At 66.5% G+C, this 57,671-nt stretch carries 40 protein-coding genes (1 of these 40 running past the window's edge); 16 read left to right on the top strand and 24 right to left on the bottom strand.

Translation table 11 applies throughout. The features are described 5' to 3' along the window. Window positions 1-160 precede the first annotated feature (160 nt). Window positions 161-667 carry a hypothetical protein gene (locus CRO50_RS10315; protein ID WP_097145807.1) on the bottom strand — a complete coding sequence of 169 codons (507 nt, stop codon included), beginning with the start codon at window positions 665-667 and terminating at the stop codon, window positions 161-163. 308 nt (window positions 668-975) lie between these two features. Here CRO50_RS10315 and CRO50_RS10310 point away from each other — a divergent pair, with 308 nt between their 5' ends. After that, the gene (locus tag CRO50_RS10310; RefSeq protein WP_097145806.1) at window positions 976-2,082 is read left to right on the top strand and encodes a pyridoxal phosphate-dependent aminotransferase; all 1,107 of its coding nucleotides are present in this window, start codon (window positions 976-978) and stop codon (window positions 2,080-2,082) included. Window positions 2,083-2,218: 136 nt separating this feature from the next. Here the strand turns inward: CRO50_RS10310 and CRO50_RS10305 are convergent, their stop codons facing one another. Beyond that, complete coding sequence (locus CRO50_RS10305) at window positions 2,219-3,430, bottom strand: pyridoxal-phosphate-dependent aminotransferase family protein (RefSeq protein WP_097145805.1); 1,212 nt, start codon at window positions 3,428-3,430, stop codon at window positions 2,219-2,221. A 573-nt stretch (window positions 3,431-4,003) separates the two neighbouring features. Between CRO50_RS10305 and CRO50_RS10300 the strand changes: the two genes are divergently transcribed. Next, window positions 4,004-4,687, top strand: a complete 684-nt coding sequence (locus CRO50_RS10300) for a tyrosine-protein phosphatase (protein ID WP_097145804.1) — start codon at window positions 4,004-4,006, stop codon at window positions 4,685-4,687. Next, the gene (locus CRO50_RS10295) at window positions 4,684-6,654 is read left to right on the top strand and encodes an ABC transporter ATP-binding protein (protein WP_097145919.1); all 1,971 of its coding nucleotides are present in this window, start codon (window positions 4,684-4,686) and stop codon (window positions 6,652-6,654) included. Before CRO50_RS10300 ends, CRO50_RS10295 begins: the two co-directional genes overlap by 4 nt. 46 nt (window positions 6,655-6,700) lie before the next feature. Here the strand turns inward: CRO50_RS10295 and CRO50_RS10290 are convergent, their stop codons facing one another. Continuing rightward, window positions 6,701-7,162 (bottom strand): glycosyltransferase family A protein, encoded by a 462-nt coding sequence (locus CRO50_RS10290; RefSeq protein WP_157791683.1) that lies wholly within the window; start codon window positions 7,160-7,162, stop codon window positions 6,701-6,703. Window positions 7,163-7,234: 72 nt separating this feature from the next. Here CRO50_RS10290 and ygfZ point away from each other — a divergent pair, with 72 nt between their 5' ends. Beyond that, the gene (gene ygfZ, locus CRO50_RS10285; protein WP_232617664.1) at window positions 7,235-7,981 is read left to right on the top strand and encodes a CAF17-like 4Fe-4S cluster assembly/insertion protein YgfZ; all 747 of its coding nucleotides are present in this window, start codon (window positions 7,235-7,237) and stop codon (window positions 7,979-7,981) included. A gap of 2 nt (window positions 7,982-7,983) precedes the next feature. After that, entirely contained in the window at window positions 7,984-8,796 is an 813-nt protein-coding gene (locus tag CRO50_RS10280) for a fructosamine kinase family protein (protein WP_097145803.1), read from the top strand. Between the two features lie 564 nt (window positions 8,797-9,360). Here the strand turns inward: CRO50_RS10280 and efp are convergent. Beyond that, window positions 9,361-9,924 (bottom strand): elongation factor P, encoded by a 564-nt coding sequence (gene efp, locus CRO50_RS10275; RefSeq protein WP_097145802.1) that lies wholly within the window; start codon window positions 9,922-9,924, stop codon window positions 9,361-9,363. Between the two features lie 222 nt (window positions 9,925-10,146). Here efp and CRO50_RS10270 point away from each other — a divergent pair, with 222 nt between their 5' ends. Then, entirely contained in the window at window positions 10,147-10,467 is a 321-nt protein-coding gene (locus CRO50_RS10270; RefSeq protein ID WP_097145801.1) for a DUF6280 family protein, read from the top strand. A gap of 80 nt (window positions 10,468-10,547) precedes the next feature. After that, a complete protein-coding gene (locus tag CRO50_RS10265; protein ID WP_097145800.1) occupies window positions 10,548-12,020 on the top strand; it encodes a cobyric acid synthase in 1,473 nt (490 codons plus the stop codon). A gap of 3 nt (window positions 12,021-12,023) precedes the next feature. On the opposite strand, the gene CRO50_RS10260 is transcribed toward CRO50_RS10265, so the two are convergent. The 3 genes from CRO50_RS10260 to CRO50_RS10250 form a co-directional block, all read right to left on the bottom strand. Next, window positions 12,024-13,184, bottom strand: coding sequence for a prolipoprotein diacylglyceryl transferase (locus CRO50_RS10260; protein ID WP_097145799.1), 1,161 nt, complete (start codon window positions 13,182-13,184; stop codon window positions 12,024-12,026). A 71-nt stretch (window positions 13,185-13,255) separates the two neighbouring features. Then, window positions 13,256-14,671, bottom strand: coding sequence for a TolC family outer membrane protein (locus CRO50_RS10255; RefSeq protein WP_179747257.1), 1,416 nt, complete (start codon window positions 14,669-14,671; stop codon window positions 13,256-13,258). A gap of 75 nt (window positions 14,672-14,746) precedes the next feature. Beyond that, entirely contained in the window at window positions 14,747-15,400 is a 654-nt protein-coding gene (locus CRO50_RS10250; RefSeq protein WP_097145797.1) for a protein-L-isoaspartate O-methyltransferase family protein, read from the bottom strand. A gap of 226 nt (window positions 15,401-15,626) precedes the next feature. Between CRO50_RS10250 and CRO50_RS10245 the strand changes: the two genes are divergently transcribed. After that, the gene (locus CRO50_RS10245; RefSeq protein ID WP_097145796.1) at window positions 15,627-16,583 is read left to right on the top strand and encodes a GSCFA domain-containing protein; all 957 of its coding nucleotides are present in this window, start codon (window positions 15,627-15,629) and stop codon (window positions 16,581-16,583) included. Window positions 16,584-16,729: 146 nt separating this feature from the next. Beyond that, on the top strand, window positions 16,730-18,100 hold the full coding sequence (locus CRO50_RS10240) for a dipeptidase (RefSeq protein ID WP_097145795.1): 1,371 nt from the start codon (window positions 16,730-16,732) through the stop codon (window positions 18,098-18,100). A gap of 1 nt (window position 18,101) precedes the next feature. Here CRO50_RS10240 and CRO50_RS10235 read toward each other — a convergent pair whose 3' ends face one another. Further along, complete coding sequence (locus CRO50_RS10235; protein ID WP_157791682.1) at window positions 18,102-18,932, bottom strand: inositol monophosphatase family protein; 831 nt, start codon at window positions 18,930-18,932, stop codon at window positions 18,102-18,104. A 258-nt stretch (window positions 18,933-19,190) separates the two neighbouring features. Between CRO50_RS10235 and CRO50_RS10230 the strand changes: the two genes are divergently transcribed. Further along, on the top strand, window positions 19,191-21,497 hold the full coding sequence (locus CRO50_RS10230; RefSeq protein ID WP_143516891.1) for a beta strand repeat-containing protein: 2,307 nt from the start codon (window positions 19,191-19,193) through the stop codon (window positions 21,495-21,497). Window positions 21,498-21,587: 90 nt separating this feature from the next. Here CRO50_RS10230 and CRO50_RS10225 read toward each other — a convergent pair whose 3' ends face one another. Beyond that, complete coding sequence (locus CRO50_RS10225; protein ID WP_179747250.1) at window positions 21,588-24,686, bottom strand: transporter substrate-binding domain-containing protein; 3,099 nt, start codon at window positions 24,684-24,686, stop codon at window positions 21,588-21,590. A 320-nt stretch (window positions 24,687-25,006) separates the two neighbouring features. Between CRO50_RS10225 and CRO50_RS10220 the strand changes: the two genes are divergently transcribed. Further along, the gene (locus tag CRO50_RS10220) at window positions 25,007-25,795 is read left to right on the top strand and encodes an IclR family transcriptional regulator (RefSeq protein WP_097145791.1); all 789 of its coding nucleotides are present in this window, start codon (window positions 25,007-25,009) and stop codon (window positions 25,793-25,795) included. Between the two features lie 46 nt (window positions 25,796-25,841). Here the strand turns inward: CRO50_RS10220 and CRO50_RS10215 are convergent, their stop codons facing one another. The 15 genes from CRO50_RS10215 to choX form a co-directional block, all read right to left on the bottom strand. After that, window positions 25,842-28,451 (bottom strand): methyl-accepting chemotaxis protein, encoded by a 2,610-nt coding sequence (locus CRO50_RS10215; protein ID WP_097145790.1) that lies wholly within the window; start codon window positions 28,449-28,451, stop codon window positions 25,842-25,844. 42 nt (window positions 28,452-28,493) lie between these two features. Continuing rightward, window positions 28,494-29,651, bottom strand: a complete 1,158-nt coding sequence (locus tag CRO50_RS10210; protein WP_097145789.1) for an ABC transporter substrate-binding protein — start codon at window positions 29,649-29,651, stop codon at window positions 28,494-28,496. Between the two features lie 129 nt (window positions 29,652-29,780). Then, window positions 29,781-30,296, bottom strand: a complete 516-nt coding sequence (locus tag CRO50_RS10205; protein ID WP_097145916.1) for a DUF3299 domain-containing protein — start codon at window positions 30,294-30,296, stop codon at window positions 29,781-29,783. 127 nt (window positions 30,297-30,423) lie between these two features. After that, complete coding sequence (locus CRO50_RS10200; protein WP_097145788.1) at window positions 30,424-31,677, bottom strand: ABC transporter permease; 1,254 nt, start codon at window positions 31,675-31,677, stop codon at window positions 30,424-30,426. Between the two features lie 44 nt (window positions 31,678-31,721). Continuing rightward, a complete protein-coding gene (gene zrgA / locus CRO50_RS10195) occupies window positions 31,722-32,474 on the bottom strand; it encodes a zinc uptake protein ZrgA (protein ID WP_097145787.1) in 753 nt (250 codons plus the stop codon). Between the two features lie 70 nt (window positions 32,475-32,544). Then, a complete protein-coding gene (locus CRO50_RS10190) occupies window positions 32,545-33,297 on the bottom strand; it encodes an ABC transporter ATP-binding protein (protein WP_232617663.1) in 753 nt (250 codons plus the stop codon). Between the two features lie 160 nt (window positions 33,298-33,457). Then, window positions 33,458-34,774, bottom strand: coding sequence for a hypothetical protein (locus CRO50_RS10185; protein ID WP_097145786.1), 1,317 nt, complete (start codon window positions 34,772-34,774; stop codon window positions 33,458-33,460). Window positions 34,775-35,119: 345 nt separating this feature from the next. Then, window positions 35,120-35,917 carry an outer membrane lipoprotein-sorting protein gene (locus CRO50_RS10180; RefSeq protein WP_097145785.1) on the bottom strand — a complete coding sequence of 266 codons (798 nt, stop codon included), beginning with the start codon at window positions 35,915-35,917 and terminating at the stop codon, window positions 35,120-35,122. Then, window positions 35,914-38,199 (bottom strand): efflux RND transporter permease subunit, encoded by a 2,286-nt coding sequence (locus CRO50_RS10175; protein WP_097145784.1) that lies wholly within the window; start codon window positions 38,197-38,199, stop codon window positions 35,914-35,916. Before CRO50_RS10175 ends, CRO50_RS10180 begins: the two co-directional genes overlap by 4 nt. A 9-nt stretch (window positions 38,200-38,208) precedes the next feature. After that, window positions 38,209-39,387 carry a sulfotransferase family protein gene (locus CRO50_RS10170; protein ID WP_097145783.1) on the bottom strand — a complete coding sequence of 393 codons (1,179 nt, stop codon included), beginning with the start codon at window positions 39,385-39,387 and terminating at the stop codon, window positions 38,209-38,211. Next, window positions 39,384-40,742, bottom strand: a complete 1,359-nt coding sequence (locus tag CRO50_RS10165) for a condensation domain-containing protein (RefSeq protein ID WP_097145782.1) — start codon at window positions 40,740-40,742, stop codon at window positions 39,384-39,386. The genes CRO50_RS10170 and CRO50_RS10165 overlap by 4 nt, the downstream gene beginning before the upstream one ends. Before the next feature lie 93 nt (window positions 40,743-40,835). After that, entirely contained in the window at window positions 40,836-48,443 is a 7,608-nt protein-coding gene (locus CRO50_RS10160; RefSeq protein WP_097145781.1) for a type I polyketide synthase, read from the bottom strand. A gap of 397 nt (window positions 48,444-48,840) precedes the next feature. Continuing rightward, complete coding sequence (choV, locus tag CRO50_RS10155; protein WP_097145780.1) at window positions 48,841-49,899, bottom strand: choline ABC transporter ATP-binding protein; 1,059 nt, start codon at window positions 49,897-49,899, stop codon at window positions 48,841-48,843. Beyond that, window positions 49,896-50,732 (bottom strand): choline ABC transporter permease subunit, encoded by an 837-nt coding sequence (gene choW / locus CRO50_RS10150; RefSeq protein WP_097145779.1) that lies wholly within the window; start codon window positions 50,730-50,732, stop codon window positions 49,896-49,898. Before choW ends, choV begins: the two co-directional genes overlap by 4 nt. Before the next feature lie 106 nt (window positions 50,733-50,838). Then, window positions 50,839-51,762 (bottom strand): choline ABC transporter substrate-binding protein, encoded by a 924-nt coding sequence (gene choX / locus CRO50_RS10145; protein ID WP_097145778.1) that lies wholly within the window; start codon window positions 51,760-51,762, stop codon window positions 50,839-50,841. Window positions 51,763-51,868: 106 nt separating this feature from the next. Between choX and betI the strand changes: the two genes are divergently transcribed. The 5 genes from betI to CRO50_RS10120 all read left to right on the top strand — a co-directional run. After that, entirely contained in the window at window positions 51,869-52,459 is a 591-nt protein-coding gene (betI, locus tag CRO50_RS10140) for a transcriptional regulator BetI (protein WP_097145777.1), read from the top strand. Beyond that, window positions 52,452-53,993 (top strand): choline-sulfatase, encoded by a 1,542-nt coding sequence (gene betC, locus CRO50_RS10135; RefSeq protein WP_097145776.1) that lies wholly within the window; start codon window positions 52,452-52,454, stop codon window positions 53,991-53,993. The genes betI and betC overlap by 8 nt, the downstream gene beginning before the upstream one ends. Before the next feature lie 2 nt (window positions 53,994-53,995). After that, window positions 53,996-55,450 (top strand): betaine-aldehyde dehydrogenase, encoded by a 1,455-nt coding sequence (betB, locus tag CRO50_RS10130; protein ID WP_097145914.1) that lies wholly within the window; start codon window positions 53,996-53,998, stop codon window positions 55,448-55,450. Between the two features lie 10 nt (window positions 55,451-55,460). Next, window positions 55,461-57,122 carry a choline dehydrogenase gene (gene betA, locus CRO50_RS10125; protein ID WP_097145775.1) on the top strand — a complete coding sequence of 554 codons (1,662 nt, stop codon included), beginning with the start codon at window positions 55,461-55,463 and terminating at the stop codon, window positions 57,120-57,122. A gap of 197 nt (window positions 57,123-57,319) precedes the next feature. Continuing rightward, window positions 57,320-57,671: the 5' portion of an NUDIX hydrolase gene (locus CRO50_RS10120; protein WP_097145774.1), read on the top strand. The gene runs 140 nt beyond the window's last position; 352 of the gene's 492 nt are visible here — the first part of the coding sequence; it begins with the start codon at window positions 57,320-57,322; its stop codon lies beyond the right edge, outside the window.

The raw sequence follows: 57,671 nt of genomic DNA, 5'->3' as shown, positions 1-57,671 counted from the left end.
TCCCGAGGCGATCTTCGGTGCCCGCAGGCAGGCTGTCGAGACCCGCGCCCGACGACCAACGCAACGTCACAGGGGGTTGGCTGCCGGGGCTGGCTGCGCGAAGCCTACAAGCCGGACCGGCACCCGCCAGACCGGCGGACCGCGCCCTGCCTTGAGGAGATCAATGCGTGGTGTTCATGCAGACCAGAAGCGCACCGGCATTGTCGGCCAGCGCCTCGTGGCTCTCGTTGATCTGGAAGTCGACGAAGCTGGCGAAACCATCCTCGCTCATGTCCGAGATGTCGTAGCTCGCCGGGTTCTGGATGCCGTAGACATGACGCCCGTCGACCCGGACCATCAGCGCGCCGAAGGGATAGGCCCGGTGCAGCTTGCGATCCTGATGCGGGAAGAGCTTCTGCGCCTCGCGGCCCTGGTAGCCCTGGACGCCGACCTGAGAGAAATCATCGGCATCGACGCTCCAGCCCGGCTGATCCGAAGAGACCATCAGTTGGTTGTGGTAGTCGCTCTGGTTCACACCATCCCTTTGCCAGAGGTTGAAGCGCTGCCAGGACTTGCGCGCATCGACCCGGCCACAGACCCGTTTGACCTCGTTGACGGTGATCTCCAGCGGGACAGCCTCGGGCTCGTATCGCTCGGCCGTGGCAGGCAGAGGCGCGAGGGCGGCCAACAGGAGGGCAGCGGATCGCAGGGCCCTGCCCGCAAGGGTTCGGCGCGCGGAAAACGCCCATGCCTGCGGCCTGGATCTGGGTTCAACTTGCCAAGGGGTCTTCTGTCGGATCACGTTCGGCTCCTGGGTGACGCTTCTCCTGTCTGTCGGAGCGTCTCAAACCGCTTTGGAATACGCAATACCTTCTTGGTACTGGTGTTTCCGCGCAGCAACAGCGGGCGGGGCGCGCCGCGCGCCTCTGCCTCCCCTGACCTGGGGTGCGTGAAAATTCTTGCGCCGCAGCGCAACTCGGGAGTAATGCCCCCGCCATGACGACCAATGCCCGCCTGACCCCGCTTGCCGCCGCGCTGCCCTCCACCGTGCCCTTCACCGGCCCGGAAGAGCTGGAGCGCCGTCGCGGTGCGCCCTTCGCCGCCCGGCTGGGCGCCAACGAGAACGGCTTCGGCCCCTCGCCCCGCGCGCTGGTGGCGATGACCGGCGCGGGCTCGCAGATCTGGAAATACGGCGATCCCGCCAGCCATGACCTGCGCAGCGCCCTGGCCGCGCATTGGTCCTGCGAACTGGAGAACATCGTCGTGGGCCCCGGTATCGACGGGCTCCTGGGCGATCTGGTGCGGCTGACGGTCGGACCGGGCGACGTGATCGTCACCTCCGCCGGTGCCTATCCGACCTTCAACTACCATGTGGCGGGCTTCGGTGGCCGGATCGAGGCCCTGCCCTACCGCGATGACGCCGAGGATCTGCCCGCCCTCATCGCCCGCGCCGCCGAAGTCGACGCCAAGCTGATCTATTTCGCCAATCCCGACAATCCCATGGGCTCCTACATGCCCGGCGCAGAGATCGCCGAAGCGCTGAAGGCCATGCCCGACGGCACCCTGCTGGTGCTCGACGAAGCCTATGGAGAGCTGGCACCCGAGGATGCTGCCCTGCCCCTGCCGGTCGAAGATCCGCGGGTGATCCGCATGCGGACCTTCTCCAAGGCCTATGGCATGGCGGGCGCCCGGGTGGGCTACGCGCTTGGCGCCGCCGAGCTGATCCGCGCCTTCGACAAGGTGCGCAACCACTTCGGCATGAACCGGGCGGCGCAGATCGGCGCCCTGGCGGCATTGCAGGACCAGGACTGGCTGGGCCATGTGCTTGAGCAGGTCAGCGCCGCGCGGGCCGAGATCGCCCGCATCGGAAGCGCCAACGGCCTCATCGCCCTGCCCTCCGCGACCAATTTCGTCACCCTCGACTGTGGCGGCGACGGAGACCGCGCCCGCGCCCTCGTCGCGGCCCTGGCGGAAGAGGGGATCTTCGTGCGCATGCCCTTCGTGGCCCCTCAGGACCGCTGCATCCGCATCTCCTGCGGCCCGGCGGCAGAGCTGGCAGCGCTGGAAGAGGCCCTGCCCCGCGCCCTGGCCCGCCTCGGCTGAAAGCTCCGGGCCCGACGCCCGGGCAAGGCCTGTCCCGCGCAGCTGTGACCCCGGCAGCCCCGGTGCCCCCCGTGGGGCGGGGCTTGCCCCGCCCTCCCCCTACGTGCGGCCGATCCCGTGGGATCGGCCCGCTGGCTCAGAAGGCCACCGCTTCGGGCTGCGCGACCACTTCGGCGGCCTTTTCCAGCGCGCCCTTGCCATGGGGGATCTGCAGCGCCTGCAGTCCGGCCTCGATGACACCGACGGCGCCCAGCACCATGTGGGCATTGAGATGGCCCATGTGGCCGATGCGGAAGAAGCCTGTGCCATGGGGATCTTCCTCGGTCGCCATGCCAAGACCCAGGCCCAGGGTCAGACCGGCGTTCTCGGCGGTCCAGGCGCGCATCTTCTGGCCATTGCCGATGCCGACACCCAGGGCGGTCACCGCGTGGCTGCGCAGGCTGCGGTCGGCGAGGTTGAGCTTCAGCGCCCCCCCCTCGGACCAGCGCTCGCAGGCGGCCCAGACCACGCGGGCCAGGGTGGCGTGACGGGCCCAGACGTGCTCCATCCCCTCGTCGTGCAGCATGTCCAGCGCGGCGCGCAGGCCGAACAGGTGATGGGTCGGCGAGGTGCCGCCAAAGTACTGGTAGACGAACTCGGGCTCGCTGCGCGGCACCCAGTCCCAGTAGCGCGAGACGCGGGGCATCTGCGCCCGCACCGCCTTGGCACGGTCGTTGAAAAAGACGAAGGACAGCCCCGGCGGCACCATCAGCCCCTTCTGAGAGCCGGTCAGCGCCACGTCGACGCCCCAGTCGTCCATGTGGAACTCATCGCAGGCCATCGAGGCGATGCAATCGGCCATCAGCAGCGCCGGGTGACCGGCGGCATCGAGGGCGGCGCGCAGCGGGCGCGGATCGTTGCGGATCGAGGTCGCGGTATCCACATGGCTGAACAGCACGCCCTTGATCTCATGGGCGGTGTCTGCGGTCAGGATCTCTTCGATGCGGGCCGCGTCGATGGGCGACTGGGTGCCGAACTCGACGATCTGCGGCACGAGCCCAAGGCCCTCGGCCATCTCGGCCCAGCCATGGGCGAAACGGCCCGTGGCCGGCACCAGCACCCGGTCACCGGGCTTGTAGAGATTCGAGAGCGCGGCTTCCCAGGCGCCATGTCCGTTGGCGATATAGATCGCCACATGGCCCTCGGTGCGGGCCACCCGCTTCACGTCGCGCACGATTCCCTCGACAAGCGTGACGATATCGCCCTCGTAGATATTGGGCGCGGGCTGATGCATGGCCTGCAGCACGGCGTCGGGCATGACCGACGGTCCGGGAATCGCAAGGTAGGGGCGACCATGGGCAAGGCTCATGTCAGGTCCTTTCACTGAAAACGGAGACGCCCGGCACCGGAAACCCGGTCACTGCCAGTCGCGCGCCAAGCTTTAGCGGCCCGCCCGGCAAGGTCAATCCACAGCGAAAGTCACAGTTTCACTTGCCGCAACGCCACCCCGGCAGGAATGCACAACTGGCAGGCCAGGGAGCCCGGCAGTTGGCCGAAGGTCAGGGGGGCTCTGCCCCCCGTCGCCGTTGGCTCCTCCCCCCGGAGTACTTTCAGCCTGGTGATGGAACAGGTTGCGAAAAGGAGGCTCCCTCCGTCTCGATCGAGAGCGTGCAAGCCCTCAACGGCAAAAGGAGGGTGCCATTCCGGGCGCATGCCCGCGTCATCACCAGGCTGGAAGTACTCCGGGGGAATTGAGCCGCAGGCTCAAGGGGGGCAGCGCCCCCCACCCTGCCGTCCCGCTGCGCCGCGCGCGGCCAGGGCAGCTTCGCCGGGCATCAGCCCTGCCAAGCTTGCTTAAGACGCCCGGCTCGCCTACATGGGGGCGGGTTTCCAGTGGGCAAATGCCGGCCACCGGGCCGGAAGCCAAGGACAAGGGGTCGGCATGACACTCACCGACAGGATCCGCCAATGGGAGCGCGACCTGCGCAACCATTACAACACCGATCTCTCCACTCCGGAGAACCGGCGGCGGGCGCATATCTACAATCTGTGGTTCGACCACGCGATCCTCAGGACCTTCTGGACCAATTTCTACGAGATCGCGCCGGGCGTCTGGCGCTCGAACCATCCGACCCACAAGCGCTTCGAGCAGATGAAGGAGATGGGGATCACCCATGTGCTGAACCTGCGCGGCGCGGGCGGCGCGGCGCATTACCTGACCGAGAAGGAAAGCTGCGACCGCCTTGGCCTGACCATGGTCGATTGCAATCTCCATGCCCGCCACGCGGTGCCGGCGGAAGAGATCCTGAAGGTCATCGAGGCCTTCCGCAGCATCCCCCGGCCCTTTGTCATGCATTGCAAATCCGGCGCTGACCGGGCAGGCTTTGCTGCGGCGCTCTACCTGCTCTGCATCGAGGGGCGCCCGGTAGAGGAAGCCCGCAAGATGCTGTCGCTCAAGTATATTCACATCCGCCAGAGCAAGACCGGCGTGCTTGATTACACCCTTGATCAATACGCCCAACGCAATGCCCGCAGCCCCATCGGCTTCGAGGCCTGGCTGAAGACCGAATACGACCCCGAGCAGATCATGGCCGGTTTCAAGGCCCTGCCCTGGTGGCGCCGATGACCCACCCGTCCAACAACCCCTCCTCCGAGAGCGAGGCCCCCGCCGCCGAGCCCGCCCCTGCGCAGTCCCCCGAGGCAGAGGCCAACCCCCCCGCCCCGGACCAGGACCCCCATGTCTCGGGCTATGTGCTCAGCCGCTGGCTCTGGACGGGATACCTGAAGAAACACACCTGGGCCCTGGTTGCGGCCTTCCTGCTGATGTCGCTCGAAGGCTCCATGCTGGGGGCGCTCAGCTGGATGATGAAGCCGATGTTCGACACCGTCTTCATCGAGGGCCAGACCGGCGCCATCGGCTGGGTCGGCGCGGCGATCCTGGGCATCTTCATTGTCCGGGCGCTGGCCTCGATCGGGCAGAAGGCGCTGCTGGCGCGGGTCTCGCAGATGAATGCCGCCGACCTGCGCAACGATCTGCTGACGAAGCTGATGCGCCAGGACGGCACCTTCCACCAGACCCACCCGCCGGGTTTCCTGATCCAGCGCATCCAGGCCGATGTCGCCGCCGTCAACGGCGTCTGGTCGGCGATCCTCACCGGTGCCGGGCGCGACCTGATCGCCCTGGTGATCCTGATGGGCGTGGCGATCACCGTGGACTGGCGCTGGACCCTCGTCGCCCTCATCGGCGCGCCGATCCTCGTGGCCCCCTCTATCATCGTGCAGCGCTTCGTCCGCGCCCGCTCGCGCGAGGCGCGTGACCTCGGCGCCCGCCTGGCCGTGCGCCTGGACGAGATCTTCCACGGCATCGTGCCGGTGAAGCTGAACCGGCTCGAAGACTACCAGGCCCGCCAATATGCCCAGCAGACCGACGAGCTGGTGCGCGCCGAGATCCGCTCGACCCTGGGCACCGCCGCCATCCCCGGCATGATCGACATCATGGCCGGCGTCGGCTTCCTCGGCGTGCTGATCTTCGGCGGTGCCGAGATCATCTCGGGCGAGAAGACCGTGGGCGAGTTCATGGCCTTCTTCACCGCCATCGGCTTCGCCTTCGAACCGCTGCGCCGTCTGGGCTCTGTCTCGGGCACCTGGCAGGTGGCCGCCGCCGCGCTGGAACGCATCAAGGAGCTGCTCGAGATCAAGCCCACCCTGGTCTCGCCGTCGAACCCGGTGGCCGCCCCCGCCGGCATGCCCGGTGTCTCGCTGCGCGACGTGCATCTGTCCTACGGCGAAACGCCGGTGCTGAACGGGCTGACGCTTGAGGCGAAGGCAGGCCAGACCACGGCTTTCGTCGGCGCCTCCGGGGCGGGCAAGTCGACCGTCTTCAACCTTCTCACCCGCCTCGTCGATCCCAACTCGGGCCATATTGAGGTGGGCGGCGTGCCGGTCGGCGCCATGACTCTCGAGGATCTGCGCAACTTCTTCTCGGTGGTGTCCCAGGATGCCGCCCTCTTCGACGAGACGCTGCGCGAGAACATCCTGCTGGGCCGCACAGATGTCAGCGACGCGCGCCTGCAGGAGGTACTGGACGCCGCCCATGTGACGGATTTCGTCCAGCACCTGCCCAAGGGGCTGGATACAGAGGTCGGGCCGCGCGGCTCGAACCTGTCCGGCGGCCAGCGCCAGCGGGTGGCCATCGCGCGGGCGCTGCTGCGCGACACGCCGATCCTGCTGCTGGACGAGGCCACCTCGGCGCTGGACGCCAAGTCCGAGGCCGTGGTGCAGCAGGCGCTGGACAAGCTGGCCCAGGGGCGCACGACGCTGGTCATCGCGCACCGCCTGTCGACCGTGCGCAATGCCGACAATATCGTGGTGATGGATCGCGGCCGGGCCGTCGACCAGGGCAGCCACGAAGAGCTGCTTGCCCGTGGCGGCCTCTATGCGCATCTGCATGACCTGCAGTTCCGCACCGATGGCCGCTCTGCCGACCGCATGGCGCTGGCCGAGGCGCGCAACCAGACCCGCCGCCGCGGAGAGGTTGCCGATGCCGAGGATGCGGGCTTCTTCCGCCGCGCCTTCCTGCGCCTCTTCGGCTGAGGCCGCGCAGACCGCCTGCCGACAAGCCTGCCCCTGAAGCCTGCGCTCAAAGCCTGCGGCAGCGCGCCTCCAGCAGGCGGGCGCGCGGTTGGCGACCGGACCTGAAGTCCCGCGCCCGGATCAGCAGGGGCCGCGCACCGCCAAGGCCCAGGGGGTGCAGCAGATCCGCGATCCCGCCGCGCCGGAAGGTGGCCGCGCCCTGGCTGGGCAGATGCGCCAGCACCGCTGCGGTCCAGCCGGCCTCTGGCAGGTCGTCCTGGTCCAGGAAGAGCAGCCAGTCCCCCTTCGCCGCCGCCGCGCCGGCCGCCCGCGCATCGGCCCCGGCGGCCACCAGCTCGGCCCCGGTCGCCTCGGCGATCTGCGCGGTCTCGTCGCTGGACCCGCGATCCGCGAAGATCAGCTCGCGCAGCAGGTCTTCCTGCACCGCCTCGAAAAGCCGCGGCATCAGCCCCGGCAGGCGCTCTTGCGCATTGCATGTGGTCACGATCACCGAAATGGCCGCCGGCATCCCTGGCTTCCCCTGTTTCCCCCGCATCTCAGCGCAGCTATAAGGGAGGCCAACACGATCCGGGAGTCCCTGATGAGCGAAACCCACCGCAGGATCCTGCGCCTCTCCGGCGCCGATACCGTCGATTTTCTGCAGAACCTCGTTACCAATGATGTCCGCCGCCTCTCCGAGGGGCCGGTCTATGCCGCGCTGCTGACGCCGCAGGGCAAGTACCTGGCCGATTTCCTGCTGCTGCAGGATGGCGAGGACGTGCTGCTGGATGTCTCTGAAACCCTGGCCGATGCGCTGGTGCAGCGGCTGAGCATGTACAAGCTGCGCTCTGCGGTGACGATCTCGGACAGCGGGCTGAAGCTGCAACGCGGCACCGGCGAGGCCCCCGAGGGTGCGGTCACCGACCCGCGCCACCCCGCGCTCGGCTGGCGTCTCTATGGCGAGACCGAGGGCGACGACGGCAGCGACTGGGATGCGATCCGCACCCGCCATTGCATCCCCGAGACGGGGGTCGAGCTGACCCCCGACACCTTCATCCTGGAAGCCGGCTTCGAGCGCCTGCACGGCGTCGACTTCCGCAAAGGCTGCTACGTGGGCCAGGAGGTCACGGCGCGGATGAAGCACAAGACCGAGCTCAGGAAGGGCCTTGTCGCGGTCGAGGTCTCGGGTCAGGCCCCCGTCGGCACCGCCATCGAGGCCGGGGGCAAGGCCGCCGGCACCCTCTACACCCAGGCCGGAGGCCGGGGCATCGCCTACCTGCGTTTCGACCGCGCCACCGAGCCGATGACGGCGGGCGAGGCCAGGGTCGCGCCGCTGCCGCAGGACTGAGCATGGGGCTCGGGGCGCTTTCCGACCGGATCGGCGCGCCCCTGGCCGAGGCCCGCGCGCTGCATGGCGGGGATCTGTCCGAAGTCTTCGCCGTCACCTTTGCCGATGGCCGTCGGCGGGTGGCCAAGCTCTCTGCCCTGGCAGAGCAGGAAGGCCGCATGCTGCAGGCACTTGCGCAGGCAGGCGCGCCGGTGCCCCAGGTCCACGAGGCGCGCCCCGGCCTGTTGCTGCTGGAGGCGCTGGAAGAGACCCGCCCCGGCCCGCAGGGCTGGACCCGGCTGGGAGAGGCGCTGCGCCTGCTGCACGCCGCCCCCGCGCCGCTCTCTCGCTACGGCTGGCACGAGGACTACGCCTTCGGCGCCTTGCCGATCCCCGCAGGCGCAGACCCCGCCGCCACGGACTGGCCCGACTTCTGGGCCCGCGCCCGGCTGCTGCCCGCCAGCCGTCCCCTGCCCGGCGATCTGCGCCAGCGGATCGAGGCGCTCTGCACCCGCCTGCCGCAGTTCCTGCCGGCCCGCCCCGGCCCTGCGCTGCTGCATGGGGATCTCTGGACCGGCAACCTGCTTTTCGGCCCCGGCGACCGGGTCCACCTGATCGACCCGGCCTGCTACCTGGGCGACCCGGAGGTGGATCTTGCCATGCTGCATCTCTTCGGCAGACCCGGACCGGGTTTCGCGGAGGCCTACGGCGCCCTTGCCCCCGGCTGGGAAGAGCGCCGCGCGATCTACCAGCTCTGGCCCGCGCTGGTGCATCTGCGCCTCTTCGGCATGGGCTATCGCGGCATGGTGGAGGATCTGCTCGACCGTCTGGGCTGAGGGGGGGCGCTGCCCCCGTCCGCTGCGCGGACTCCCCCGCAGTATTTCAGGCCGTCGGATGGGGAGGGAGCGCGCGCCCTGCCTTTCAGTTTGCGGTAAACATGCTGGAGGGAGTCTCCGACACGGAGACGGGGGGCAAAGCCCCCCTGCCCGGTTCGCCTGGCCCCACGGCAAGCAACGGGATGTTGCATCCGGGCCACGGCTTCTTGCACGAAATTTGGGCAACAGGCTCGAATACCGCAGATCAACCGACGTGATACCGACGGAATACCGACACGATACCGACGTTGGCGCTGCCGAAGCGCGCGCTCTGGTAACGCGATCTCAGGCGATCTTTGGTCGGGCAAGGCACCGTCCCGAGCCATGCAATTTTCTCAAGGAGTGGCGGGCTCCGGCAGACGCGACGTCACCGGCCCGCTTCTGCCGCACCGCCGCCCTCAGGCTGATGCGGCGAATCTGGCCCGGCCGGGCCCAACATGGCAGAAGGGCCGCACCTTCCGGCACGGCCCCCTCTCTATTGCTTGGCATCGCCGCGGGCAGTCCCCTCGGCGCATCCGACGCGGCTCAGGCGCGTTCGGAGTATTCCATGGTCTCGGTGTTGACCACGATGTCCTCGTCCTGGCCGACGAAGGGCGGCACCATGACCTTGACGCCGTTGTCGAGGATCGCCGGCTTGAACGAGTTGGCTGCGGTCTGACCCTTCACCACCGGCTCGGTCTCGACGATCTTGCAGGTCACCTTCTGGGGGACCGTCGCGTTAAGTGCTTCGGATTCATAGAATTCCACCACGATGGTCATGCCATCCTGCAGGAAGGGACGACGGTCGCCCAGCAGGTCCGCGGGCAGATCCACCTGGTCGAAGGTCTCGACATCCATGAAGTTCAGCATGCCGTCGCTCTCGAAGAGGAACTGCATGTCCTTCTGCTCGAGGCGCACGCGCTCGACCTTGTCGGCGCTGCGGAAACGCTCGTTGAGCTTGGAACCGTTGCGGAGGTTCTTCATCTCGACCTGGGCAAAGGCGCCGCCCTTGCCGGGCTTGACGTGGTCGACCTTCACCGCGGCCCAGAGACCGCCGTTGTGCTCCAGCACGAAGCCGGGGCGGATTTCATTACCGTTGATCTTGGGCATCGGGGATAGCCTGCGCTGGTTGATCCAATTCAGAGGCAGCCTATATATGGCCCTCGAGCTCGTGACAAGCTTTGCACAAGGCGACTGAGCGGTTCAAAAGGGTGCCCGAAGCCATGCTTGGAAAGCATAGCAGGGATGCGCGATTGCGCTATCCGAATCGTCTCTTTTTCGTCATAAGGGGCGGCACGCCCGAAACACAAGAGCAATAAGCAAGGACGGATCATGAAAGATTTCGTTGATGGCACCGCCTTCAATAACGAACAGGGCAATCGCGCACGCAAGCTTTTTGCTGCCGTGGTGCTTGCCGCTCTCGACGATGCCATCGCCGACGACAAGAAGTATGGTAACGGCCCCGAGCAGATTGCTCGCTGGGCGCGCTCGCGCGATGGTCGCGAAGTGCTGTCCTGTGCCGGTATCGACCCCAACGAACGCGTGGTCGGTGGCCTGATGGAGTTCGTCTCCAAGGGTGTTCGTACCTCTGTCGCGCTGTCGCGCGAGGAAAGCGAACGTCGCCACGCCGCGGAGCAGGCGGAAGCCGCCTAATCCATTGATTTGCTGGTAAAATCAGCGTAAAGACGCGCCCCAGAAGGGGCGCGTTTTTCGTTTCCGGAGGGGCAGATCAGATGACCAGGGCGATCATGATCCAGGGCACCGGCTCCAATGTCGGCAAGTCGATGTTGGTCGCGGGTCTGGCGCGGGCCTTCACCCGGCGCGGGCTGAAGGTCGCCCCCTTCAAGCCGCAGAACATGTCCAACAATGCCGCCGTCACAGAAGATGGCGGAGAGATCGGCCGCGCCCAGGCGCTGCAGGCGCTCGCCTGCCGGATGCCCTCTTCGGTGCATATGAACCCCGTCCTGCTGAAGCCCGAGACCGACATCGGCTCCCAGGTTATCGTTCAGGGACAACGCTTTGCCACCGCTGCGGCGCGGGAATACAGCAAGCTGAAGCCACAGCTCCTGGCGCGGGTGCTCGAGAGCTACCACCGCATCGCCGAGGGCCGGGACCTGGTGATCGTCGAGGGCGCCGGCAGCCCGGCAGAGGTCAACCTGCGACGCGGTGACATCGCCAACATGGGCTTTGCCGAAGCCGCAGGCCTCTCGGTCATCCTCGCCGGGGATATCGACCGGGGCGGCGTCATCGCGCAGCTGCTTGGTACCGCCGAGATCCTGCCCGAGAACGACCGCGCCCTGATCCGCGCCTTCCTGGTCAACAAGTTCCGCGGTGACCCCAGCCTCTTCGACGAGGGCTATGAAGAGATCCGCCGCCGCACCGGCTGGCCCGGTGTCGGCGTGCTGCCCTGGTTCGACGGCGCCTGGAAGCTGCCGGCCGAGGACATCATGGATCTCGACCGCTCCGGCCCCGCCCGCGATGGCACGGTGAAGGTCGTGGTGCCCCGCCTGCCCCGGATCGCCAATTTCGACGACCTGGACCCGCTCAACGCCGAACCCGGCGTGACAGTCGAGATCGTGCCCCAGGGGCGCGCCCTTCCGGGCGATGCCACGCTGGTGCTGCTGCCCGGCTCGAAGTCCACCCTCGCCGATCTCGAAGCCTTCCGCGCCGAGGGCTGGGATATCGACCTGGCCGCGCATGTCCGGCGCGGCGGTCACGTGCTGGGCCTCTGCGGCGGCTACCAGATGTTGGGCAAAACCGTCTCTGACCCGCTGGGAATCGAGGGCCGCAAGGGCTCGGTCCCCGGGCTGGGCCATCTGGCGGTCAGCACCGAGCTGACCGAGGAAAAGCGGCTGGGTCTGGGCCAGGCGGTGCACAAGGCCAGCGGTGCCGCCCTGTCGGGCTACGAGATTCACCTGGGCCGGACCGAGGGCCCGGATTGCGAACGCGCCTGGCTGGACCTGGATGGCCGCCCCGAGGGCGCCGCCTCGGCCAATGGACGGGTGCGCGGCTGCTACCTGCATGGGCTCTTCGCCTCGGATCGCTTCCGGGCGGCCTACCTGGCGGAACTGGGGGCAAGCTCGACCCCCGGCTACGAGGCACAGGTGGATGACACGCTGGATGCGCTGGCCGATCACATGGAACGGCACCTGGACCTGGACCTGATCTGGTCACTGGCGCAGGAGATCCCCGTCGGGTCCGACTAGGGCCTAGATGTAATCCTGGCTTTGCAGCGCGCGCTGGATCTCACGTCGGACCAGCTTGCGGACATTGCGCGTGATGCGTTCGCCCAGGGCGCCCTGCAGCTCTTGCCGCACGATCTCAGAGACCATGTCGCGCAGGATCTGTTCGTCCAGCAGCAGCCCCTCGGGCTCCTCGCCCGTGGCGGCGTCCTCTTCGCTCGGTGCCAGCTCGTCCTCGAAGGAGAGAATCTCTTCCGGCTCCTCGGGCAGCGGGTCCTGTGCCTCGCCCGAGGTCGGCGCGGCATGGGTCTGCCCGGCATAAAGGGGGCTTTCCTCGCCCGCCCCTGCGGTCTCTTCATGAAGGTCCGCCTCGGGGGATTCCTCCGGCGCTGGCGCCTCGGGGCTGAGGTACATGCGTTCTTCGCTGTCGCTCTCGGCTTCGCCATCCAGGATCTCGGCATCCTCGATCTCGGCGCGCGCCACGCGGGCAGAGGCGCTGACCTTGGGCTCGGGGTCGAAGTTCAGAGAGCTCAGCACGGCGTCGAGATCGTCGAAACGGGCCTCTTCCGCCTCGGGGGCCTCGTCAGCGCTGTCGTCCGAGGCCCAATCATCGGTGACGCCGTGATGCGCCGAGGCCAGCGCCTCTGCGGCACCATCGCCGTAGCTGGCGAAATCCTCGTCCTCGGGTTCCGCCGCACCCATCTCGAGCGACCGCAGAACGGCGTCGAAATCATTCAGGGGCGCAGCATCCTGAACTTCGTCCTCGATCTCGTCCACGATCTCGGGCGTGGTCTCGAAGGCAAACGGGTCAGCGGCAGACACCTCTGCACCGGCCTCATCCTGCGGTGCCGTGGTGCCGAAGCCATGAAAGATCTCGGCGTCCTCCTGGAAGGCGGCGGCCTCTTCGGCAGTGACTTCGGTAAAGGGGGCCTCGGCAAAGGGATCCTCCGCCGGGGCATCCTGCATGGCCTCACCGGCGATACGGGCCTCGTCGGCGGGTTCATCGCTGCCGGCAACACGCAGGTGCGGCGCCAGGATCAGCTTCTCGGCCTTGGCTTCCGGGGCGGGGTCGGCGGCAGGCGGCTCGTCAGTCTCGCCCTGCGTCTGGGCGCGCACTTCCTCGGACACCAGCCGTCGGATAGAGGCCAGGACGTCCTCGATCTGGATATTCGTTACCGGGTCACTCATCTGCTCGTACCGTTTCTGCCCGCTCCAAGAGTAGCTTGGAGCGGGCTTTTTCACAATGGATAGGCGGAGTTTTACTCTTTGCCGATCGCGCGCAAAGCGGAATCGAGCTTGCGACCCTGGGCCGAGATCGCCGCAGGCGCATTCTTGACCATGTTGTAATAGGCCGCCGGATCATAGATCTCGACCGCGAGGCCGAGGTTCTCGGCCGTCAGCAGACCCATGGTGGACAGCAGCGAGTAGCGGGCCAGCACCTCGTCCACCTGTGCCGACAGGTAAGAGACGCGGGCATCCAGCAGCGCCTGTTCCTGGGTCAGCACGTCCAGCGTGGTGCGCGAGCCGAGGCTGGCCTCTTCGCGGACCCCATCGAAGGCCACTTCCGCGGCGCGCACCTGTTCGGCGCTGGCGGCAGAGGCGGAGCGGGCGATCTGCACCGCCGAGAAGGCGTTGCCGACCGAAAGCTGCACGTCCGAGCTCACCACCCGCAGGTTGGCAAGCTGCGCGTCGCGCCGAATGACCGCCTGGCGACGACCAGAAGCCACCGCCCCGCCCGAGTAGATCGGACCGGACATAGACAGACCGATGGAGCCGCCCTTGGCGGTGAAATCCCCATCCAGGTCGCGGTTCAGCTGGTAGCCGGCAGTGAGGTCCAGCGAGGGCTTCACCACCGCATCGGCCTGGGCCAGGGTCAGCTCGGCCAGGGTGACCTGGCGACGGGCAACATCCATCGCGGGGTGGTTCTGCAGCGCGATGTTCACCGCTTCGGTGACCGAGGCCGGCACCTTGCCCAGGCGGGCGGGCGGGGCCAGGTCGCCGGGCTTGCGGCCCACGGCGGCCTCATATTCCAGCTGCGCCTGGATCAGCGAGCCTTCGGCAGAGGTCAGACCGGCACGGGCGGCGGCCAGGGCGGCTTCGGCCTGCGAAACATCGGTGCGGGTGACTTCGCCCACGTCGAACCGGTCCTGCGCGGCCTGAAGCTCCTGGCTCAGCAGGCGGACGTTGGCACGGCGCAGTTGCACGGTCTGCAGGGCCCGGCGCACTTCCATGTAGGAAGAGACGGCACGCAGCAGGATCTGCTGCTCGATGGACAGAAGCTGCTGACGGGTGACCAGGACGGTTTCCTTGGCAGCCTCGACAGAAAGCTTGCCGACACCGAAGTCGTAAAGCGTGTGGGTCAGGTTCAGGCCGATGGAGGCGCTGTTGGCCGAACCGCTGAAGTCACCATACTGATGACGCGCCGAGGTCGACCAGGCCAGCACCGGGCGCAGCGCGGCCAGGGCCTGGGCGGCATCTTCGTCGGCAGCCTTCAGCACCAGGCGGTTCTGTTCCAGAAGGCCGCTGTTGCGATAGGCATCGGCCAGGGCCTGACCCAGGCTCTCGGCCCAGGCGCCAGAGGGCAGGGCCACGGCGGCGGCGCAGACCGCCCCCGCCAGCAGGGTCTTCAGTTTCGACGCAAGGCCACGGCGCGCCGGCGCTGCTTTCTGGTCCATCATCCTGTCTTCCTCGTCTCGCCGGCCGGGCCGGCACGTTTCTTGTCCGTAGCCAACGCCCGGCCCCGAGAGGGCTTACAGGGTGAAGGCTGCGTGTCGCTCGAAGCCCGGCACGACCGGGGCGCCGGCATTGAAGGAAAAGCGCCAGTTGACGCGGCCGTCGATCTTGTAGCCGACGCGGACGACACCCAGGTGACCCTCGGCAAAGAGCGCCACGATGCGGCCGCCTTCCTTCAGCTGATCGGTGATCGCTTCGGGCAGGTGCTCGACCGCGCCTTCGATGATCACCACGTCGTAGGGGCCATGTTCCGGCGCGCCCTCGGCCAGCTTGCCTTCGTGCAGGATCACGTTGTCGGCGCCAAGATCGCTGAGGACCTGCTGGCTGTCGGCAGAGAGCTCGGTGTCTTCCTCGACCGCGACCACGGCAGCGGCCATGCGCGCCAGGACCGCGGCGGAGTAGCCCTGGGCGGCGCCCAGATCCAGCACCAGGTCCTCGGGCTGCACGTCGACGGCGTCGAGCATCTTGGCGAAGGTGCGCGGCTCGAGCAGCACACGGGCGCCGCCGAGCGGGACATTCTCGCCGAGGTAGGCGGCTTCCTGCCGCTCCTGGGGCACGAAAAGCTCGCGCGGGGTGGAAAGCATCGCCTCGATGATCGGAAACTTCGTGACATCGGAGGGGCGAACCTGCGCATCGACCATCATCGTGCGGCGGGCGGCATAGTCGGTCATAACTAAACTCGTTCGTTCAGAATCCTCTTGGCGAGTCTTGTGCCACAGAGAAACCCGGTCGGCAACGGCGCGATAGTCCGCATTCGCCGATTGCCGGGCATGCGATGGATTTGCGGGCTGCGGCGGGTCGCAATTTGCCCTCGGGACCGGCGCGAAGTTCAAGGGATCTTAACCGGCCTGCCCCATCCTGTCCCCCGAGTCATGGCGCACAGGAACCGGAGGGGACATGCAGGAGCTGGATGGGCTGACGGCGTTCGGCCAGACCTTGCGCAACGGGGCACGGCGCTTCCCCGACCGCAAGGACCGCCGCTATGCCGGGCAGATGCTGATGCCCGAGGTGACGCCGGGCTTTGCCCTTGCACCGGGGGACCAGGTCTTCACCATCGGCTCATGTTTCGCCCGCAACGTGGAAGATGCGCTGGTGGCGCGCGGGCTGCAGGTGCCCACGGCCGCCTTCTCTGCCCCCCAGGAAGAGGCACCGGGGCGCCCGAACCGCATGTTGAACCAGTACAACCCCGGTACCATGCTGCAATGCCTGCGCGACATCGAGACCGGCGAGACTGGCGACGGGCTCTATGCCCAGGGCGAGCAGGTGATCGACTGCCTGCTGGCCACCGGCTCCCGTCCCGTCGGTCCCGAACGCGCCTTCGCGCGCCGCGCCGAGATCCGCGACCTCTACGCAAGGGGCCTGGCGCAGGCCACCACGGTGGTGGTCACCCTGGGGCTGATCGAAAGCTGGTACGACCGTTTCACCGGCACCTACCTGAACGAGGCGCCGACGCGGAAGATCCTGAACGCCGAGCCCGAGCGTTTCAGCTTCCGTCAGCTCGAGGTCGGCGAATGCCGCGACATGGTGCTGGAGCTGCTGGACCGCCTGGTCGATGGCGGCAACCGCTGCGTGGTGCTGACCGTCTCTCCGGTGCCCCTGCAGGTGACCTTCGCGGGCGGCGACGCAGCCCTGCGCAACGCCTACTCCAAGGCCACCCTGCGCGTGGTCGCCGAAGAGGCCGCGCGTCAGTTCGCCGAAGTCGACTATTTCCCCAGCTACGAGATGGTGATGTCCCTGGGCCTTTCGGGCTTCGGAGAGGACAACGTGCATGTGCGCCCCGCCGTGGTCGACCGGATCATCGGCCATATGACCGATCTCTACGTGCAGCCCGGCCCCATCGAAGGCGTCGCCTGAGCCCTGCTTTCCGGGGCCCTGCCCTCATGGGCCTTTCCCAGCCTCCGGGCAACGCCACCACGGGGCGCCCCCTGCCCCGCCCGCCCTCTGGTCTTTTTCGCGCCGCCGGTCTTAGCTGGCGCGGCAATAGAACAGGGAAGACCGCCATGGCCTGGCAGGAATACATCAACGTGCAGCAACCGCGTTTCGTCGAGGAGTTGCTGGAATTCGTCCGCATCCCCTCGGTCTCGGCCAAGCCCGAGAACGCGGGCGACGTGCAGCGCGCCGCCGAGTGGGTCGTCGAGCGGCTGGCAAGGGCCGGGATCGAGGGCGCCGAGGTGCTGCCCACCGATGGCCACCCCGTGGTCTGCGCAGAATGGATGGGGGCCGGGCCCGACAAGCCGACGGTGCTGATCTACGGCCATTTCGACGTGCAGCCGGCGGAGCCCTTCGATCTCTGGACCACCCCGCCCTTCGAGCCCGAGGTGCGCGACAACAAGGTCTGGGGCCGCGGAGCCTCGGACGACAAGGGCGGCATGATGGTGCCGATCCTGGCCGTCGAGGCGATGCTGGCCACCCAAGGCAAGCTGCCGGTCAACGTGAAGTTCTTCTTCGAGGGGCAGGAAGAGATCGGCTCTCCTGACCTGCCGCCCTTCGTGCGCGCCAATGCCGACCGCCTGAAGGCCGACATGATCTTCTCGGCCGACGGCCTGCAATGGGCGCCGGGCCAGCCGCAGATCGTCGAGGCGCTGAAGGGGCTGATCAGCCTCGAGGTGCATGTGCAGGGCCCGCGCGGCGACCTGCACTCGGGCCTGCATGGCGGCGGCGTGGCCAATCCCGCCATCGCGCTGGCGCAGATCATCGCCTCGATGAAGTCGCCCGACGGGGCGATCACCATCGACGGCTTCTATGACGACGTGGTCGAGCTCTCGGCAGAGGTGCGCGAGGCCATCGCCCGCGTGCCCTTCGACGAGGCCGACTACCTGGCCGAAACCGGCGCCCCGGCCACCTCGGGCGAGCCCGGATTCTCGACGCGGGAACGGCTCTGGGGCCGACCGACGCTGGATGTGAACGGGCTCAGCTCCGGCTGGCAGGGCGCGGGCACCAAGACCGTGCTGCCGGCCGAGGCTTCGGCCAAGATCACCTGCCGTCTGGTCGCCAACCAGTCACCCGAAACGATCTATGACCTGATCGAGGCCCATGTTGCCGCCCATTGCCCCGCGGGCGTCACCGCCAGGGTGACCCGTAATCCGGGCCGGGCCGACCCCTTCCTCGTGCCCTCGGGCCACAACGCCACCGCGGTGGCGACCCAGGTGCTGGAAGATGTTTATGGCCGCGCCCCCTATCGCACCCGCGCCGGCGGCTCGATCCCGGTGATGACCACCCTGCTGGAAACCCTCGGCGTCCATGCGGTCATGTTCGGCTTCTCGCATGACGACGAGAACCTGCACGCGCCGGACGAGTTCTTCCGCCTCGACGCCTTCCGCATCGGCCAGATCGCCTATTGCCAGTTGCTGGAAACCCTGGGCCGAAGCTGAGCTAGAGGGTGAACCCCTGCCAGCGGGCGGGCTCGTCCCCGAGCCCGTCCTGCCCGGCCACCACCAGCGGATAACGCGGCGCGGCAGGGCTGTAGCCGGGCTGCCCGCCCGACCAGACCTTGCCGCCGCATTCCTGAACCACCAACACCCCCGCCGCGTGATCCCAGGGTTTCACCATGGGAGAGATCATCAGCGCGGCATGTCCCGTCGCCATCAGCCGGTATTCGTGGCACGAACAGCGCAGGGTCAGCGCGCGGCCATAATCTTCGGACAGGGCCGCGATCGCGGCGCGCTGCGGCCTGGGGTAGAGGTTCAGCGGCACGAAGGCATGGATCTGATCGCGCGGCAGCGGCGCGGGCCCCGAAAGCCGCTCCGGCGCCCGTCCGGGGCGGCAGAACCAGGCGCCGCCGCCCCTCGTCGCCATGATCCAATCATCCATCACCGGATCGTAGAGCAGGCCGAAGATCGTCTCGCCGCGCTCGACCACCGCCAGGATCACTCCGAAGCAGGCCACCCCGCTGGCGAAGTTCCAGGTCCCGTCCACCGGGTCGATCACCACCGCCAGCTCTGCGCTGCGGAAGGCCTCCAGGATCGAGCCATCCTCCTCGACCGCTTCCTCGCCCACCACCAGGCAGCCCGGCAGAAGCTCTCGGGCCACCTCGGTCAGCCGCGCCTCCGCGGCGCGATCGGCCTCGGTCACCAGGTCCATCGGCCCGGTCTTGGCCTCGACCGCCGAGGGCGAGAGATTGCGGAAACGCGGCAGGATCTCGTCCCGCGCGACCTCGCGCACGGCCTCGATGAAGGCTGTGATCATGTCATCGGTCAACGGCATCTGGATCTCCTGCTTGGCCGGATGGAGCCGTCGGGCGCCCCGCAAGTCCTGGTGCTTGCCAGGCATCGGCAAAAGCCCGCGAAGCGCCCAGTCCTCCTATTGAACGGACAGACAATGTGACCTTTCGGCATCGAAACGGCCCTGCGGCGTGAAAACTTGAAAGTCCCCATTACCGCCCAACTTCTGCCCCGGTTTCTTTAAATACGCTGCCGAATGTAACGCAAAGACATTCGATAGAATGCAAAGAACGGGGACAACATGAAAGACCTACTCACACGAGTATCCGCTATTGCGCTGGCTTCGCTTGCTCTTGGAAGCGCCGCCCAGGCCCAGGCCTGCGACAGCACCACCCCCTCCAACGGCGATACGGTGAGCTGCGCGGGCAACGGCACCGGCGTCGATTTCAGCGGCATCGACGACCTGAACGTCACCGTGACCGGCTCGATTGTCGAGCCCACGGGGGATGGCTTCCTGGCCGGCGCGGGGCTGACCCTTCTCAACAGCGGCCTCATGGAGACCCAGGGCGATGACGTGTCCTTGCTGGAAGCGGGCGTGGGATCGGATGTGACCAACTCGGGCACCATGACGGTGTCCACAACGGATTACTCCAAGGGCCTCGTCCTGGGCAGCGACAGCAGCTTCGAGAACACCGCCTCGGGCACCGTGATCGGCGGCGGCAGCAAGGCTGTGGGCGGTGTTCTGGACATGGGAGACAACGCCACCGTCACCAACGCGGGCACGCTGCAGGCCATCGGCGGGCAATATGTCGGCGTCTTGCTTGGGGCGAACAGCACCCTGACCAATACGGGCGTCATCGACGCCGAGAACGCGGCAATCGGCGTCGGGGCGGCTTCAACCATCATCAACAGCGGCACGATCAAAACGTACTACGCTCCCGCCTCAATGATCAGCTCCACTGGCGATCTTACACTGATCAATACCGCGACCGGGGCCATCGAGGTGGAAACCTACGGGAATGGCATCTCGGCCAGTGGCGATCTCACCCTGCTCAATGACGGCCTGATCAACACGCCCGGCATGATCGGAATCTCTTCCGGAGGAGATGCCTATGTCCGCAACGGCCGGAGCGGCGCGATCATTGCGCAAAGCGGCAACAGCACGGGCCTGCAGATCGCAGGCAGACTGGACCTGGTGAACGATGGCCTGATCCAGAACACCCAGGGCTTCACGATCGTGGCCAATGGCGACGACAGCGTGATCGTGAACAACGGCACGATCCGCAAGACCACCCCCAGCAATTTCACCGCGATCTTCACGCCCGGCTCCAGCGAGATCGTCAATTCGGGGCTGATCGAGGCGAGCTCTACGATGAGCGCCGTTCTCCTGAGCGGCACAAGCCGTGTGACCAACAGCGGCACCATCAAGAACCTGAACGAAAGCACGGGAAGCGCCATCGCGCAGATGTCGGCCAACGCGATCCAGGTCGACAATGCGGGCCTCATCGAGGGCTTCACGGCGATTTCCCTTGGCGGCGGCGCCGACATCGTGACCAACTCCGGCACCATCATCGGCACCGGCGGCACGGCGATCAACTTCGCCGCCGGAGATGACACGCTGGTGCTCTCGAGCCTGGACATCCGGGGCGATGTGATCTTCGGCACCGGCAATGACACGCTGATCGTCAACGCCGACGCCAGCGCGGGCATGCTGACCTTTGGCAGCGACCTCGAGAACGTGACCCTGAACGCGCCACTGGCCATCTATACCGACAATACCCTCGTCGTGGCCGATGCAAGCTTCTTCAACGGGCTCGACATGATCCGCGGCGGTGCTGCCCGGAGCCTCGGTCGCATGGTGACCAGCCTGCCTGAGGGCGAAGGATGGTGGGCCGCAACCGGAATGGATGCCGGCTCCAACGACGACAGCAAGAGCTCTCTGGGCCAGATCGCCATTGGGCGCGACTTCGGCAGCTTCGGCGTCTTCCTCACGGCAAACCGTGCCGGGGCGCAGGCCCATGACGGAATGCACGAGATGGCAAGCGACAGCCTGCAAGCCGGTGTCAGCGGCGCGTTCTCCCTTGGCCGTGGCCTTTCGCTGAGCGGCGCGCTCTTTGCAGGCACCGCCGAGGCGACCTTCTCCGACGTTGATGGCGGGCTCGAGTTAGGCGCCGCTGGAGAGCGGGTGATCGGGATCTCGACCGAGCTGAGCAGCCTTGCCGCAAGCGGCCTCGGGCTGACCGCACGTGCCGGCGTTGCGCGGCACCAGGTCGATGGGTTCAACCTGTCCAGCCTCGCGGGCGCCAGCTTCGCCGGGCGTTCGCTGACCACCTCCTATCTCGAGCTCGAGGCCTCGACGCAGGTCGAGCTGGGCCGGGGCATCAGCCTCCGCCCCTACCTTGGCGCCAGCGTGCTGCAGGCAAAGGGCGACGCCATGACCATGAGCTTCATGGGCGAGAGCGTCAGCGCGGACGGCAGCGCGCGCGAAACCGAGCTGACCCTGGGCGCGGATTTCTCTGCCGCCGAGGCCTGGTCGGCCCGGCTCGAAACCCGCTTCGGCGAGGATGGCGAAATGGCAGGCGGCGTGCGCTTCGGCATGCGCTTCTGATCCCGCGCCCCGGAATTGCGAAGGGCGGCCCTTGGGCCGCCCTTTGTGCTTTCCGTCAGGTGAGTCCCAGCCCTGTCCCGCGCCCTGGTCCTAGGCTTTGGTCTGGCCGTGGTCCCGATCCTGGCCATGATCGCCGAGGGTCTTCTTCAGCACCATGCCCAGCTCTGCGGGGGCGCAGGGCTTCTGCAGCGTCGGTGCCACGACCTTGCCCATGTCGCGCTCAAGCAGGCCGGAATAACCCGTCATGTAGACCACCGGCTTGCCGGGCAGCCTCTCGCGGACCGCGGCGGCCAGCTCGAAGCCGCCGATGCCGCCGGGCATCACCACATCGGTCAGCAGCAAGTCGAACTCGGTGCCCGCGTCGACCTTGTCCAGCGCCTCGCGCCCGGAACGCGCCGGGATGACCTGGTAGTTCAGCGTCTGCACCACCTCCGTGACGATATCCAGCAGGCTCTCTTCGTCCTCGACGATCAGAATGCGCTGGCCGGAGCCCTTCGGCGGCTCGGCGCGGGCCATCGGCGCCTCGCGGAGGTTACGCTCGTTGCCGCGCGGCAGGATCAGGCGGACGGTGGTGCCAAGGCCGGGTTCGGAATAGATCCGCATCTCGCCCTGAGCCTGTTCGACGAAGCCATAGACCATCGACAGCCCCAGGCCGGTGCCCGAGTTCTGCCCCTTGGTGGTGAAGAAGGGATCAGTGGCGCGCCGCTTGACCTCATCGGTCATGCCGGGGCCGTTGTCGGTGACCGAGAACTCCACGTAGCGCAGCCGCTCGCCCTCTTCCTTGTCGCCCTGGTAGAGCGCGGAATCGCTGTCCACCTCCGAGATGCTGCGCACCGTGATCGAGATCCTGTTGCCGATACCCGAGGTCGAGATCGCGTCGCGGCTGTTCAGCACCAGGTTCAGCAGGGCGTTCTCGAGCTGGCTGGTGTCACAGAAGACCAGCGGGTCCTCGGGGTCCGGGGCGAAATTCAGGTCGATGGATTTCTCGATGGCGGGCGAGACCAGCTCTTCGAATTCGCGCAGCACCTCGCTGGTGGGAACCGAGCTTTCCAGCCCCGGTTGGCGCTTGGCGAAAGCCAGCAGGCGCTGCGTCAGCTCGGCGCCACGCCGGACCGAGGCCTGGGCGGTATCCAGGAAGGGCTGCGATTTCGCAGGGGCATCCGCCTTCACCAGTTGCACCGCGTATTCGATGGTCGCCAGGATATTGTTGAAGTCATGCGCCACGCCGCCGGTGAGCTGGCCAAGCGCATCCAGCCGCGACGAGCGTTCGATCTGCTGGCGGTTCTTCTCTTGCTCGGTGATGTCGTCGAGGATGACCACGGTGGTCACATCGGTTGCGTCCTGCGCCTTCACCGGCGCGCTAGAGACCCGCACGTAACGCGGCGACAGCAGCCCGCCCTCGCGGCGCAGCAGCGCCGTCTCGCCACGCAGGACCTCTCCGGACAGCGCACGGCTCACCGGGTTCTTCTCGGGCGGCACCACCTGCAGGCTCTGCGGGTCGACGAAGGCCAGCGCCTCGGGCCAGCTGAACGGCACATCGCGCTCAAGCTCGCCCAGCATGGTGCGGGCACCGGGGTTGGCCACGTGGACCTGGCCATCGGCGTTGAGCCCCAGGATACCACTGCGCGTGGCATTGAGGATCGCCCCGAGGCGGTTGTTCACGGCGCGGGTCTGGGCAGCCAGCCCCTCGGCCTTGCGGCGGGCCAGGATGTTCTGCGCGAGGAAGGCCGCGACCACCAAAAGCACCGCCGCCGCGCTGCCATAGCGCAGCAGCCGACGGCGCTCGGCGGTCCAGAAGTCCGGCTCGTCCAGCCATTCCCGCCGCAGGGCCTGGTACTCTTCCGAGCTGAGGTAGCCGGGCACCACCGCGTTGAAGCGCTCGCGCACATTGCCAAGGCCGCGCCGCAGGGCGATGGCCCGTTCGGTGACGATGAAGGGCGGCGAAACCTCCTCGATCTGGTCCAGGAAGCCCCCGGCGGCGGCAAGCCGGCGCACGGTCATGGTCGGGTAGAGGATCGCGTCCACCTCTCCCTCCAGCAGCCCGCTCAGCAGCTCATCAGGGTCCTCGAAGCTTTTCAGGTCGAGCGAGCCTTGGGCCTCTGCCTCGGCACGGGCCACGTTGCTCTCGGCGACACCCACCCGGTAGCCCAGCAGGTCATCCAGGCCCGAGACCCCCTCGGACTGGCCCTTGGCGGTGAAGATCGAATAGGGCGACTGCTGGATCGCGGTGGTGAAATCCATCCGCTGCCGGCGCGCGGCATCCACGCTGATCGGCGGCAGCAGGTCATAGGCGCCACTGCGCGGACCAAGAGCCCATTCCTCGCTCGGAATGATACGGAAGCTGAGCTTGAGCCCGGCCCTGGCAGCAAGATCCTTCAGCGCCTCGACACCGAAACCGGTGATCGTGCCATCCGGGCGCACCACCTGGTAAGGCGGGAAGTGGGTGATACCGGCCACCAGAACATCGGGTTCGGGGTCGGGGTTGACCATGTTCCACTCGGCGTTCAGCCGGTCGATCTCGCCCGACGCCTTGAGCCTTGCGATGGCGCTGTTGATGCCTGGCATCAGGTCGGCATGGCTTTCGTGCAGGGCGACATGATGGGTCGAGACCTGCAGCGGGCCACCGCTGGCCCGCACCAGATGGTCCGTGCCCGAGCGCTGAAGCGCATCCAGGGCGGCCTTCTGCAGCGTGACCACGCCCTTCACCTCACCCATCAACAGCGCGCCAAAGACCTTGGCCGGGGTGGCATAGGGCACGACCTCGTTGCGTCCGCCCAGCGAGGCCAGGTTGAAACCCGCGACCTGGTTGATCGCCCCGATGCGCTGCCCCGAGAGCGTCTCGGCACTCAGCTCCTGCGGCGCATCAGCGCGCAGGTAGAGATAAACCCCCGAGGACGCGACCGGATCGGAGTAGAGCACCGCATCACCAAGTGCCGGAAGCTGGACCACACCGGCCAGAAGATCCGCCTCTCCACTTGCCAAGGCCCTGAAATAAGAGGGTATATCCCGATACTCGCGGAAGGTCACTGCATATCCGGCCTCGGCCGTGACGGCCTTGGCCAGCTCGGCGAAGTAGCCCGAGGGTCGGCCTTCGTCATCCAGCTCGTAGAGACCCGGTAACGGGGTCCATGGCACGGTCAGGGTCTCTGTCGCGACCTGTGCGCGCGCGCCGACCGGGGCGAGAAACATCAGCGCCGCCAGGGAAATAAGGACAATTCGAACGCGAAAACTGAGCCCGGTCATGCAGCCATCCGTTGAGAATAATTACCTGTGTAGGACAAAGTTGACCCGTTGCCCACTGTCTCAAACGGATATGATTTGGTGCAATTTGGCTGTCACCTCGGGACTAGGCGGGCTAGCCGCACTCTCCCGAGGCTGACAGGACAGGCGGCGCGCCTGAAAGCGCCTTCGCCTTGGACTCCGCGGCGGGCAGGTTCTAGGTGTTTACAAGGGCATTCGAGATCAGCTTTCCACCATGTGGAAACCACCCCAGAGACAGGAGCGACTTCATGGCAGGCACATCCTCCGACGGCGTGAAATCCGTGAAGCGGGCGCTGGATCTGCTGGTGCTCCTGGGTCAGACCGACGATGGCCTCAGGGTCAGCGAGCTGGCGCGGCAGGCGGGGCTGGCGCTCTCGACCACCCACAGGTTGCTTACAACATTGGAAACGCAGGGGTTTGCCCAATGCGACCCCGAAACCTCTGCCTGGCACGTTGGCCGCGCCGCCTTCACGGTGGGAAACGCCTATGGGCGCCGCCGCAGCTTCATCGCGCCGGCGCTGCCCTACCTCAAGCGGCTGCGCGACCAGACCCACGAGACGGCGAACCTTGGCATTCTCGACAATGACCGGCTGGTGACCGTCAGCCAGGTGGAGAGCCGCCAGATCGTGCGCGCCATCTCTCCGCCCGGCGGCCATACACCGGTCTTCTGTTCGGGCATGGGTAAGGCGCTTCTGGCAACATGGCCGGATGACGAGATCGCGGCCCTCGCCGAACGCTCGGGCCTGCGCCCCATGACACCGCGCAGCCTGACCACGCTCGATGCCGTTTTGAAGGACATCGCCCAGATCCGCCGCAGGGGCTTCGCACTGGATGACGAAGAGCACATTCAGGGCCTGCGCTGCGTGGCGGCGGTGGTCTGGTCACCGACCGGAGAGCCCGCCTGCGCCATCTCGATCTCGGGCCTCGCCGCGCGGCTGACACCGGAGCGGATCGAGCTGGTCGGCAGCCAGGTGCGCGATGCGGCGATCAGCCTGACACAGCACCTGGGTGGCCTCCCGCCCGAGCTGCCCGCCTGAGGCCCGGGCCCCGCGCGGCCGTTCAGGCTCATGCGCAGGGCCATGTTCAGGCCACGTCCCGCCTGGCCTGGGGTGGCGCGGCCCCTGCCGCGGCATCGGTCAGGCGGAATTGACCGATGGCCACGGACATGCCCTGCGCCTCTTCACTGAGCGAGACATTGGCCGAAGAGACCTCTTCCAGCATGGCGGTGTTCTTCATCGTCGCCTCGTCGAGACTGGACATCGAGCCGTTGATCTCGGTCAGCGAGGAGCTCTGCTCAACCACCTGGTCCGAGATATTCGACATCAGCCCCGAGGCATTGAGGATAGAGGTCGAGATCTCGTCAATGGTTTCGCGGGTGCTGTTGACCAGCTCGAAGCCCTGATCGACCTGCTTGCGGCTGGCCTGGACGAGGCCGGTGATCTCATCCGCCGCATCCTTGGAACGCTGCGCCAGGGCGCGCACCTCGGAGGCGACCACCGCGAAGCCCCGCCCGGCCTCTCCGGCGCGGGCGGCCTCGACACCGGCGTTTAAGGCGAGCAGGCTGGTCTGGAAGGTGATCCCCTCCATCAGGTCGATGATCTGTTCGATCTTGCTGGCCGAATCCTTCACCCCCTCCATCGCCTCGATGGTGCGGCGCACCACCGTGACGCTGTCGTCGGCGCGGCGGCAGGCGTGACCCACGGCATCCCGCGCCTCACCTGAGGCGCGCGCGGTCTCGCTGATCGAGTTGGAGAGCCGGTCGATGGCGGTGGCGGTGCCCGCCAGCGTGCCAGCGGTCTGTTCCGACCGCGAGGCCAACTCGCGCGAGACATTCGAGATCTCGGCGCTGGCGGCGGCAATGGACTGGCCGTTCTGCGACAGGGTGCTGATCGAGACCTCCAGCGTCTCCATCGCCTGGTTGAAGTCCGTGCGCAGCTTTTCGTAGCCCGCACTCATCGGTGTGGTGATACGCACCGTCAGGTCCCCGGCAGAAAGTCGCTCCAGCGCCTTTGCAAGGCTCGCAACCGCGGCCTCCTGGGCGGCCCTGTGCGCCTCGCGCTCGGCCTCGGCAGCCTTCGCAACCTCCTGACGCTCGACCAGACCATCGCGGAAGATGGCAAGCGCACGGGCGATGCGGCCCACCTCGCCCTCCATGTGCTCGAAGCCGGTGACGGGGCTCAGGTTGCCCGAGGCAAGCCGTTCCGTAGTGCCGCTGACCCGCCAGAGCGGACGCAGGATGAAGAGCCACGTCAGGAAGAAGGAGGCCACGAGCACCGCCACGACGATCATCGCCACCTCGCGCATCCGCGACGAGGCGGCGCTGACTTCGGCGGAGATGCCGCTGGCCAGCGCGCGTATCTCTTCTTCGCTCTGCGCGGTGAGCGCTGCGGCGCGGTCGACGATGGCCTGCACCTTGTCCACCGCCGCGTCGGAGGCAGCGGCAGCGCGCTCCTGCGCACGCAACACCGCCACCTGAGCCGCGACCAGCCCGCCGGAAGGGTCTGCCAAGGCGGTCAACCCGTCCAGCTCTTCGGCCACCTTGCCATTGCCCAGATCGCGCAGCGCCTGCAGGCGTCCCGCCGCGCCGATCAGGGCAGCCGCATCGCTGCTGACCGCCTCCGGATCGGTGCCGCTGACGATCTCGATGGCCGCAGAACTGAACGCGCTGACCGCCGAGTTGAGCGTCAGCAGCTGCATCAGGAAGCCGAACTCCGTGTCCATCAGCCCCTGGATGGTGTCCCGATTGGTGCCCGCGGCATCTTCAGCCGCAATGGTCAGCTCGAAATAGAGGTCATCGACGGCGGACGAGAGCTCGACATCCGTTTCCTGCCGGGCCGAAAGCACCCGGTCGCGCATCGTGGCCGACAAACCGCGCCCGCCCGAGGCCTGGCGGAAGACCTGCAACGCCTCGCGCAGCCGGTCGGTATCGAGGGAGATCGTCTCGAACCCTTCCAGCTCGACCAGCCGGGCCTCCAGCCGGTCCGCGGCGCCCTTGCCGAGGTCCGCCAGGATCGCCCCTGTCCCCTCGCGCGCCGACCCGGACGAGGCCAACGCCACGCCGGTCAGCAGGTTGAGGTCGGCACGGGTGGTGAGCACCGCCTGCAAGGCGGCGAATTCGCTGTCCACCAGCGCCGCAAGGGTGCGGTCGACCACCTCGATGGTTTCTTCCCCACCCATGACGAGGTTGAAATAGGCATCATCCGCCAGCTCGGCGAGCTTGCCCTGCAGGGCCTCGCTGCGGCTTTGCAGCTGGCCGATCAGCAGCGAGATCTCGCGTTCCTGGCGGAACTCCTCTGCACGGCTGCCCGAGAGCTGTTCCAGCGCCAGCCGCACGTCCGAAGTGGCCGCGCGCAGCTCCTGCCGGGTTTCGCCCGGGACCTGCCTCACGCTCTCGTCCAGGAACTCAAGGGCCTTTGCAATGGCGCTGCGCTGCTCCGCGAGTTGGTCTTCGGTCTGGACCAGAAGGGTGCGGGTCACCACGTCGCGGGTGCCATTGGCGGCCTGCATGAGGATGGCACTGCGTTGCACCTGGTTCAGCATGTCGCCGGTCAGCGTGTCCATCTCGCCCGAGATCTTGTCGAAGACCATCAGCGCCGTGGTTCCGCCGAACCCGGCCGCCAGGGAAATGGCCAGCAGCACGAAGGTGATCTTGGTGCCAATCCCCCCGGTCAGACGTCTGAAAATTGCAAGCATATGCGCTCCATGTGCCAGAGGGCCCCACCCCAGGGGTGGGGCTCAGCTGCCCTCGCCAGCGCGCAGCGGCGCGAAGCCGCCGTCAGCGTTGATGCGGGTCAGGAAGACCTCGTCCATACCCTGGTTGTCACCGGGGCCGTACTGCAGGCTGACACCGTCCAGGTCGACTTCGCGCAGGCTGCCGAGGGCGGCAAGATAGCCCTCCCGGTCGAGATCCCGCCCGGCGGCCTCGAGCGCGGTCAGCGCGACGCGGCCGACCATGTAGCCCTCCAGCGTGACGAACCCCGGTGCGGCGTCGGAATGGGCGGCCAGGGCGGCCTGGTAGCGCGCCACCAGGGGCAGGCTGTCATCCCAGGGGAAGGGCACCACCTGGCTGATGATCACCCCCTCGCCCGCCGCCCCCAGCTCAGAGGCCAGGGCTTCGGAGCCGACGAAGGAGATATTCACGAAGACCGGGTCGAACTTCAGCTTGCGCGACAGCTTGATGAACTCGGCCACGGGCTTGTAGGCGCCGACCATGACCACCGCCTGGGGGTCGGCCTTGCGCAGCTCCAGCAGGGCGGATTTCACCGCCACCGTGTTGCGCGTGTAGGTGCCCTGGCCGATCAGCGACATGCCGCGTTTTTCCAGGGCCGCCGTGACGCCCTCGAGCCCGACGCGGCCGAAACCGTCGTCCTGGTAGAGAATTGCGATATCCGTCAGTCCAAGACCATCCACCAGATGGGCAATCCAGGCCTCTGTCTCTGCGGCATAGGTGGCGCGGATATTGAAGATGTTTCCGTGGCTTGCATCCCTCAGGAAGCCCGCCCCGGTGAAGGGGCCGATGTAGGGCAGCCGCGCCGCCGTGGCGACCGGCTGGCTGGCGGCGGAGGTCGGCGTGCCGACCGGCCCGATGATCCCCAGATGTGCATTCCCATCCACCAGCGCGCGCAGATGCGCCGCCGAGCGGTCGGGCTCGTAGCCGTCATCGAAAGCGTCCAGCCTCACCTTGCGCCCATGCACGCCACCGGCGGCATTGGCTTCGGCAAAGGCCGCCTCGATCCCCGCCATCATGCCAAGGCCAAGCGCAGAGGCCGGCCCGTCGAGCGCCGCGACCTGGGCAAAGGTGACAGAGGTATCGGTGATCCCCTGCTCTGCTCTGGCCAGGCTGGCGGGCAACAGGGCAAGGGCGGCGGCGGCAAGCGTCGAAAAGAGGCGCATCGGGAACTCCCTGGGCTGATGGCGCAGCCAGACTAGGTTCCGATCCCTTAACGTACTCTCAATCGACGGCGGGAAAGGCCTCCGCCGCACCCATTCGTTGCAGAAAATTGAACACGACGCCCCGAGGCCTCAGCCGAAGGGCACGATCTCGTCGGCAGAGAGCGCATAGCCGATCTGGGCCAGTTGGGTGCCCGTGGCCGCGGTGCCGAACATCCCCGTCACATTGACCGGATCGTAAAGGCCCTTGCTTTCGTAGGGGCGGTCGGTGGTGACGAAGACCAGCTGGTTGGCAGGCGGCGGCGGCACGTGGATGCAGGCCCCGACGAAGGGGGCCAGGATGAAGGCGGTCACCCCCTTGGCGTCGAAGTCCAGCGGCACGATGAAACCCGGCAGCCGGACGATCTTGCCGTTGTACTCGGTGGTGACGGCGGCGGCCTCTTCCTGCTCGAACCCGGAAGAGAGCTCTCCGTGCTGGTTGTGTTCGACCACGCCGAGCTGGCGCAGCCGGTCCAGCGACATGCCGCCATCGCCCTGCGGGATCAGGTCCGACCATTCCAGGTCGATCACCTCGTCGCGGGCGGCCAGCGGCAGGGGCAGGCTGATGGCTGCCATCGCGGCCAGAAGCTCTCGTCGGGTGGTCAGCATCTTGATCCTCATCGGCTGGAGCCCGTGGCGGGCACTGGATGGCAGCTGCGCGCGGGCGCGGGGGAAACCGGCGCGAGCCGGCAGCGGACGGGGAGTGACCGGCCCCGCCGCCGCCGGATCGCGCTTGTCAGATCCTGATACTCATACCGTCGCTCAACGACATGCGATAGGCGCGCCATGCGGGCATCAGGCTGACAAGAAGCGCGGCGAGCAGCACGAGGCCCAACACCGCCAATTCGCGCGGCGACGGGGCGCCGATCCGCAGGTAGATTCCGAAGCTCTGGTCGATCCAGCCCCGCCCGGCAAGCAGCCCGCCATAGAGCAGCGCCAGTCCCAGCAGGACGCCGAGCCCCGCCATCAGCAGCGCCTCGAGCGAGAGCAGGCCGAGGATGGTCCAGGGGCGCGCGCCGACTGCGCGCAGGATCGCCATCTCGCGCCGCCGTTCGGCCAGGCCCGAGAAGATCATCGCCGCCATCCCAAGAAGTGCCGTCGCCACCACCATGGCCGAGACGCCGACCAGCGCCGTTTCCGCCACGCCGATCAGGCTCCAGAGCTCTTGCAGGGTCACCCCCGGCAGGATCGCCAGCAGGGGCTCTTCGGGATATTCGTTGATCCAGCGCTGCAGGCCGAAAATCTGCAAGCGGGACTTGGTGCCGATCATCGCGGCGGTGATGGCGCCGGGGGTCAGCTCCATCTGGCGCACCGCGTCGGCGCCGACCGTCTGTCCGGGGATCTGCGCCCCGTTGCGCCAGTCCACATGGATCGCCTCGATGGCGCGCAGGCTGACGAAGACGGTGCGGTCGACCGGGGTGCCGGTGCGCGCCAGCACGCCGGAGATGCGGAAGGGCTTGTCGTCATGCTCGGTGAAGGAGGCGAGGCCATGCGCGACGACGACCTCCTGTCCGGTCTCGTAGCCCAGCTCGGCCGCCACATCGGCCCCGACCACCGCATCGAAGAGATCATCGAAACGCGCGCCTTCGGCCATCTCCAGCCCGCGCCCGCCGCGATACTTGTAGCGGTCGAAGAAATCCGTGGTGGTGCCCATGACGCGGAACCCGCGGTGGCTGTCGCCCAGCGAAATCGGCACGATCCAGTCGACCTCGGGCCGGGAGGCAATGTCCTGGTAGCTCTCCCAGGTGACATTGTTGGTGGCATTGCCGACCCGGAACACCGAGTAGAGCAACAGCTGCACCCCGCCCGAACGCGCGCCCAGGATCAGGTCGGTATCCGAGATCGTGTCGGCGAAGCTCGCCTTGGCCCCGGTGCGCACCTTCTCGACCCCGAGAAAGAGCGCCACGGACAGGCTGATGGCAAAGATCGTCAGCCCGACGGTGATCTTGCGGCTGAGCAGCGATTGCCAGGCAAGGGCGGTTAGCAGCATGTCAGTCTCCTGTCGGCGCCGCCTGGGGCGGCGCCATGAGCATATCAGTCGAGCTTCAGCACGGCGGCATCGGCCTCGACCTCGGCGGCACCGGCGCCGCTGTCGGTAATGTACTGCGCTTCGATCTCACGGGCATTCGGAAAACTGTCGAAGAAGGGGAAGGCCACCTCGGTCAGCGCGCCGGCATCGCTGCACTCATACATGTACATGGCGTGGAACTCACTATGCCCTGCATGCGCCTCTTCGCCGTGGTCATGGTCGTGGTCGTCATGGGCGTGATCGTCATGATCGTCGTGCCCATGCTCATCGTGCTCATGGCCCTCATGACCATGATCGTCGTGATCTTCGTGCTCATGCGCATCGTGGTCATGATCGTCGTAGTCATGATCGTCATGGGCATGTTCGTCGTGGTCATGCTCGTCGTGATCATGTGCCTCGTGATCATGTGCCTCGTGATCTTGATCATCGTGGTCGTGGGCGCCTTCGCCCTCCAGCTCGGCGTTGGCCTCAACCAGGACACAGCCGGCCGCTTCGGGGAAGGCGAAAATGGCCTCGGACCGGGCAAGCAGCGCCAGCGCATCGGCGACAGCGGCCTTGTCCTCTGCACTTTCGGCGGCATGCTCGAAGCCGGTGATGTCGGCGCCGGGGGCGCGCAGCGCCAGCGTCAGCTGGTCGCCCTCGACAGCCAGTTCAAGCTGCGAGACACCGTGGACATGCGCGCCCAGCTCGCGCTGTTCGTCGGCCATGGCCATCGGGGCAACCAGCCCGGCCAGCGCGGTCATTGCAATGCGTTTCATCTTGCTGTCCTCTCCAGGATTGCGATTTGGAATACAGTATAACATTTCATCAGTGACGCCTGCGGAGTCGTCAGCCGCCGGCCCCAGGCCCCTCGCGGGAGGTGAGCACGACCTGCGACAGGTCCATCACCCGGTCGAAGCGCTCGGCCAGTCTTGCGTCATGGCTGACCATAAGCAGTGTGGCGCCCTCGGCCTCGGTCTGCTGCATCAGCAGGTCCAGGAAATCGCCCTGCCGGGCGGCATCCAGCGCCGAGGTCGGCTCATCTGCAACGATCAGCGCCGGACCTCCGATCAGGGCGCGGGCGGCAGCAACGCGCTGCTGCTGGCCGATGCTCAACTCGGAGGCACGGGCGCCGCAGACCAGGTCTGCCTCAAGCCCGAGCCCCGCGGTCAGCCGCAGCGCCTCGGCCCGCGGGTCGGCGACCCTGGCCCGGCGCGCCTTGGCAAAGCTCAGGGGCAACAGGATATTCTCAAGCGGCGAGGCATAGGGCAGCAGGTTGAACATCTGGAAGATCACGCCGATCCGCTCGGCGCGGAAGCGATCGCGGGCCGCCGCCGAAAGAGAGCCGAGCGCGGTGCCATCGACCTCGACCGTGCCGCGTTGCGGGGCATTGATGCCGCAGATCAGGCTGAGCAGCGTCGACTTGCCGCTGCCACTCTCGCCCAGCAGAAAGACCTTCTCGCCGCGGGCGACCCGCAGGTCGGGCACCTCCATGCGGAAGCTGGTGCGACCGGACCAAGAGAATTGCAGATCGCGCAGGCGGATCGCCTGTTCAGCCTGTCCCGAAGTGCCCCCGGCCATCGCGGCGTCTTCCCCGTCCATCTTATCCCCTGCGCCCGCGAGGGACGTCAAATTTCGTTATGATATTACGTATCTCTCAGAGACAGAGGGGAGTGTCAACCGCGACTCTGCCCCGCCGCGCGCAAAGAAAAACCCCCGGCCTTTCGGTCGGGGGCGCTGATTTTCAGATCCCGCGAGGCGATCAGAAGTAGCTGGTGAACTTCAGCTCCATGAAGCTGTCATTGCCGATGAAGGCCAGCGGATCGTTGTAGCCCTGCGTGTCCACGTGGGTGGCATTGAACTCGATGCTGGTTTCATCGGTCAGACGAGAGCTGACGCCCATGGTGTAGAGCCGCGCCTTGCTGTCGATATCGTGGAAGACACCCATCTTCAGCTCGGTGGCATTGGCGTTGTTGAACTTGTAGTTGAAGCCCAGGAAGACATCGTTCTCGAAGATCGTCAGCGGCTGCACCGGCGAGCGGTCGTCGTAGAGGTATTCCGCCGCCACGGTCAGATCACCCTTGCCGGCGAAGAAGCCGTTGAAGGTATAGTCGCCGCCGACCATGCCCGAGAAGTAGCCGCCGGTAGAGGTCTCATGCACCGAGGCCTCGAAGCGCAGCTGCAGGTCGTTGAGGGCATAGACGGTCGACAGGCCGATCTGCTCGACCTTCTGGTAGTAGGGCACGGCGCCCAGCACCGGCTCGGTCGAGAGCAGCGCCACAAGGTCGTCGGCCAGGTCGGGGTCGATCTGGTCAAGGATGTCCTCGATGTTGGAGACATCGAAATCCAGGCCGTCCAGATCGAGGTCGAGACCGGCTTCATAGGCCTGCTGGATCAGCACGTTGGCCTGGTTACAGATCGCCTCGGTCACGGTGCCGAAGGAGCCCACGCAGCCCGGCAGGCCGACCGCTTCGCGGCTGGTGCCGTTGAAGTAGGTCGCCTGGATGTCCAGCGAGCCCGCCCCGACCGAGAAATAGCCAGCGTAGCGCAGCGCCAGGTCCAGGTTGCGATCCCGCTTGCTGGCCTCGAACTCGGCTCGGCTGGAATCCCATTCCAGCGGCGAACGGAACCGCGCGTCGTCGCCCTCGGCATAGATCGGCTCGATAAAGCCGGTCAGCGCATAGGCGCTGAAGGTACCGATGGAGCTGGTGTAGTTCAGGTTGACCATGGGCGTGCCAAGCAGCACATCCTCGATCATCGGATCAGCATTGTTGGTCGGGTTCATGACGTTCATCACCGAGCGGCTTTCGGCCACGCCCCAGTTCTCGGTGTGGAAGCCTGCCAGAACGCTCCAGTTGCCGAAGCTCTGGGTGTAATTCAGCTCTGCCGGGTTCAGGACGTTGCGCGTGCCCGTAATATCGGCAAGGCCGTCGATGTCGAAGTTCAGCTGACCCGGACCGATAGGCTTGGCGCCGTTGATGTTGAATTCAAACGCGCCCTCGGCTCCGGCATCGGATTGCTCCGGATAGAGGCCGTCTTCGGTGTAATAGCGAACCCCGAAGGAAACGCTCGCATTCACATCCGCCTCTTGCGCCTGCGCCTGTCCGACCAGTGCCGCAAAAATCGCCCCCGCGGAAATCGCTGCGGTTTTCCCCCCCGAGAAATACGACATTCAAATTACTCCAATTGCTGATTGGCTAGAGAAGTATCACCGGGCGCCACACCAAATATCCGAAAACGTATGTTGCCCGAATTGCGCAGAGCGGCCGATGCGGCAAGGACACAAAAGCCACGCTATGGTTGTGTGAATGGCCCCGTTTACCTCTTATTCAGGGTTTCTGTCGGACAGCCTGATCCACATTGCCTGTTTTCAGGTCAGATCGCCCTCCCCCGAGGGAGAGCGATTCGCCCTTTGCCTGCTTGTTCAAAGGCCCTTGCGAAGGGCGCTGACCGTCAGGTCGTTGGGGTTGACCCCCCTGTCGAAGGTAAAGCCGTCCCAGGTCAGGGTGGTGCCCTTGCCAGTGAGGTGATTGCTCATTTCCATCTTCGCGGCACGCCAATACTTGCCGTTGTGCTTGCGGTAGCCTGAAATGAGCATGGTCTTCAGATGCGCCTTGCGGCGATCGTAGTATTCGACCTTCTGGATCAGCTTGCGCGATTGCTCGATCCAGACGCGCTCGTAGCTGTAGGCCGAGGCGCCCCTGGGGAAACGGTCGACGATATGGCAGCGACCGCCACCCGGACAGCTGCCATCCGCAACCCAGTTGTAGGTGTACTTGTCCACGTCCTGGTCGCTCATGTCCTCATAGGCGAATTCGCTGCCCACGAAAGAGCCCGAGCGACCCGAAGACGAGATCCGCCGCACCTTCGAGACGGCCGGCAGGTAGAGCCACTGGTCGTCGTCGCGCCCGCCGGCATGGGAATGGGTCAGCAGGGTCGTATTGCGGATATCGCCGGGCCAGAGGAAGGTCAGCACCGAGCGCGTCTCGCCCGGAGAGGTCTCGACCGCGCGGGCCTCGAAGCGGCGGATACTGGTCTGGCCGGACTTGGTGGTCAGGATCATCTCGCCCTCGGCCGCCTGATCGCGGAAACCGGGCTCCTGGCCCACGCTTTGGGCAATGCGCAGCCCCTTCTCCTGGGTGGTCTCTGCGCTGGCCGGGCCCAGCCCGATGAAGAGAGCCGCGACAATCGCGGCAATCGCGGTAAACATGGTCTTGGTCATTTTGCTTTCGTCCTGTCAAAGCTGAGGAGCAGTGCGGGGAGAAACAGCAGATCCGCCAGCAGGGCGAAGCCGATCACGATGGCAGTCAGCGCACCGAGGTGCTGGTTGATTGCAAAGCCGGAGGTCGCCATGACGAGAAATCCGATGGCGAGACAGATCGAGGTCACGATAATGGCGGACCCTACGACCCGGAACGTCTCCTGCAAGGCATCTACTGTGGAACGGCCCCTCTTCCGTCCGTCCAGATAGTGCATGAGGAAGTGAACCGTGTCATCCACCACGATCCCGAATGTCATGGTCGTGACCACGGTTGATCCCAGGTTCACATCGCCGAAGCTGATCCCCCAGAGACCGAAGGCGAAGATGGCCGGCAGGACGTTCGGCGCCAGGCTGATCACCCCCATCCGCGCGTTGCGCAGGGTGGCCATCATGATCAGCGAAACCAGCACCAGGACCAGAACCAGCCCGACCAGCATCTGCGAGTTGTTGCGCTCGGAGACCGTGGAGAAGGCGTAGGAAATCCCCGCCGCGCGGGCCTGGGTGTCGGGCGTGTTCCGGGCCATCCAGGCCTCGGCCACCTTGGCCAGCCCGCGCACGTCCTCGCTGTGTTCGGCACGCATCAGCACGACCACGCGGGTGCGCTGCCGATCCACGTCGATGGTCGAGTTGAGGTCCAGCCCGACCGGCAGCGAGAGCTCGTAGAACATCATCAGCTGGGCATTGGCCTCGCGGCTGTCCGCGATACGGTCGAAGGCCGGCGCGTCGCCGTTCATCGACATGTTGAGCCGCTTGATCACCTGGGTCAGGCTCGAGACCCCGACGACGTTGTCCTGGGTCTCGATCCAGGTGGTGAAACGGTCGATATCGCGTAGGAAGTCGGGATCGAAGACAGAGCCGCCCTCGGGCGCGGTGAACGAGAACTGAAGGTTGTCGAGCCCGGTGAGATGCTGCTGGATCTCGTCGGAGTCCTGGCGGAACTCGAAGCGGTCATCGAAATAGCGCACCAGGCTGTCATCATAGCCGATACGCCCGATGCCGAGACCCGCCACCAGGATCAGCGCCAGGAAGCCGGTGATCCAGCCGCGACGGTAGCGCACGGCGAGGTCGGCCAGCACCCGCATCATCCCCTCGCGCAGGGGCAGCCGGTCGCCGCCACGGGCGCGGCTGGCGCGCAGGGCCAGCGGCAGCAGGGTGAAATTCGCGATCATGCCGATCATCAGCCCGAAGGCGACGATATTGCCCATGTCCTGCAGCGGCGGCGCCTCGGCGAAGTTCAGCGCCAGGAAGCCGATCGCGGTGGTGACGGTGGTCACCAGCACCGGGGCCAGGTTCTCGGATATCGCGTGATGCAGGGCGGTGGCACGGTCCGACCGGTCGAGCTCGCGGAACCAGCTGAGGATCAGGTGGATGCAGGAGGCCGCGGTCAGCACCATGACCGCCATCGGACTGATCGCCGTGCCTGCCGTCAGCTCGATCCCCAGGAAGCCGGTGAACCCGAAGGTGCCGATGGTGCTGAGCAGGACCACCAGCGCCGCACCACCCACCGCCAGCGGCACCCGCAGGAAGAAGAGCAGCAGCGCGATCACCAGCACGAAGGCCATGGGCACAAGGGTCAGGATGTCCTGCTTCGCGGCCAGGGCCAGGGTCAGCCCGCCCAGCACATCGCCGGTCATGCGGATCTCGAAACCGGGGTAGCGTTCGGCCCAATCGGCCTCCATCTGGTCGAGGAAGGCCAGCAGCTCGTCCCGGCGCGCCTCGAAGTCATCCGACAGCACGGTGTTCAGCGAGATGCCATAGGCCTGCAGATCCGCCGCCACCAGCCGGTTGCGCATCTCGGGGCTGGTCGAGACGACCTCCTGGAAACGCTCCGCCACCTCGGGGGTGACCTCGGCATATTCGTCCAGCAACGGCTCGACGATGATGTCCTCCCCCTCGGAACGGCTGTGGTTGAAGTTGGCCGGGGAATCCACGCGCAGGGCGAAGGGGGCCTGCCAGACATCCGCCGTCATTTCCTTCAGGGCTTCGAGGGTGTTCAGAGAGAACATCTCGCCCTCGGGCGGCTTGACCATGATCAGGAAGCCGCTGGAGCCGGTGTAGAATTCACCAAGGTCTTCCAGGTCGCGGGTTTCCTGGTTCTGCTTGCCGAAGAAACTGGTGTTGTCGGCCGAGAAGGTCAGCGCCGGAATCCCCGCCCCGAGGCCAAGAACGATCAGCAGCACAAGCGCAGAGAGCTTGCGAAGGTGGCGCAACAAGAGGGCCGCGATGCGGTCGGAAATGGTCATCAAGATCTTCTATTCTGTTCGTATCGGGTAGCCGTAACGCTCGAAATACTCGTACCAATCCGTCTCGATGCGCCGGGCCAGAACCGGGTCCAGCGCAGGTCTGCCGGCCTTGTAGCCCCGGCGCGCCTCGATCATGCGATCCAGCCCCGGCTCGAGATCGCCGAAGCTGTCCAGACCCAGGTCCTCGTAGGCGCCGCACAGCACCGCCTTGGGGTCTTTGCTCAGGGCCTCGTAGCGGATCTGGGTGTAGCGGCCTTCGGGGATCAGGTGCTTCTGCGCCTCGAAGGCCCGGTGAAACTCGGGCAGCACCCTGAGCGCGCCATCCAGTTGCTCTGCCTCGGTGGGCATGACCTTGAGCACGGTCTGCGTCGCGGTCATCGCCTCGGAGGAAAACAGATAGGAGGCCGCCACCGCGTAGGGATCGCGGATGATATGGATGAAGCGGGCATTGGGGAACTGACGCAGCACCTCTCGGATGCGCATCGTGTGGCCGGGCGATTTCAGCAGCAGTTGCTTGGACGGGGCGCGGTACTGCACCTTGGTCAGGAAGCGCATCCAGGTGCGGCGCCAATGGTCAAGGTCCGCCTCGGGCAGGCTGTCGATATCCCAGGTCACCCGCGGATCGTTCAGATTGCCATAGGACAGCGCCCGCATGATCGAGGCCGCCCCGGAGACCGCCAGCGCCACCTCGTCTTCCTCCGAGGTATCGGCCTTCAGCGCCACCGCATCCATGGGCCGGCTCTTCGGCAGCCAGAGCCTCTCCAGTGGGCGCATCACGCGGCTCAGCACCAGGAAGGTCTCGGGCATGAAGACCTGCAGCGAGGTCGGCGCGGTGAAGCGCGGGTCATTGGACAGCAGCTGGTGCAGCCAGGTGGTGCCCGAGCGCCAGAAACCCAGCACGAAGACCGGATCGGGCTCGATCTTCACCTTTTCCAGCGCCCGGCCGAACAGCAGATCGCTGAGCGCCGCCATCAGCGTATTGCCCAGGCTCAGGGCCGTGACCGAGGCAAAGAGCCCCGGACGGATCAGGTCCCGGTTCACCCATTGGCCGCGCGACATCCCGCGCCAGGCCTGGAAGGTCATCCCGTGCCAGAGGCGTGGCATGTTGGGCGAATAGCCGTAGTCTCGGGGATTGGCCTGCACCAGGTCGCCGTCGCGGCGGCGGGCAGAGGAATTCGCAGGCGTCATCTTGGCACCAGTTCAATCAGGTCGATGTCCAGGATCTGGCAGATCCGGGCCGCCAGCGTCTCTATGTCTTCGGTGTCATAGGCATCGGCATCCCAGCCGAGACCGAAAGCAGCCGTGCCGACATCATCCATGGCAATCACCTGCAACTCGTTAAGACTGTGCACATTCTGGTCCAGCTCCAGCGGCGTGAAGCTATGCGCCCCAAAGCTGACGGTCTCTCCCGCGCGCGCCGCGAAGGCGTTCCTGAAGGTCGAGCCCTCCTCCCGCCTGGTGGCCCTCGGGACATAGGTGGCGAACTGGCGCGGATAGACACCGGCCTCGATCATCTTCTGCTCAAGCCGGCTGCCGCGCCGGGCCGCATCGGCGGGCAGATGGGCCATGGCCTCCAAGTACTGGCGTTGCAGCCGGGCGGCGCGGTCCCAAGGGTCGGAGCCATGGTCGGGGCGGTAGATGATGAAGGGATCAAGCGTGTGATCGCCGCAATAGTTCGACAGGGCCGGCTCGGTGCGCATGGCCGAGAAGTCGAAGATCATCCGGTCAAGCCCATGGATGCGGCAGACAGCCTCGAGGAAGCCACCGAAGAACAGATGCTGCAGCGAAAGCCCCGTCTCGGCGCTGCGGGCACGCAACGCCTCGGCGCTTTGCGCCGAGATCCGCACGTTCAGGCCCCTGCTCTCGCGGACAGCGTTGGACAGGTGCAGCGGCTCTAGCCCACGGGCCCTTCGTCCCACGTCGGGGGCGGGCGGCGCATCGGCGGCAACGCGGGCCCAATAGGCCTCGACCTCGGCGGCGCGGGCGCCCTTCGGGCTCTGCCATTGCCGGATGTAGTCCCGGTGCGACAGCGCCGAGCTGAGGATGGGCAGACCCAGCATGTACTTGAACAGATCCTCGGCCAGCACGATCATCCCGAAACCGTCGGTCAGCGCATGGTGGATGCGCCAGACCACCGCGTCGCCCCGGCTGCCGCAGTTCAGCAGCACCAGCTCGACCAGCTTTTCCGAGCGGATATCCATGGGCTTTCGCGCAACCTCGTTGAGCTTGCCGCGGAAGGTCTCGTCATCCACTTCGCCCAGTTCGACCTCGGTCAGCCCATAGGCGCTGACCGGGTTCATCACCCCGTGCCAACCGCTGTCATCCTGCTCGAAGCGCAGCCGCAGCCCGTCGTGACGGCGCACCAGCTTCTGGAAGGCACGTCCAAGCCGCCTGCGGTCAGCCTTGGGCCGGATCAGCATGGCGAAGGACAATAGCCAGATGGACGCTCCGGTCGGTGTGCAGGCCGGGTCGGTCAATTGTCGGATCTGGTAGCGCTGCCAGAGGCCAAGAGGTTGCGCCTCGGCGCGGGTCAGAGTGTCCATGGTCACTTGTCTTCCTGTCTCCGGGCGACCACGCCCCCGGCAAACCTGCCTCCCGCCCGACGTCTCGGGCGGGAAAGCGTCATCGTGCAAAGCCTACTGGGCGGGCACCAGCGCCGTCTCGAAGGCCGCGAGGATCGCGCGGGCCTCGCCCTCGGTCACCACGTCGAGGTCGCGCACGAGCCGCAGCTCGCCTGCCTCGGCGTCGATCTCCAGCACCAGGTCATGGCTTGCGTGCACCGCGCGCGAGGCCGCCTCGCCCGTGGTCACCGCCAGCTGGAAGGGATGCACCTTCCAGTCGCGGAAGCTCTTGGCAAAGGCCTTCGCCGCGGCGGCGCTGCCGAAGTGGCGATGCGCCGCGGCGGCGGCCAGCACGCGCCTCAGGCGCGCCTCGGCCAGGGCCTCGGGCAGATCACATTCCACCAGCACCGGCTGGGCCTGCTCGAAGGGCCCGATGGCCGGGGTCCCCTCCAGCCCTTCCCGTGCCGACGCGATCCGGGTGACCAGCACATTGCCGGACGAGCCCGTCGCGGCGCGCAGACCGCGCGCGAAACGCAGCAGGATGCGGTCTTCCGACAGATCCGCCCCGTCCAGCGGCAGCGACAACACCTGCGTACGGCCCCGCTCGCGGCCCATGCCCTGGGGCAAGAGCGCCCGAGCCCGGCGCGCGAAGGGCACCGGGGCGGCGCCCGCCTTCACGGCGTACCACCAGAAGGCGCGGTCGTTCTTGCCCTCGGCGCTCTCTTCGTCGTAGCGGCAGGCCGCCAGGGCCGCGTCGATCTCGTCACGTGCGGCGGGGATGGCCAGCTCTTCGCCCCGCAGCAGCGCGGAGAGCTCGGCCAGCAGCAGGTCCGCAGAAGCCGCGTCGCCCACGGCCAGGTGCAGCATCAGGCTGACCTTGCCCGCGCCGACCGCCAGCACGACCAGCTGGCCCGCGGCCACATCGGGCACCTCGGGCACCTCGGGCAGCGCCTCCAGCACCTGCGGCGCGCCGTCGAGTTGCAGCACCAGCGCCTCGCCCGCCCCTTCTGCGCGCAGGCGCAGCAACGGGTGGCGCTCTGCGAGCACCGCCATGGCCGCCTCTGCCGCCGCCCGGTCGGTCGAGATGCCGGCGGTGCGGTGATGGAAGAGCGACAGCTTGCCGGAGGTCGAGCTCATCGGCGCCAGAGAGCTGCGCAGCAGGTCCACCTGGTGATCCGTCCCCTGGAAGCCAAGGGCCACGTCCGCCCCCTCGGCCTCGCCCTCGCCGCCCGCCTCTTCGGCGCTCGCGGCATTGGCCTCGGCCTCGACCATCGCGGCGATCTCCTCTTCGAGGATCTTGGCGAATTCGTCGATCGAGGGCGCGGCCAGGAAGCGCGACACCGGCATGGTGAAATCAAGCGCCGTCTCGACGCGCATCTTCAGCTCGAAGGACGAGAGCGAGTCGAGGCCCAGCTCGGACATCGGGCGGTCGGGCTGGATCGTGGCCTTGTCGATCTTCAGCACATTGGCCACTTCGTCCTTGAGGAACTCGATGGCCTCGGCGCGCAGCTCGTCGCCGCTGAGCGCCATCAGTCGCGCCCGCACCTCGCCACCGCCCGAGCCGTCCTTCTGCAGGAGCGGCGCGATGCGGGGGCTGCCGCCAAGCGCGGCATTGGCCCGAGCGATCTGCACCCAGTCGGCCTTGGAGTAGCAGAAGCCCGCCACATCGCGGGAGACCGCGATCTCCATGCCCATGTCGGTCTCTTCATCGGTGAGGCCGTGCAGGCCCACCGATTCCAGGTAGCTGGCCATGCCGTCGGAACGGGCGACGAAGCCCGATTCAGCCATGGCACCCCAGTTGATCGCCGTCCCGTTCAGGCCAAGGCCATCCCGATAGCGCGCCAGCGCGGTCAGGAAGGCGTTGGCCGCCACGTAGTTGCCCTGCCCGCCCGAGCCGATGATCTCGGCGATGGAGGAGAAGCCGATCAGGAAGTCGGGCTCGACGCCTGCCTTCTCGAAGGCCCGGTGCAGGATCCAGCCGCCCAGGACCTTGGGCCTAAGCACCTCGGTTATCACCTCGGGCGTCAGCTGGTTGAGGAAGCCATCCTTGATCACCGCCGCGCCATGGACCACGCCGCGCAGCGGGTGGGTGGCGTCGGACGTGGCGGCCGCCACATAGGCCTCCATCTCGGTCTCGGAAGTGACATCGAGCGCCAGCGCCTCGACCTGGGTGCCACGCGCCTGCATCGCCTTCACGCGGTCCATGTCTTCCTTCAGGAAGCTGCCCCCGCGCGAGGTCAGCACCAGCTTGCCGGCGCCGGCGCGGCTCATCCAGTCGGCGATGGTCAGGCCAAAGCCCTTGGTGCCGCCGGTGATCAGGTAGGAGGCATCGCCCGACAGCGCCACGGGGCGCGAGATGTCGCGGCGGATCTTGAAGCTGGCTTCCTCCAGCGAGACGACGACCTTGCCCACGTGCCGCGCCTGCGACATGTAGCGGACCGCATCGCCGATCTGGCTGATCGGGAAGGACGTCACCGGCAGCGGCTTGAGGCGGCGCTCGGCGAACATCTCGACCACCTCCTGCATCAGCTCTGCCAGCAGCTCGGGCCGCTCCTGGCCCATGGCCGCCAGATCGAGGCAGGAGAACGAGACGTTCTTGCGCAGGGCCTTCATGCCGATGGCACTGTCGGCATAGACGTCGACCTTGCCGATTTCCAGGTAGCGGCCATAGGGCGCGACGATATCCAGACCCTTGGTGATATATTCGCCGGGCAGCGAGTTCAGCAGCACGTCGACGCCGCGCCCTTCGGTGATCCGCTCGACATCATCGGCGAATTTCAGGCTGCGGCTGTCCATGATGTGATGGGCGCCCAGCTCGGCCAGCAGCTCGCGCTTGGCGGGGCTGCCTGCGGTGGCGAAGATCTCGGTCCCGACATCCTGGCACAGCTGGATGCCGGCCATGCCGACGCCGCCGGTGGCGACATGGATGAAGACCTTCTCGCCCTTGCGCATGCGACCGACGCGGTTCAGCGCGTAATGCGCCGTGGCGAAGGCCGAGGGGATCGTGGCGGCTTCCTCCAGGCTGATATGCTCGGGCAGCACGGTCAGGGCGCGGGGGTCCACGTCCATGAAGCGCTGCAGGCAGCGGCGGCCCATGCCCATGACCCGGTCTCCCGGCTTCAGGCCGGTGACGTTCTTGCCGACCGCATGGACCACGGCGCCGAACTCCAGGCCCAGGTGCTGCCAGGCGGGATCGGGCTCTGCCTCTTCCGGCAGCAGGCCGGTGACGGCCATGACATCGCGGAAGTTCATGCCGACCGCAGAGATACGCACCCGCACCGCGTCGTCGGCCAGCGCTTCCAGCGGCAGCTCCCAGAGGCCCAGGTCATCTATGACGCCCGGCTGGCGCATGGTGGCGTGGAAGTTGACCGTCTCGTCGCTGGCAGGCACATCGACCAGCTTGGGCTCGAACTCTGACGTCTCGCGGGCGAATAGCCGGGCGCCATAGGTCTTGCCCTCGCGGATCACCGTCTCGGTTTCGAGGGTGTCCGACAGCAGGCGCAGCGCCAGCCCCGCGGCGTCCGAGCCGTCGTGGTCGAACATCCGCACGTGGTATTCCGGCGTCTCGGTGGCCAGAACCCGGCCAAGCGCCGAAATCGGCGTCTGGGTCAGCCCGGCAGCACCGGCCTTGCCGGTCACCGGGTCGGGATAGGCCCCAGAGGTCAGCACCGCGATGCGCGGCAGGGCCACCTCGTTGGTGCGGTGGAAGTCCATCAGGTCGCCGATGGTGATCAGGTCCATCACGTTGCGCTCGATCTGCGCATAGAGATCGGCGGGTTCGGCATCGGCAGGGGTACCGGCGGCACCGAGGGCGGCTGCAAAGAAGATACCCTTCACCTGCGCCTGCTCCAGCGCCTCGCCGTGCTGGTCCTCGACCGCCTGCACCAGCTCTTCGCCCAGTGCGTCGCGGGTCAGCACCACGGGCGCGGCGCCAAGGGCTGTCATCTCGGAGACCAGCGGGGCCACATCGGCGGCGCTTTCGGCCAGCACCAGCCAGGTGCCAAGCGCATCGTCGACCAGCGCGGGCTCGTCGCGGATCTCGGAAAGGCCCTCGACGGTGAAGTTCGGCAGCACCTCGTCAGTGGCCTCTGCCGCGGCCTTGGTGGGCAGCGGCTGGGTCAGCAGGCCCTCGGCCTGGAACAGCACGCGGCCATCGACGTCGGTGACGGTGAAATGCGCCTCGATCTCGCCCGTCACCGGGTTCCGGGCGCGGTGCGCATGGGCGATCACCTCGTCGGGCAGACGGCCGTAGTAGCGCAGCTTGCGGGCGCCGACGGGCAGATAGGCCATGTCGCCGGGCTTGCGAGGCGTGTGGATCGTCGCCGCCGAGATGCGCGGATCGCACATCTGCAGGCAGCCATCCATCAGCGAGGGGTGGATATAGAAGGTCTCGGTCTGGCCCTTGATCGCCTCGGGCGCCTTGATGCGCGCCACGGCGCTGTGCTCGCCGACCCAGATGCGGTCGATCACCTGGAAGGCGGGGCCGTAGTTCACGAAGCCCTGGCTGGAATCCACGTCATAGACCAGCGCCGCATCGACCTCCTGCAACTCGGTGGTCGCGGGATCGAAGGGCATCGCCTCGGGGGCGGGCACATCGGTGACGCGGATCTTGCCTTCCGAGCGCAGCACCCAGTCGTCGCGGCTGTCACGCGGGCGCGAGAAGAGCTTGGCGCGCTTGCGGTCCGGCGACCAGGAGACCGAGACCAGCATGTCCTGGTCCTCTTCGAGGAAGAGCGCCTCGTGGATCACCGTGTCCGACAGCTCCAACGGCTTGTCGCCGTGCAGCTCGACCCCGAGCGCCACCAGGGTTTCCAGGTAGCCTGCGCCGGGGAACAGCGTCTCGGACTGCATCCGGTGGTCCTTCAGGAAGGGCCAGGCCTTGGTGTTCAGCTCCATCCGCCAGGCGCTGCCCGCGTCGGCGGACTTGCGGCCCAGGAAGGGATGCGGGCGGGCGCCGTAGAGGGCGGCGCGGCTTTCCTCGCTGTCCTGCCAGAGGCTTTCCTGCATCCAGTGATTGCGCGGCAGGGCCAGCGGTGCCTCTGCCCCGCCGGCCAGCGCATCCCAGTCCAGCGCGTAGCCCGAGACATAGAGCTGCGCGGCGGTGCGGGCGAAGATGTCGAAATCGGCTTCCTTGCGAGACAGCGACTGGAAGACATCGACCTTGGCACCGGCCTCAAGCGCTGTCGACTTCGTGGGGCCCATCAGGGTCGAATGCGGCCCCAGCTCGACGAAGGTGGTGGCCCCCATCTTCAGCGCGGTCTCGATGCCCTGCTGGAACATCACCGGACGGCGCAAGTTCAGCCAGGCATATTCCAGGTCGAACTTTGTTTCCGGCTTGCCGGTCACGGTCGAGATGAAGGGGATCTGCGGCACCCGCCACGACACCTCTTTCACCTCGCGTCGGAACCATTCTTCCCCGGCTTCCAACTGGTAGGAGTGCCAGGCGGTATCGACCTTGAGGATGCGGATGAAGGTATCGGGCTGGCTTTCCTGGAACTCCTCCACGAAGGCATGCAACGTGTCGTAGTCGCCCGAGATCGTGGTGGACCCCGGCCCGTTGACGGCGGCGACGTTGATCTTCGGCGGCAACAGCGGCTCGATATCCTCGGGCGCGAGGCCAACGGCGGCCATGGCGCCCTTCTGGCCCAGCTGATCACGTACCACGCCGCGCTTCGAAAGGAAGCTGGCCGCGCCTTCCAGCGTCAGGCCCCCGGCGATGTAGGAGGCCGCGGACTCGCCGATCGAGTGCCCCACCACCATGTCGGGCTTGATGCCGAAGCTCTCCCAGACCGCACCCAGACCCGCCTGGATGGCAAAGAGCGCAGGCTGGGTCACCGCGGTGTCGTCAATGCGGGAAGAGGCCTCGTCCGCCAGCAGCTCATCCACCAGGGACCAGCCGGCAACCGTCTTGAAATGCGCATCATAGGCCTCGACCGCATCGCGGAAGACGGGGGAATGCTCCATGAACTGGCGCCCCATGGCCCACCACTGGCTGCCCTGCCCGGCAAAGACGAAGCACAGCGAGGTCTCGGTGCGGGCCTGGCCCGTGATCACCGTCTTCGCCTCCGACAGCTTCTCTTCGTCGTTCTCCACCAGCAGCTCCAGCGCCTCCAGCAGCTCGTCGCGGCTGCGGGCGAGCAGCATGGTGCGGTAGGTGAGATGGGCGCGGTCCTTGCCAAGCGCCGCCGACAGCTCGGCCAGCGAAAGCTGCGACAGGGCGCTGTCTTCGTCCTTCAGCAGCGCCAGCAGGTCCCCGGCATTGGCCAGGATGGCCTCCTGGCTGGGGCCCGAGAGCGGGAAGAAATAGGGGAAGTCCTGCGCGCCCCTGCGGGCAACGGGCATCACCGGCACGGCGGCCTGCGCGGGCACCGAGGAAATCAGGGTCGAGGCATTGGTGCCGCCGAAGCCGAATGAGTTGACCACCGCAAAGCGCAGGCCACCGGCCTCGGGGAAGGGCTCGGCCGCGGTCGGCACCTTCAGGTTCAGCGCATCGAAGGGGATATTGGGGTTCGGAGTGTCGAAATTGACGTTCGGCGGCACGACGCCGTTGCGCACGGCGAGCACGGCCTTGATCAGGCCCGAGATCCCGGCCGCCGCCTCGGCGTGACCGACATTGGCCTTGCCCGAGCCGATCCAGACCGGACGTTCGGCATTGTGCTGGCCGATCACGGTGCCGATGGCGCCCGCCTCGATGGGATCACCCACGGGGGTGCCGGTGCCATGGGCCTCGACATAGCCGACCCAGGCCTTGTCGACACCGGACTGCGTGAAGAGATCCTCAAGCATGTCGATCTGGCTGTCCTGCGCGGGCGCGGTGATGGTCGGGGTGAAGCCGTCCTGATTGCAGGCCGAGGCATGGATCAGGGCGTGGATGCGGTCTCCGTCCTCCAGCGACTTGTGGTAGGGTTTCAACACCACCACGCCCGCCGCCTCGCCGCGCACGAAGCCGTTGGCGCGGTTGTCGAAGGTCGAGATCTGCCCGGTCGAAGACAGCATCCCCGCCCGCGAGAAGGCGATGAAGGACGAGGGGTGCGCCAGCACGTTGACGCCGGCCACCACGGCCACGTCACAGGCGCCCGAATGCAGGTTCTGCACGGCCTGGTTCAGCGCCACCAGCGACGAGGAACAGGCGGTATCCACCGCGTAGGAGGGCCCCTTCAGGTTCAGCCGGTGCGACACCCGGTTGGCGCTGATGCAGAGCGCATAGCCGGTGCCGGCGAAATTCTCGGGGTTGGTCGGGCGCAGTTCCTGGATGGTGCGGTAGTCGGACTGGGAGATCCCGACGAACACCCCGGTCTTGCCCCTGGAATAGTCGGAAGCCGCGCGCTGCGTATCCTGCAACGCCTCGTAGGTGCATTGCAGCAGCAGCCGCTGTTGCGGGTCCATCGCCGCGGCCTCGCGCGGGGAAATACCAAAGAACTTCGCGTCGAAACCGCGAATATCATCGAGGAATCCAGCCCATTTCGTCGTCGCCGAGGCGATGGCGTCGGAATTCTCGCTGTAATAGGTCTCGGCATTCCAGCGATCTTCGGGCACTTCGCGGATTCCGGTCTTACGGTCGAGAAGGAACTGCCAGTAGTCATCCGGGGTTTCGTTACCGCCGGGCAAGCGGCAGGCCATACCAACAATGGCAAGGGCGTTGGCGAACTCCGCACCTTCAGGATCGGGAACCGCGCGTTTCATGGAAAGTCCTCTTGGTAGTCAAATATATTCACCGGAAAAAAATTCACCAACACCGCGCGACCAGTCGACCAAATTGGACCTGTCAGTCAATAGCTCTCTAACAGTTGGGAACGACTTCCCAAGGCCAAAAATGGTCTCTGCGGCAAAGTTCATGCCGGATTCAATCTATTGATGAGTCATGGGAACGGGGAACACGCGAGCACCATACAACCCATGGGTGTTTCCCGTTGAACGGCAATTCAAACCGCAAAACGGAAAAGTCACCGCGCCATTCAGGAATGCGTTTCAAATCTTTGACCCCGCCCGGGGGGCGGCGCGTGGACGGGTTCCTCACCGCACAAACGCAAGAGGCCCGGCAAGCTGACTTGCCGGGCCTCTTGTCTGGGTCAGGGAACCGTCAGGCGTCCGAGTTGGGCGCCTTGGCATGCAGGGCCGAGATGATGTCCTGGTTGGTGATCGAGCCAAGCTCCAGGCCGGCATCGTCCCGCACGCCGACGACATCGTCCTTGCCAGTGAGGACACGGATGACCTCACCCACCGGGGTCTCGGGAGAGACATGGGCCTGGGCCCCCTCGGCCTTGTCGGCCGACATGACATCGGCGGCCAGCAGGACATTCAGCGGGTTCATGTGGGTGACGAAATCGTCCACGTAGTCATTCGCCGGGTTGGCGATGATCTCTTGCGGAGAGCCGCATTGCACGATGCGCCCGCCCTCCATGATGGCGATGCGGTTGCCCAGCTTGAAGGCCTCGTCCAGGTCGTGGCTGACGAAGATGATGGTCCGCTTCAGCTTCTCCTGCAGCTCCAGCAGCTCGTCCTGAAGACGGGTGCGGATCAGCGGATCAAGCGCCGAGAAGGGCTCGTCCATCAGCAGGATCGGCGCTTCGGTGGCAAAGGCGCGGGCCAGGCCGACACGCTGCTGCATGCCGCCCGAAAGCTCGCCCACCTTGTTCTCGGCCCAGTCGGTCAGGCCGACCAGGTCAAGCTGGGCACGGGCCTTCTCGTCGCGTTCCTTGCGGGTCATGCCCGACAGCTCAAGCCCCAGGGCCACGTTGTCCAGCACGTTGCGCCAGGGCAGCAGGCCGAATTGCTGGAAGACCATGGCGACGCTTTCGCGGCGCAGCTTCAGCAGGTCGTCCTTGCTGCAATTGGTGGGCGAGGCGCTCCAGCCGTTGGCATGCACGCGCACCTCGCCGCGGGCCACGGGGTTCAGCCCGTTGACGGCGCGCAGCAGGGTCGACTTGCCCGAGCCCGAGAGCCCCATCAGCACGAGGATCTCGCCCTCTTCGACGGTGATCGAGCAATCGTGGACGCCCAGCACCTGGCCGGTGGCCTTCTGGATCTCGGAGCGGTCCTTGCCCGCGTCCATCATCGGCAGCGCCTTGCCGGGGTAGTCCCCGAAGACGATCGAGACATTGTCGAATTCGACGGCGGCCCGTTTCTGTTGATCGCTCATTTGCGGCCTCCGATGCGCAGCATGCGGTCAAGGATGATGGCAACGACGACGATGACGAAGCCGCTCTCGAAGCCAAGCGAGGTATTCACCTGATTCAGCGCCCGGACCACCGGCACGCCAAGGCCATCCGCGCCCACGAGAGCGGCGACGACGACCATCGACAGCGACAGCATGATGGTCTGATTGAGGCCGGCCATGATCTGCGGCAGCGCATAGGGCAGCTCGACCTTGGTCAGGGTCTGGGTCTTGGTGCCGCCGAAGGCCTCCGAGGCTTCCAGCAGCGGCTTCGGTGTCGAAGAGACGCCGAGGTAGGTCAGGCGGATCGGCGCGGGGACGACGAAGATCACCGTGGCGATCAGGCCGGGCACCATGCCGATGCCGAAGAAGACGATGGCGGGGATCAGGTAGACGAAGGTGGGCAGGGTCTGCATCAGGTCCAGAACCGGCTGCATGACCTGGTAGAGCCGCGGGCGGTGCGCCGCGGCAATGCCTATGGGAACCCCTATGGCCATGCAGACGATACAGGAGGAGATCACCAGCGTGAGGCTCTCGGTGGTCTCTTCCCAGTAATCCTGGTTGAGGATGAAGAGGAAGCCCAGGGCCACGAAGAGGCAGGTCTTCCAGCTGCGTTGCAGCGCCCATGTCAGGGCCACGAAGGCCGCGATCACCACCAGCTCGGGCGGCTCCTGCAGCAGCCAGAGCAACCCGTCGATCAGGTTCTCGGCGCCATTGGCCATGACATCGACGATGCCCTCGAAATTGTCCCTCAGCCAGTCGAAGAAATCACTGGCCCAGTCCCCTACGGGGATCTTGTTTTCCGTCAGCCAATCCAAGGCGGACCTCCCTTCGTATTCCGGGGAATTCAGCTGGGACCGTCACCACTGCGGGACGGCCCCTGAAGAAAAGGCCCGGTCGCGGGGACCGGGCCTTCCATGTGGATCAGAGACCGAAGGCCTCGGAGACCGCGGCGGAAGCGTCGCCACCGTCAACGGTGGTCACGCCCTCGAGCCAGGACATCACGACGTCGCCGTTGGCCTTCATCCAGGCCATGGTGGCGTCATCGGCATCCTCGCCATCGTCGAGGATCTTGCCCATGATCTCGTTTTCCATCGCCAGGCTGAACTTCAGATTGCCCAGGAAGGTGCCGACGTTCGGGCATTCTTCCACGTAGCCCTTGCGGGTCACGGTATGCACGGTGCCTTCACCGCCGAAGAAGTCCTCGCCGCCGGGCAGGTACTTCAGGTCGAAGTTGGCGTTCATGGGATGGGGTTCCCAGCCCAGGAAGACGATGTCTTCCTCGTCGTCGACGGCGCGGCGCACCATGGACAGCATGCCCTGCTCGGAGCTCTCGACGACCTCGAAGCCTTCCAGGCCGTGCTTGTTCTCTTCGGCCAGCGAGACGAGGTAGGCGTTGCCCTCGTTGCCCGGCTCGATGCCGTAGATCTTCTCGTCCAGGCTGTCGCGGAAGCTGGCGATATCGCCGTAGCTCTGCAGGCCCTTCTCGTAGGTATAGGCGGGCACGGCCAGGGTGTACTTGGTGCCTTCCAGGTTGGTGGCGACGGTCTCGATCTCGCCGCTGTCCAGGTAGGGGCCGATGGCGCCGGCCTGGGCGGGCATCCAGTTGCCCAGGAAGATGTCCACGTCATCGCTTTCCAGCGACTTGAAGGTCACGGGCACCGAAAGGACCTTCACGTCGACGTCGTAGCCGAGCGCTTCCAGCACCTGCTTGGTGGCCGAGGTGGTGGTGGTGATGTCGGTCCAGCCGACATCCGAGAAGCTGACGTCGCCGCAATCTGCCATGGCGACGCCCGTGGTGAGTGCCAGAGCCGCCGCGCTGGTCATCATCATGTTGAAACGGGTCATGTCGTTTCCTTCCGTTGGACTTGGGGTTGTGTTTTTCTTGATTGATGAGTTAATCAAAAAGCAAGTGGTTCGAAAAGTAAAGCATCTAGACGCGAGGACAAGCAAGTTGCCGAAGATCGGAATGGAACCGGTGCGAAAACAGGCTCTGATCGAAGCCTGTATCGCCGAGATCGGCCAGGCCGGCACGCTCGACGTGACGGTCAGCCAGATCGCGAAGCGCGCCGGCATGTCCTCGGCGCTGGCACATCACTACTTCGGATCAAAGGAACAAATCTTTCTCGCGACCATGCGTCATGTGATGCGAATCTATGGCGAAACGGTCCTGAGGAACCTGAAACTTGCGAAGACTCCGGTCGAGCGCCTTCAGGCGATCACTGACTCTTCGTTCGATTCCAACCAGTTCGAGCGCGCCATCGTGGCCGCATGGCTGAACTTCTACGTCCGTGCCCTGCACTCTGCCGAGACCCGCCGACTGCTGAATGTCTATGCCGGTCGGCTGCAGACAAATCTTTTGCATGACCTAAGGAAAATCTTCCCCGAAGAGACCGCAAAAGAGATCGCGCAGGGAATCGCCGCCCTGATCGACGGCTTCTACATCCGCTCCGCCCTGCAGGATTCGGTCCCCGGGCGGGATGCGCTCAAGGCGATCATCGCCGACTACCTGACCCTCTGGCTTGAAAGGACTGACCGTGACTGAACCCGCGGCCCCCGCCGGGACCTCGCGCCCGAATATCCTGATTCTCATGGTCGACCAGCTGAACGGCACGCTGTTCCCCGACGGCCCCGCAGACTGGCTGCATGCGCCCAATCTGAAGGCACTGGCCGCGCGCTCGACCCGCTTTGCCAATTCCTACACCGGCTCGCCGCTCTGCGCGCCGGGCCGGGCGGCCTATATGTCGGGCCAGTTGCCGCGTCGCACCAAGGTCTATGACAACGCGGCTGAGTTCGGCAGCGACATCCCCACCTATGCCCACCATCTGCGCCGCGCAGGCTACCAGACCTTCCTTTCGGGCAAGATGCATTTCGTCGGCCCCGACCAGCTGCACGGCTTCGAGAAGCGCCTGACCACCGATATCTACCCCGCCGATTTCGGCTGGACCCCGGATTACCGCAAGCCCGGCGAGCGCATCGACTGGTGGTATCACAACATGGGGTCGGTCACCGGCGCGGGCGTGGCCGAGATCTCGAACCAGATGGAATACGACGACGAGGTCGCCTTCCAGGCCACCGCCAAGGTGCGCCATCTGGGCCGCCGGCTGGATGATCGGCCCTGGATGATGACCGTCTCCTTCACCCATCCCCACGATCCCTATGTGGCGCGGAAGAAGTACTGGGACCTCTACGAGGAGTGCGAGCACCTGCTGCCCGACACCCCCGCCCTGCCCTACGAAGAGCTGGACAACCACTCCAAGCGGATCTTCGACGCCAACGACTGGCGCAACTTCGACATCACCGAAGAGGACGTGAAGCGGTCACGCCGGGCCTATTTCGCCAATATCTCCTACCTCGACGACAAGATCGGCGAGATCCTGGAGGCGCTGGAGAACACCCGTCAGGCCGAGAACACCATCGTGCTCTTCGTTTCTGATCACGGCGACATGCTGGGCGACAAGGGCCTCTGGTTCAAGATGAGCTTTTTCGAGGGCTCTTCCCGCGTGCCGCTGATGGTGGCCGCGCCCCAGATGCAGCCGGGGCTGGTGGAAACGCCCGTCTCGACCATCGACGTGACGCCGACACTGGCCGATCTGGCGGGTATCGACCTTACCGAGATCATGCCCTGGACGGACGGCGAAAGCCTCGTGCCCCTGGGCCAGGGCGGCACCCGCGAAACGCCCGTACGGATGGAATACGCCGCAGAGGCCTCCTATGCGCCGCTGGTCGCCCTGCGCATGGGCGACTGGAAGTATATCCGCTGCGAGCTCGACCCGCCGCTGCTCTACAACCTCGCCGAGGACCCGGCAGAGCTGGTGAACCGCGCCGGCGATCCTGCCGCGCAGGAGGTGGAAGCCGAGTTCGCCAGGATGTTCGAGGCCTACTGGGACCTCGCCGGCTTCGACGCCGAGGTGCGCGAAAGCCAGGCCCGGCGGCTGATCGTCTACGAAGCCCTGCGCAACGGGGAGTATTTCCCTTGGGACTTCGAGCCGCTGCAGAAGGCCTCTGAGCGCTACATGCGCAACCACATGGACCTGAACGTGCTGGAGGAAAACCAGCGCTACCCCCGCGGAGAATGACCATGAAGAACGTCCAGCCCAAGGGCAGCCATTTCATCGACGGCGCCTATGTCGAGGATACCGCGGGCCGCGAGATCCCCTGCGTCTATGCCGCCACCGGCGAAACCGTCGCCACGCTGCACGCCGCCACCCCCGCCGTGGTCGAACAGGCCCTGGCCTCGGCCGCGCGCGCGCAGAAGGAATGGGCCGCCCTGGCCCCCGTGGCCCGTGGCCGTGTATTGTCGCGCGCAGCCGCCATCCTGCGCGAGCGCAACGAAGAGCTGTCGGAGCTGGAAAGCATCGACACCGGCAAGCCGATCCAGGAAACCCTGGTGGCCGATGCCGCCTCGGGCGCCGAGGCGCTGGAATACTATGGCGGCCTCACCGCGACCCTGACCGGCGAGACGGTGCCTCTGGGCGGCGATTTCGTCTACACGATCCGCGAGCCGCTTGGCGTCTGCCTTGGCATCGGTGCCTGGAACTACCCAACCCAGATCGCCTGCTGGAAGGCCGCGCCTGCGCTGGCCTGCGGAAATGCCATGGTCTTCAAGCCCTCTGAAGTCACGCCGCTCTGCGCCCTGAAACTGGCCGAGATCTTCATCGAGGCCGGCGCGCCGGCGGGTCTCTTCAACGTGGTCAACGGCTATGGCGATGCGGCGGCCTCGATGGTCAGCGACCCGCGCGTGGCCAAGGTCTCTCTCACCGGCTCGGTGCCGACGGGCCAGAAGGTCTATGCCGCCGCCGCCGAGGGCATGCGCCACGTGACGATGGAGCTGGGCGGCAAGTCCCCCCTGATCATTTTCGAGGATGCGGACATCGAGAACGCCGTCTCGGCGGCGATCAACGCCAATTTCTATTCCACCGGCCAGATCTGCTCCAACGGCACCCGTGTCTTCGTGCATGAGGCCATCGTGGATGAATTCACCGAACGCCTGCTGGAGCGCACCCGCAAGGCCATCATCGGTGACCCGCTGGACCCCGAGACCCAGATCGGCCCGATGATCACCGACGTGCAGCGCCAAAAGGTGCTGGAATATATCGAGATCGGCAAGGCCGAGGGCGCCGAGCTGCTGCTTGGCGGCCATGCCCCCGAGGGCGCGGGCTACTACATCGAGCCCACGGTCTTCGGCAATGTCACCGACGAGATGCGCATCGCGCGCGAAGAGATCTTCGGCCCCGTGCTGTCGATCCTCACCTTCGGTGACGAGGCCGAGGTCGTGGCCCGCGCCAATGACACCGAGTTCGGCCTTGCCGCCGGTCTCTTCACCAAGGACTTCACCCGCGCGCATCGCGTGGTGGCGCAGCTGCAGGCCGGCACCTGCTGGATCAACGAATACAACCTGACCCCGGTCGAGGCCCCCTTCGGCGGCGTCAAGATGTCGGGCGTGGGCCGCGAGAACGCGCGCGCCGCGATCGAGCACTACAGCCAGGTCAAGTCCGTCTACGTTGCCATGGGCGACGTGGCCGCGGCCTTCTGAGGATGCGCTGATGGAAGCGGATTTCGTCATCATCGGTTCCGGCTCGGCGGGGGCCGTCATGGCCTCGCGCCTCTCCGAGGACGGCAAGCACAAGGTGCTGGTGCTGGAGTTCGGCGGCACCGACGCCGGCCCCTTCATCCAGATGCCTGCTGCGCTCTCCTACCCGATGAACATGAAGCGCTATGACTGGGGCTTCATGTCCGAGCCCGAGCCGGGCTTGGGCGGTCGCCAGCTCGTGACGCCGCGCGGCAAGGTCGTGGGCGGATCCTCTTCGATCAACGGCATGGTCTATGTGCGCGGCCATGCCCGCGACTACGACCACTGGGAAGAACAGGGCGCGCAGGGCTGGTCCTATGCCGACGTGCTGCCCTACTTCAAGCGCGCCGAGAACTGGCACGACGGCGGCCACGGCGGCGATCCCGACTGGCGCGGCAAGAACGGCCCGCTGCATGTCAGCCGCGGCTCGCGCGAAAACCCCCTCTTCCACGCCTTCGTCGAGGCCGGAGCCCAGGCGGGCTTCGAGCTGACCGAGGATTACAACGGCGAAAAGCAGGAGGGTTTCGGCCCGATGGAGCAGACGGTCTGGAAGGGCCGCCGCTGGTCCACGGCCAATGCCTACCTGAAACCGGCGCTGAAGCGTCCGAACCTCGAAATGATCCGCTGCTTCGCCCGCCGCGTCATCATCGAGAACGGCCGCGCCACCGGTGTCGAAATCGAGCGCGGCGGCAGGATCGAGGTGGTGAAGGCCCGGCGCGAGGTGATCATCGCCGCCTCGTCGATCAACTCGCCCAAGATCCTTATGCTCTCGGGCGTGGGGCCTGCCGCGCATCTGAAGGAGCACGGTATCGAGGTCGTCGCCGACCGCCCCGGCGTCGGCCAGAACCTGCAGGACCACCTCGAGCTCTACATCCAGCAGGCCAGCACCCAGCCGATCACGCTTTACAAGCACTGGAATCTCTGGGGCAAGGCCATCGCCGGTGCGCAATGGCTGCTGACCAAGAAGGGCCTCGGCGCCTCGAACCAGTTTGAAAGCGCCGCCTTCCTGCGCTCGAAACCGGGCGTGGAATACCCCGACATCCAGTACCACTTCCTGCCCATTGCCGTGCGCTACGACGGACAGGCGGCGGCAGAGGGCCATGGCTTCCAGGCCCATGTGGGGCCGATGCGCTCGGAAAGCCGGGGCGCGGTGACACTGAAGTCGGCCGACCCGCGCGAGGCGCCACGGATCTTCTTCAACTACATGTCCGCCGAGAGCGACTGGGAAGACTTCCGCCACTGCATCCGCCTGACGCGGGAGATCTTCGGCCAGGCGGCCTTCGATCCCTACCGCGGCAAGGAGATCCTGCCCGGCAGCCAGCTGCAGACCGACGAGGAGCTGGACCAGCACATCCGCGAGCATGCCGAAAGCGCCTACCATCCCTGCGGCACCGCCCGCATGGGACGCGCCGACGATCCCATGGCCGTGGTCGATCCCGAGTGCCGCGTCATCGGCGTCGAGGGGTTGCGGCTGGCCGACAGTTCGATCTTCCCGCGCATCACCAATGGCAACCTCAACGGGCCGTCGATCCTGGTCGGCGAGAAGGCCAGCGATCACATCCTGGGCCGCACCCCGCTGCCGAAAGAGAACGCGCGCCCCTGGATCAACCCGCGCTGGCAGGACAGCGACCGCTGAACGCCCGTTGCGCGTGTCGCGCTGCCGCAACGCGTGGCAGCGCGACAGCAAATTCCCGGCGTTTCGCGCGCTTCCATCGTACCGGCTGAATGCAGGCTGGGACAATGCCGCGCGCGTTTGCTATCCTGCTGCCATAGTCAGAGGCCGACGCCCGGCGGAGCAAGGCTCCGCCCAGCCCGAACGGCCCCCACGAGCAGATGACCAGGCGGCATACCCACGTGACCTCGCAGGTGCAGACTCAGTTCAAGTTTCCGGGCCTGGACGACAAACTCGTCCAGACGCAATACGCGGCGCTCTGCTACCGGATCGTCAAGGACAAGCCGCAGATCCTGCTGATCACCTCGCGTGGGACGAAGCGCTGGATCCTGCCCAAGGGCTGGCCGATGAAGAACCGCAGCCCGGGTCAAGCCGCCCTTCGGGAGGCCTACGAGGAAGCTGGTGTCATAGGTCGCGTTGCCGAGACGCCGCTTGGCCGCGTCCCCTACTTCAAGACCTCGGAGAGCGGAGAGGAACTGCCCTGCGTCGGCATCATCTACCCGGTGCGCGTGG

The organism is Pseudooceanicola antarcticus (assembly GCF_900215355.1).
GTDB lineage: Bacteria > Pseudomonadota > Alphaproteobacteria > Rhodobacterales > Rhodobacteraceae > Pseudooceanicola > Pseudooceanicola antarcticus.
Note: the sequence above shows the minus strand (reverse complement) of the source record. Positions and strands in the feature narration are given on the sequence as shown.

Coding starts and splice junctions, on each gene's coding strand:
- CRO50_RS10310 (WP_097145806.1), top strand. CDS start 976: ATGACGACCAATGCCCGCCTGACCCCGCTTGCCGCCGCGCTGCCCTCC.
- CRO50_RS10305 (WP_097145805.1), bottom strand. CDS start 3,430: ATGAGCCTTGCCCATGGTCGCCCCTACCTTGCGATTCCCGGACCGTCG.
- CRO50_RS10300 (WP_097145804.1), top strand. CDS start 4,004: ATGACACTCACCGACAGGATCCGCCAATGGGAGCGCGACCTGCGCAAC.
- CRO50_RS10295 (WP_097145919.1), top strand. CDS start 4,684: ATGACCCACCCGTCCAACAACCCCTCCTCCGAGAGCGAGGCCCCCGCC.
- CRO50_RS10290 (WP_157791683.1), bottom strand. CDS start 7,162: ATGCCGGCGGCCATTTCGGTGATCGTGACCACATGCAATGCGCAAGAG.
- ygfZ (WP_232617664.1), top strand. CDS start 7,235: ATGAGCGAAACCCACCGCAGGATCCTGCGCCTCTCCGGCGCCGATACC.
- CRO50_RS10280 (WP_097145803.1), top strand. CDS start 7,984: ATGGGGCTCGGGGCGCTTTCCGACCGGATCGGCGCGCCCCTGGCCGAG.
- efp (WP_097145802.1), bottom strand. CDS start 9,924: ATGCCCAAGATCAACGGTAATGAAATCCGCCCCGGCTTCGTGCTGGAG.
- CRO50_RS10270 (WP_097145801.1), top strand. CDS start 10,147: ATGAAAGATTTCGTTGATGGCACCGCCTTCAATAACGAACAGGGCAAT.
- CRO50_RS10265 (WP_097145800.1), top strand. CDS start 10,548: ATGACCAGGGCGATCATGATCCAGGGCACCGGCTCCAATGTCGGCAAG.
- CRO50_RS10260 (WP_097145799.1), bottom strand. CDS start 13,184: ATGAGTGACCCGGTAACGAATATCCAGATCGAGGACGTCCTGGCCTCT.
- CRO50_RS10255 (WP_179747257.1), bottom strand. CDS start 14,671: ATGGACCAGAAAGCAGCGCCGGCGCGCCGTGGCCTTGCGTCGAAACTG.
- CRO50_RS10250 (WP_097145797.1), bottom strand. CDS start 15,400: ATGACCGACTATGCCGCCCGCCGCACGATGATGGTCGATGCGCAGGTT.
- CRO50_RS10245 (WP_097145796.1), top strand. CDS start 15,627: ATGCAGGAGCTGGATGGGCTGACGGCGTTCGGCCAGACCTTGCGCAAC.
- CRO50_RS10240 (WP_097145795.1), top strand. CDS start 16,730: ATGGCCTGGCAGGAATACATCAACGTGCAGCAACCGCGTTTCGTCGAG.
- CRO50_RS10235 (WP_157791682.1), bottom strand. CDS start 18,932: ATGCCGTTGACCGATGACATGATCACAGCCTTCATCGAGGCCGTGCGC.
- CRO50_RS10230 (WP_143516891.1), top strand. CDS start 19,191: ATGAAAGACCTACTCACACGAGTATCCGCTATTGCGCTGGCTTCGCTT.
- CRO50_RS10225 (WP_179747250.1), bottom strand. CDS start 24,686: ATGTTTCTCGCCCCGGTCGGCGCGCGCGCACAGGTCGCGACAGAGACC.
- CRO50_RS10220 (WP_097145791.1), top strand. CDS start 25,007: ATGGCAGGCACATCCTCCGACGGCGTGAAATCCGTGAAGCGGGCGCTG.
- CRO50_RS10215 (WP_097145790.1), bottom strand. CDS start 28,451: ATGCTTGCAATTTTCAGACGTCTGACCGGGGGGATTGGCACCAAGATC.
- CRO50_RS10210 (WP_097145789.1), bottom strand. CDS start 29,651: ATGCGCCTCTTTTCGACGCTTGCCGCCGCCGCCCTTGCCCTGTTGCCC.
- CRO50_RS10205 (WP_097145916.1), bottom strand. CDS start 30,296: ATGCTGACCACCCGACGAGAGCTTCTGGCCGCGATGGCAGCCATCAGC.
- CRO50_RS10200 (WP_097145788.1), bottom strand. CDS start 31,677: ATGCTGCTAACCGCCCTTGCCTGGCAATCGCTGCTCAGCCGCAAGATC.
- zrgA (WP_097145787.1), bottom strand. CDS start 32,474: ATGAAACGCATTGCAATGACCGCGCTGGCCGGGCTGGTTGCCCCGATG.
- CRO50_RS10190 (WP_232617663.1), bottom strand. CDS start 33,297: ATGGACGGGGAAGACGCCGCGATGGCCGGGGGCACTTCGGGACAGGCT.
- CRO50_RS10180 (WP_097145785.1), bottom strand. CDS start 35,917: ATGACCAAGACCATGTTTACCGCGATTGCCGCGATTGTCGCGGCTCTC.
- CRO50_RS10175 (WP_097145784.1), bottom strand. CDS start 38,199: ATGACCATTTCCGACCGCATCGCGGCCCTCTTGTTGCGCCACCTTCGC.
- CRO50_RS10170 (WP_097145783.1), bottom strand. CDS start 39,387: ATGACGCCTGCGAATTCCTCTGCCCGCCGCCGCGACGGCGACCTGGTG.
- CRO50_RS10165 (WP_097145782.1), bottom strand. CDS start 40,742: ATGGACACTCTGACCCGCGCCGAGGCGCAACCTCTTGGCCTCTGGCAG.
- CRO50_RS10160 (WP_097145781.1), bottom strand. CDS start 48,443: ATGAAACGCGCGGTTCCCGATCCTGAAGGTGCGGAGTTCGCCAACGCC.
- choV (WP_097145780.1), bottom strand. CDS start 49,899: ATGAGCGATCAACAGAAACGGGCCGCCGTCGAATTCGACAATGTCTCG.
- choX (WP_097145778.1), bottom strand. CDS start 51,762: ATGACCCGTTTCAACATGATGATGACCAGCGCGGCGGCTCTGGCACTC.
- betB (WP_097145914.1), top strand. CDS start 53,996: ATGAAGAACGTCCAGCCCAAGGGCAGCCATTTCATCGACGGCGCCTAT.
- betA (WP_097145775.1), top strand. CDS start 55,461: ATGGAAGCGGATTTCGTCATCATCGGTTCCGGCTCGGCGGGGGCCGTC.